The following is a 56715-nucleotide window of genomic DNA, read 5'->3' on the forward strand; positions in this document are numbered from 1 at the left end:
CATGAAATCGCTGATTCAAGCCGTTGTCATCGCCGTCGCTGTCGCCGCTCCGGTCGCCGCGTTCGCGCAAGCCAACCAGCCCGTGACCCGCGCTCAAGTGCGCGCCGAGCTGATCCAACTGGAAAAGGCCGGCTATCAACCTGGTCACGCCGACCCGCACTACCCGGCTGACATCCAGGCTGCGCAAGCCCGCGTCGACGCGCAAAACGGCGTCGGTCAAGCCGCTACCGGCTTCGGTGGTGTGGTGAGCGGTACGTCGCAAACGAGCCATGCGGCTCCGACGAGTGGCCCGAAGTCGGTCTACTTCGGTCAGTAAGCGGTAGGTGGCAGGCGGTTCGTCAAGCGCAGCTGTGTGGCCACGAAGCCCTACGGCGAAACGAACCGCGAGCACTTCCAAATAGCGCGTCCTTGCGACGCGCACCCCGATTCAAATGAACTGGCCCGCGACTCGGGTATCTCCGAGCGCGGGCCAGTTCGTATGTGGTTACCTCCGTCATCGGGCTCCCGATGACTTCGCCCAGGCCTTCACGGTCTGGGCGCTTTTTCGCGCCGCTCTGCGTGGGCCGCGATGAATTCTCAGCTGCCCGCGCTCAGTCGCGTGCGATCAGATTGCCGACCTGGCCACGCCCGGTCACGAGGCAACTCGACAGGAAGCTCTCGCTCTGCGCGCTCGCGCCAGCGTCACCAAAGCCCTTTTTCAATGCGTCCGATTTGACGAGCGCCGCGCCCTGGTGACACGTAATCGTGCCGACCTCGCCCGCCTGCGCACGCATCAACGCCCGATCCGCCATCAGATAGCCAAGCAAAAGCACCAACGCAATATTGAACGCTTGTCGCATGGGTCGCCTCCTTTTCGAAGAGACTAACGTGAAGCGCGAATGCAGTGGCCTGGGGCTTTCCCGATTGTTGAAGATTCAATGATCCAGAATAAATCGCGACTACTGCGGGCGATTCGTAGTGCATTGAAGCGATTCAGTTTTATTCGATGCGCGGTGACTGTGCGCGCAACCGTAGGCGTTTACGCCTACAGCCGAGTCTCGATCCGCGCGATGCGGCTATTGATCGCATGGCGCACCAGCGCATTCGACGGCACCAGCAGCAGCGATGACGCGATGATCCGATACACGTCATGGCGCGTCACCTTCGACACTTTCGCCGGATCGAGCCACGCGTCGTTATCCGCGAGCAGCAGTAAGGTGTCGAGGCCGATGAGGATCGGCCACAGGCAGGCGAGCCGCAAGCGCACCGCGCTCACCGGAATCGCGAGCGTATAGTCGAGTGCCGCGCGGAAATGATCGAGCGTCTTGCGCAGCAGTTCGACGAGCAGCGGCCGCGCGCGCATCGAATTGGCCGGTTGCAGCAGATCGCGCGCGCTCAGACCGTGGCGCTCGAGCATGCTCTGCGGCAGATAGCAGCGGCCGATGCGCAAATCTTTTCCGCAATCGCGCAGCACGTTGGTCATCTGCAATGCCTTGCCGAAACGCACGCCACGCTGCTTCATCGTGTCGGGTTGTTCTTTCAGCGTGCCTGGCATGTGCGCGTAAGTCATCGTGGTCCAGAACTCGCCGACGCAGCCCGCGACCAGATACGTATAGCGATCGAGTTCGTCGTATTCGCGCAGCGCCGCGATCTGGCCGGAGCGTTCGTCGGGGAACGTGCGTAGATCGAATTCCATGCCCTCGGTCAGCGTCGTGACGATCGCGCGCACCGAGTGGCAGTCGGACTCGCTCAGTTGCGCGAGCACGTCGAGCGCGGGGCTCAACGATTCGAGCAGCAGCTTTTCATCCGACTGCGCCTGCTGACCCGCGACTTCCGCGGCGATGCGCTGGAACGGCGCGCTGTCGACGGCCACGCCATTGACCTGATCGCGCAACGCGAGCAGCAATTCGAGGCGTTGGCCTGGCGCGATCAGCGAAGTGTCCGCAATCGTATCGGCCGCGCGCGCGAGCAGATACGCAAGGCCGATCGGATCGCGCATGCCGATGGGCAGCACGCGCAGCGTCAGATAGAAGGAGCGTGAAACGCCTTTCAGGAGCGGGCCGAGAAGAAAGGCCCGGGTCGGATTCGGCATGGGTTGGATCGGTTGGCAAATAGGCGGGTGTAAGCCCGCTGGGATCAGGCGCTGCCGAATTGTATACGGCGAGGCGCGTCACCCGGTACACCATGAACCAGCATCAGAAGCCGTCCGCCGAAGCCGGCGCCACTCGCAGCCCTCGTTCGAACCTGCACCTGACCTATGTGGTCGGCAGCCTCGACCGAAGCCTGCGGCGCCGTATGAGCGAAGCGCTCGCCTTTCCGTTTCATTGCATCGGTTTGCAAGTTCGACCGGCCACCGCACTTCACTCCCCCTCATACCGCATGCACCGGCTCCTCGCCGCCGGCCTTTTTCGCCCTCTCACGCCGCCATGTCGAGCACACGCCGTTCGCCGGGCACGCGTTGCCGGATAGACTCCCTGCATTTCACGCTGCGGGACACTGTCGCTCGCGATCGGGAATGGGGATTGCTGCCCCAACGGATTTGAGCACAGGACGGTTACGACCAGGCCGTCGCTTGCACTTTGAACGACACATCGACAATGACTACCGACGCATCCAACACGTCCCGCCCGTCCGACGCAGCGCGACCTAACGCGGCCCGGCCTGACGCGGCGCGACCTGACGCGGCCCGGCCTGACGCGGCGCGACCTGACGCGGCCCGGCCTGACGCGGCGCGACCTGACGCGGCCCGGCCTGACGCGGCGCGACCTGACGCGGCCCGGCCTGACGCGGCGCGACGCAATGTCGAAACCGGCGTGCCCGGTTTCGACGAGATCCTCGGCGGCGGTCTGGTGAGCGGTGGCGTCTATCTACTGGAGGGCATGGCCGGCGCCGGCAAGACGATCCTGTCGAGCCAGATCGGTTTTCATCGGGTGCGGCAAGGCGAGAAAGTGCTGTACATGACGCTGATCGCCGAATCGCACGACAAGCTGCTCGGTCACCTGAAAGGCCTGAGCTTTTTCGACGAAGCCGCGGTCGCGCAGCAGATGCTGTTCGTGTCCGGCTATCAGGAGCTGATGCAGGACGGCCTCGACGGTTTCCTGAAGCTGATCGCGTCGAGCATCTACGACTACCGGCCGAGCCTGATGATCATCGACGGCTTTCGCAGCGCGCGCGAATTCAGCGAAACCGAGCTGTCGCTGTCGAAGTTCATCCACGAGCTGAACGCGCTGGTCGCCGCGATGGACTGCACGACGCTGCTGCTCGCGCCGCTGTCGGGCAACGAGTCGCATCCCGAGCACACGCTGGTGGACGGTCTGATCGAGCTGAACAGCTATCACGACGGTATGCGGCGCGCGCGCGAAATCGAAGTGCACAAGATGCGCGCGCGCGATCATCTGATGGGCAAGCACTTCTTCCGCATTGCCGGCAGCGGGCTGCTGATGTTCCCGCGCCTCGAAGCGCAGTGCGCGGAGCAAGCGGGCCCCGTCGATCTGAAAGCACGGCTCGGCTTCGGCTTGCTGCACCTGGACAACCTGCTCGGCGGCGGCTTCGCGCAAGGCGCGACGACCACGCTGATCGGCCCGTCGGGCGTCGGCAAGACGCTGCTGTGCCTGCAGTTCCTCGCGGCCGGTCTCGCACGCGGCGAGCGTTGCGTGTATCTCGGCTTCTACGAGAGTCCGCAGAGACTCATCGGCAAGGCTGAAGCGGTGTCGATCGCGCTTGCCGATGCGTGGCAGGACGGTCGTCTGATGGTGCTTTGGCACCCGGCGATCGAACTCGCGGTCGATGAAATCGCGTCGAAAGCGCTCGCCACCGTCAAGCAGACCAGCGCGACGCGCATCGTGATCGACGGCGTCGAGGGCTTTCGCGATTCGGCGTTGCGTACCGAGCGCTTCGACCTGTTCCTGAACGCACTGCTGCATCAGTTGCGCGAAGCGGCCATCACGACGCTCGTCACGGAGGAGCTGCCGCTGTACAGCGATCCGGGTCACGCGAAGGCCGTGCGCGTGTCGGCGCTGACCGAAAACCTCGTGCTGCTGCGCTACGCCGAGACCGAAGGCGGACTGCGGCGCGTGATTTCGGTGGTGAAGCAACGCGAAAGCGCGCACGACACGTCACTGCGCGAACTGTCGATTTCGTCGCAAGGACTCGACGTGATCGACGGCTCGCCCGGCGCCGCCGGCATCCAATCGACGCCGGGCCTGTCGGCCACGCTGCAATTGGGGCGAAAAACCTAGCCGCCCATGAAAACCATTCTCGTGGTGGACGACGAGTTCGACATCCTCACGGTGTGGCGGCTGCTGCTGGAACGACACGGCTATGCGGTACGGACGGCGTCGAACGGCTCCGTCGCGCTCGAACTGGTCCGTTCGAGCCGGCCCGATATCATCGTGTCCGATTGCATGATGCCGGTCATGTCGGGCCTCCAGTTGTGCACGACGCTGTATGAGGACCCAGAGCTGCGCGAGATTCCGATCATCCTGTGCAGCGCCGCATCGGACATTCCGGTGCAGCCGAATCCACATTTTGCCTACGCGCGCAAGCCGCTTTCGTTCGACCAGCTGCTGGCGATGCTGGTGCGCATGGGCGGTTGACGGCCGCCCTTCCTCCCCCCGCCTTCTCTGCCCCTTTCCCCCGCTAAAACACAGCTTGAGACGCTCGCGCCATTTGTCGAGCGTTTGCAGCGTTCTGCGATTCTCCGTGGCCTTTTACAGTAGGCCATCGATCGCGCATGGCCAGCAACCCGCAGCGCGACGCAACTTTCGGAGGTCGTCATGAACAGCAATCGTGGTGCGTTTCCCGCTGGCTTCTTGAGCATCGCGGTGGGCTCGTTGGCGCTGGCCAACCTGTGGCGCGTCGCAATCCGCCTGTGGCACTTGCCGGCCGTCGCCGGCAGCGTGGTGACGATCGCGGCGCTCGCCGTCTGGGCCATCATTCTGTTCGCCTACGCGCACAAGTGGTTCGCACGGACCGACGACGCACGCGCCGAACTGAATCATCCGGTGCAGTCTTCGTTCGTCGCGCTCGCGCCGATCTCGACGCTGCTTGCCGCGCAACTGCTGCAGCCGTACGCGCATACCCTCGCGCTGACGCTGTACGGCATCGCGGCGATCGCGCAACTTGGGCTCGGCGTCTATCTACAGGGCAAGCTGTGGCAAGGCGGCCGCAAGCCCGAACTGACCACGCCAGCGATCTATCTGCCGACGGTCGGAGCGGGCTTCGTCGCGGCGGCGAGCTCGGCCGCATTCGGCTTCCATCAACTGGGCGAGCTGTTTTTCGGCGGCGGCATGCTGGCGTGGCTCGCGCTCGAATCGATGATCCTGCATCGCGCCGCCGTGCATGAACCGCTGCCCGAAGCGCTGCGCCCGACCCTCGGCGTGCAACTCGCGCCGCCAGTCGTCGGTGGTGTCGCGTATTTGAGCCTCACCAGCGGCACGCCCGATCTGTTCGCCTACGCCCTGCTCGGCTACGGTCTCTATCAGGCGCTGATGCTGCTGCGTTTGCTGCCGTGGATCCGCCAACAGGCATTCGTGCCCGGCTACTGGGCGTTCAGCTTCGGCGTAGCGGCGTTGCCGACGATGGCGCTGCGTCTCGTCGAACGCGGCGCGACGGGTCCGATCGAATTCGCGGCACCGGTTCTGTTCGTGGTGGCGAACGCGATCATCGCGATTCTGGTCGTGAAGACGCTTCAGCTGCTCATGCAAGGCAAGCTGATGCCGCCCGTGGCGGCGAGTTCGACGGCGGCGGCGCCGGTCACGCAAGTCACGACGGCCGTGCGAATCGCCCGGGTTCAATAAGCTGCGGGCAGCGACCGAACGCGGCGGCGACGCGCAAAGCGTCCCGCCGCGTTTTTGCGTTCGTGTCAGAACCCGTGCAACGACACGACGATCAACGCAGCCGCGACGATCGCGACCACGTCCTCGATCAACGCCGCGGGCGCATCGCGCCCGAACATGCTGGCGAGCGAACTGCGCACCTTCGCGCCGCCGAGCGTGCCGATCACCGCGCCTACCGCGCCGACCACCGCGCCCACCACCCCGACGATCATGCCGCCCGCCAGGCCGCCATGCGCGCCGCTAATCGCCGCGCCGCTCAGCGCACCGAGCACGATTCGCGCGCCGAACTGCAGCGGCACCTTGCGGCTCGGCGTTTCGGGCAATTGATCCGTGATCAGTTCGATGACCGCCAGCACGGTGAAGATATACGGCGTGGCCGCGAAGCCGAGGAAGGCAAGCGACGTGCCTTGCAGCGGCAGCCATCCCAGACGCGCGGCCCAACTGACGGCGGTGGGGGCGATCATCGAGCGAAGGCCGGCGACGACGCCAATCAGCAAGGCCAGAACATACACGGACATAGCGGACTCCCGATCGAGGGCAATGATGCAAGGTTGCACGAGCCGACGGCTTACCTGGACGAACGTCGGCAGAACATGTCGAGCATTCCATCTGGACAGTCAACTTCTCACCACCTACATCGAGGCAATCCGCGGCGGCCGTTCACCGTTGCTCACAATTGCCGGCTCTTCATTGCCGACTCGCCACCGCGCGTCTGGCGCGGCGCCGGGCATACGATGGCCCCCGTCGATGTGGCCCTAGTGTCGCACAATTCGACTAGCGAATAAGAGACAGGGAGTCGGCGAAGTGGGCCGATGGTGATAAGTTAGCCCACTCACAAGAAAATCTTGTATCTGCACCATGAGACCGTATCTTCCGCTCAACGCGCTGCGCGCGTTCGAATCGTCCGCGCGGCATCTGAGCTTCACGCGCGCGGCGCAAGAGCTGAACGTGACCCAAGCCGCGGTCAGCCAGCAGGTGCGCTCGCTGGAGGAGCGGCTCGGCACCGCGCTATTCAAGCGTTTGCCGCGCGGCCTCGCGATGACCGACGAAGGGCTCGCGCTGCGCCCCGTGCTGTCCGACGCGTTCGATCGTATCGAGGCGGTGCTCAAGCAGTTCGACGGCGGGCATTTTCACGAGGTGCTGACGGTCGGTGTGGTCGGCACGTTCGCGGTCGGCTGGCTGATGCCGCGCCTGAAGTCGTTTCGCGACGCGCATCCGTTCGTCGAGCTGCGGCTGCTGACCAATAACAACCTCGTCGACCTCGCGACCGAGGGCCTCGATTTCGCGATCCGTTTCGGCGACGGCACGTGGCCCGGCTCGCTCGCCACCAAACTGCTCGACGCGCCGCTCGCGCTGCTCTGCACGCCCGAGATCGCCGCGCGCCTCGCACGGCCCGACGATCTCGCCAACGAAACGCTGCTGCGCTCGTACCGCATGGACGACTGGATGAACTGGTTCGCGGCCGCGGGCATCGCGCCGCGGCCGGTGCGCGGACCGGTGTTCGATTCGTCGCGGTTGATGGTGGAAGCGGCGATACAGGGCGCGGGCATCGCGCTCGTGCCTGCGTTGATGTTCGAAAGGGAGATCAATACCGGGCGTCTGGTGCGCCCGTTCGACGTCGAGGTCAAGGCGGGCAGTTACTGGCTGACCTGCCTGAAGGGCAAGCCGATGACGCCGGCGATGTTGCTGTTCAGTCAGTGGCTCGCCACGGAAGCGGCCACGGCGGGTCACGCATGAGTTCCTACGCGGCCGTGCGGCAATACCCGTTCATCGCGGGCCGCGCGGCTTGCGGCGGGAACACGTTCCACGAACCGTCGCCGTGACGGAAGAAGAAAATCGACAGCAATCCTTCCGGCTTCAACGCCTGCACACATACATAGCGTTGCTGCTGCGACGCGCGATGGCAGAACCGCACCACGCGCGCGGGCATCGACGGCGTGGGCGCGAGCCATTTGTCGACGGCCCAGTGCAAGCTTTTTTCTGCGGCTACCATGATGTTCTCCTCGAATCGTCCCGTTCCCGACGCGTTGCGTTCACGCGAGTTGCGCGAGTTGCGCCATGCGGTGTTCGTTCCTCGCCCCGCTCTCGACAAACGCCTTCACGAGGCACAGCAGTGCGCGCATGCCCGTGCTCGGATGGCGCAAGCAGCAATGCACCTGTTCGCTGCGGCTTTCGCCGAGCAGACACCACGCGCAGAAGTGTTCGCAGTTGTTGGTCAGCAGGCGATAGCGGTTCTCGCCGAGGCGGGAGCGCGCGCGGCGCACCGCATCGGCGCCGACGTAGATCGCGCTCGGCGTCGCGCGAACCGACAGCGAATGGCCGGCGGCGAAGCGCGCGAGTTCGACTTCCTCGACCGGTCCGGGATGCGCGGAGGCCGCAAAGCCCGAGTAGTGCACGACGCGGCCATTGCCGACATAGATGCCGTGATGTTCGTAGCCGTTGCGTTGCGTGACTAGGTGCGCGCCGATCGGCAGATCGATCGTCGATGATGCGGTGTCGCAAGCGGCTGCGGATTGCGGGTCGTCGTCGCGTGTATCGAGCGTTTGGGTGTTCATGGCTGGCCTCGTTCGCATTTCCAACACTGTTGCGACAGCTTTTGCATCATCCGGGCCAGGCGCCGGAAAACCCCTGCTTACAGGGTTGACGGCCGATCGAGCGGTTTTCTGAAGAGGAAGATGTCAGGACGGGACCAACAGAAATCGCACTGATCTGTTGGTGTGCGACGCTCATTTGCGAGCCGTGTCGCGGGTTGATTTCAACTGAATGGAGAACCCGTGGGACCCCGCCGAATGTGTTGGGTCTCACACCTGTTCGAATGTGGGCTTGTTGGCCGCGAGCCGACCGATCGCGTCGACCGCGTTCGTGGTAAAACCGCGCAAGCCACGCCAGTCAATGCGCCGCGGGCTTCGCGTCGAATCCGCCCCCGATTGGCATGGCCTTTGCAGCGTCTGGTGCAGAGTCCATTCAGCCGCGCGCATTGCGCACGCGGCCAACCGGAGAACGACATGTCCTGCATCAAATTGAACGACCTCTCGCTGAACCTCGCGCTCGATCGCAAGGCGATGGCGGCGATTCGCGGTGGCGGCGGCGCGCCATGGATCTATGGCTGGATTCAGCCGTACGTGCCGCAAACGCCGAGCATTGGGCCGATGGTCAATCTATACGAGGTCTCCAACAACTTCTATGCTAACCAGATGATCAACCAGTTCCAGTCGGTCGACGTACGCAACACCGGCGCGAACGCGAACCTCACCGTGTCTCCGGACGCACGCAACCGAAACGATATGGTGTAGCCGTTGTGACATGCGAGAGCCAATTTCGCTGGACGTCGTCCGCGCGTTCCGACACGGGACGGGTCCGCGAAATCAACGAAGATGCCTGCCTCGACGAGCCCGAAGCGGGACGCTGGGCTGTCGCCGATGGGATGGGCGGTCACGCGGTCGGCGACGTTGCCAGCCGCACCGTGATCAACGCGTTGACTCAACTGGCGGCGCCGCACGGCCTCAGAATGCTGATCGCCGATGTACGCACGCGTCTGCAAACCGCGAACCGTCAATTGCGCGACGAAGCCGCGCGCCGCCAGGTGCAGCGCATCGGCAGCACCGTGGTCGTGCTGCTTGCATGCGATCGCTTCTGCGGCTACGTGTGGGCCGGCGACAGCCGCATCTACCTGTACCGCGCGGGGCAATTGCGGCAACTGACGCGCGATCACAGCCAGGTCGAGGAGCTGCGCTCGCTCGGCGTCATCACCGACGAAGAGGCGCGCCATCATCCCGCGCAGCACATGATCACGCGCGCGGTCGGGGCAACGGATTCGCTCGAACTCGACGACGACGCGATCGAAGTCGCCGATGGCGACGTGTTCCTGTTGTGCAGCGACGGTCTCAGCAACGAACTGAGCGACGACGAGATCGCCGCCGTGCTGACCACGGCGGAGCGCGAAAACGCAAGTTGCGAACTCGTCGACCTCGCGCTCGCGCGCGGCGGGCGCGACAACATCACCGCAGTGGTCGTCGAAGCGCAGGACCCGAATGCCGCGGACAAGACCTTGCTGAACCCGGCGCCTTGATGATCTTCAGGCGCGCGTTTCACCGAGCGGTCAGTGGTCCTTCACTCAGCCTTCGTCGTCTTCCTCGTCGCGCTCGTTCGCGCCGTTCTTCGTGGGCGGCGCATTGCGATTGCGGAAATCCTTCGAGTGCAGGCCGTGCTTTTTCAGCAGCATCTGCAAGTGCGAGCGATTCATATCGATGCGCCGCGCCAGTTCGGCGACGGTCCCGCTGACTTCACGCAGTCCGCGTTCGAGGAACGCTTTTTCGGCGTCGTCGCTGGCCGCCCGCTTCGCGTCGCTCAACGACATCAGATTCGCGACGCTGATCGGCTGCTCGCCGCTCGCCTGCCCGCCCTCCGCCTGCGCCGCCGCTGAACCGGGTGCGGCGGGTCGCATATCGAGCGGCAAATGCTCGATGTCGGCCATGTCTGCAGCCAGACACGAGATGCGGTACATCACGTTGCGCAATTCGCGAATGTTGCCCGGATACGCGTAGCTCAATAGAAAGTCCCGCAAACGCGGCGTCAACCTGACTGGCCGGCGTTTCAGCGTGCCCGCCGCTTCGTCGCAGAACCACGCAATCAGCAACGGAATTTCGTCGCGCCGTTCGCGCAGCGGCGGCAACGTCACGTGAATCACGCTGAGCCGGTAGAACAGATCCTCGCGGAACCGGCCTTCCTCGCTGAGCTTGCGCAGATTGCGATTGGTCGCCGCGACGATGCGCGTATCGACCGCGATCGTTTCGTCGGAGCCGACGCGTTGAATCTCGTGCGCCTCGAGCACACGCAGCAGCTTGACCTGGCCCGCGAGCGGCAACTCGCCGATTTCGTCGAGAAAGATCGTGCCCGTATGCGCGCTTTCGAATTTTCCCTTGCGGTCGCTCGACGCGCCGGTGAATGCGCCCTTGCGATGCCCGAAAAGTTCGGATTCGAGCAGATTGTCCGGAATCGCGCCGCAGTTCACCGAAATGAACGGCTTGTCCGCACGCGCGCCATTCGCGTGAATCACTTTCGCCATCAGCTCCTTGCCGGTGCCGCTTTCTCCATCGATCAACACCGGCAAATCGGTTGGCGCCGCTTTTTCCGCGATTTCGAGCGATTCGAGCAAACGCGGGTTGTCGCCGAACGTGCCCTCGAAAATGAAGCTGCGTTCGAGTAGTGCCTTGCGGCGCGCACCGCGCGATTGCTCCGCGCTCGTCTGCGGCTCGCCCGCGGTGGCCGCCTGCACGAAGCGCTCCTTGTGCGAAAGCTGCATCACTTCGTCGCGCAACGACGTGGCTTGCCTCAGCAGCTTGTCGATATCGGCGCGTTCGAGCCGCGACGACCAGCGCAACGTGGAGCGCAGGATCTCGATCCGCTCGATCAGTCCCGCGTACGATATCGCGGGGCTCGCCTCTTCAATCTGGTCGAGTATCTTCATCATGATGCACTCAACTGTTTCTGCACGAGCTGATAGTACATGCCGCCGCGCTGGATCAGTTCCTCGTGACGGCCCTGTTCGACGATCGCGCCTTCATACAGCACGAGAATCTTGTCCGCGCGCATGATCGTGCTGAGCCGATGCGCGATGATCACCGCCGTGCGGCCCTTCAGGATGTCGTGCATATTGCCGAGAATATTGCTTTCCGATTGCGAGTCGAGCGCCGACGTCGCCTCGTCGAACACGAGCAGACGCGGATCGTGATACAACGCACGCGCAATGCAAAGCCGCTGGATTTGACCGCCCGACAAACCGATGCCGCGCTCGCCGACGATCTGCTCATAACCGAGCGGCATCTTGCTGATGAAGCCATGCGCGTCGGCCATTTTCGCGACTTCCTCGATGCGGCGGCGCTCCGGCGCGTCGTCGCCGCTTGCGATGTTCTCGGCGATCGTGCCCGAGAACAGCAGATTGCTTTGCATCACGTAGCCGATTTGCGCGCGGAAATAAGTCTTGTCGATCACGCCGGAGTCATAGCCGTCGATCGTTATTTTCCCTTCGCTCGGCTGATAGAAGCCAACCAGCAGCTTCGCGAGCGTGGTTTTTCCCGACCCGCTGCGCCCGACGATCGCGACCAGTTCACCCGGCTTGATATCGAAGCTGATGTTCTCCAGCACATAAGCGGAATCCTCTTCGCCATAGCGGAAGTACACGCCTTGCAGGCTGATCTCGCCTTGCAGCTCCGGCAGCATCACGCGCGAGGGCAAATCCTGCGGCTTCTGTTCGGGCTCGATATCGAGCACATCGCCGAGCCGTTCCATCGCGACACCCGCATCGTTGAGCATGCTCCACAAGCCGACGAGACCCATCAGCGGACTCAATACGCTGCCCATGAATGCATTGAACGCGATCAGCTGACCGATCGTCAATTCACGCGCGAGTACCAGATTCGCGCCGACCCAAAGAATCGCAATCGTCGTTGCCGCATTCAGCAATTGACTGCCGAAGCCGACCAGAATATTGAATGCGTGCGCGCGATACTGCAATTCGAGCGCCTTTGCGTATTTCTTCTCCCAGCGCAACCGTACCGGCCGCTCGATGCCCATGCCCTTGACGGTCTCGACGCCGGACAGAGCTTCCATCAGGAACGACTTCGCCTCGGTCGACGCCGTGAAGACCTCGCGGGCGTAGCCCTTGATCTTCGGCGTCGCGATCACCGTGAGTCCCATGATCGGAATCACGAACGCGATCAACACCAGCGTCATCTTCACGTTGTACACGAACATGATCGTGAAGTAGATGAAGATCATCAGCAGATTCAGCGCGGTCGTCACGGTGGATTCGGTCAGGAACGCGCGGATCGTCTGGTTTTCCTGAAAGCGCGCGAAGATATCGCCGGTCTTGCGCTTCGCGAAGAACGAGAACGGCAGCGACAACGTATGCTTGAAGAACTGCGACATCATCGCGAAGTCCATGTTGCGAACCATGAAGTTCGCCAGATACGCGCGAATCGTCGACATCAACTGCGTGAAGACATTGGAGATGATGAGCCCGCCGATCAGCATATGCAGCAGACTGACGTTCTGATGCACGATCACGCCGTCCAGAATGTTCTGAATGATCAGCGGTGGAATCACGCCGAGCACCTGAATCACGAAGGTCGCCAGAAACAGATAGCCGAGTATCTTGCGGTACGGCTTCAGATAGCCGACAAAGCGAATCCACGGCGAGCGCTCGGCCGACATCTGCAGCAGCTGCGATCCGCCGGTAAACAATAGGCAGGTGCCGCTCCACCCGCGTTCGAAATCTTCGACGCTCAGCTTTCTGAAACCGAGTGCCGGGTCCGCCATCCAGACATAGTCTTTCGACAGCCCGTACACGACCACGTAGTGATAGCCCTCCCAATGCACGATGAACGGCAGATCGAAGCCGCGCAGCGAATCGAACGTGCATTGCACGCCGCGCGTCGTGAAGCCGAGCGACTCGCCCGCGCGCGCGAGGCTGTCGAGCGTCGCACCCTGCGTCGTCACGTTCGCGAGTTCGCGCAATTTGCCGAGCGTCATCGGAATGCCGTAATGGCGGCAGATCATCGCGAGACACGCGGCGCCGCAATCCATCTCCTCGGCCTGCTCGACGAGCGCGAAACGCCGGATGATCTTCTCGCCGAGTTCCGGTTTGCTCTGCAGGTCGAGCATCAACGGCAGCTTGCGCCGCTGTTCGAGCCGCTTTTGCCGCTGTAATTCGCGGTCGCCATAGCGGATGCGCTCGTCGAGCACTTCTCGCAGTTTCGGATTGCGCTCGAGAATGAAATGAACGGTGCGCTCGGGGATGACCAGCAGCCGCGTGTCGGTGGTTGCAACGACCGATGCCATCTGTTCCTGGCGCATCAGGCACGCCTTCTCGCCGAATATCTCCCCTTTGCCGAGCGTCGCGAGCGTATAGTCGTGGCCCTCCTCCTGCCGCACGATGCGCACCTGGCCTTGCCGCACCACATAAAGCCGCCTGTCGTCGCGGCCGTCCTGTTTCAGAATCTCCTTGCCGGCAGCGACCCGTTTTGCGCCGACGCTGCGCACGTACTCTTCGAGTTCCGCCTTGTTCAGCTTGCCGCGCAGATCGAACAATTGCGCGACGAAGCCCCCGGCCGAATTGATCGCCACATAGCTGGCGACGAACGCCAACGCGGCGGCGTTGCCCGCCATCACCGGTTCGATCGCGCTGCGCGGAAGGAACAGCACTTCGGTCTTGCCCGACGAACGTACCGACGCTTCGTGAACGTACGAGCGCAACATCGCAATGTCGGCAAAGATCTCGCCCGACTTGCGCACGCCCATGCTGGTTTCCTTGCCGTGCTCCTCGGAGAAGATGCGTACCGTGCCCGAGCGGATCACATAGAGACCTTCGGCCACGTCACCGGCCGAGCACACCGTTTCGCCAAACGGATAGAACTTTGCCTGCGCGTACTCGGCAAGCCGCTCGATTTCGTCGCGCGAGAACGGCGACAGGATCTCCACCGAAGCGAGAAATTCGGCGGTGGAAGGCGCGGATGGCGCGGTCTGGAGGGCGTCCATGTATCGGTGAGCCTCGCTTTATCGGGCGCTAGTCGGGCACTAGCGCGCTTCGATCACGTGTTCCTGGGCGCGGGCAATGAGCCAGCTCTCGCGCAGCAAACGGCGGATTTCGGTGGCCACGTCGGCATCGAGCGTGGCCGGATATTTGGCCGTGACCGCGAAGATCTCGAAACACGAACGGTCGGCCGACGGAAACGGCCCAAGCAGATCGCCGACCGCCGCATTGAAGATCTTCGCCTCGATATCGGGCTTCAGCGAACCGCGCAGTACCTTGCCGATCACGCCGCCCGACTCGCGCGTATCGGCAATCGAATGCTCGCGCGCCATCTCGCCGAAGGCGTCGGGGTCGTCGTGCAGGTACGAGATCATTTCCTTCGCCTTGCCTTCGCTATCGAGCACGATATGGCTGACTTCGATCGCGTCGAACTTCGGTGAATTCAGCGCGAAGTAATCATGGATCGCCGCCTCGTTACCGATGTTGTCGAGCATCTTCTCCTGATAAAGCCCGTCGGTAATGAACGCCTCGAATTCGTCGAGGCTCACGTGCAGCGCGTCGAGATAATGATTCATGTCCGCCGCGCGATGCAGGCCGCGCACGCGGCGAAACTGGTCCGCGCGCTGCTGGATTTCGTCGGCGCTGACGGCGACGCCCTGCTTCTTCGCCGCATGGACGGTAAGCTTGTCGCGCACGATCTGCTCGACCAGGCTCTCGAACTGGCCGGTCAGTTTCAGAAGACGAATGAACTCGTCCACGTCCACGACTTCATCATCGATACGCACTATCGCGGTCATTTGCTCGGCTCCTTTCGTGGATGTTTGATTCGCGCGCTCAACCCGCCACCTCTCTGAACGGATCGAGACCGAGGTCGATCAGGCGCCGCTCGCGCACGACGATTTCCGCATTGGCGGTCATGCCGTAACGCAGCGGATAACGCGTGCCGGCCACCTGGTAGTAGTCCTTGTCCAGCGTGACACGGCCTTCGTAGACCGGTTGCTTGTCCTGCGCGGATGGCTTCGTGGCCGGCGAGATATAGGCGAGCGTGCCGCTGATCAACCCGTAGCGCTGGTAAGGAAACGCGTTGAACTTCAATTTGACAGGCAGCCCGACGTGCAGAAAGGCGCGGTCGTGTTCGGAGATTTCGATCTTCAGCACGGGCCGCGCGTCTTTTGGCGCAATGCCGCCGAGCGGTGCATTCGCCTGAATCTTGTCGCCGCGCTGCGTCGACGTGACGTCGGTGATCACGCCTGAAACCGGCGCGAGAATCAGCAGAAAATTGTCTTTATCGATGTTCTCGAAACGCACCCGCGCGGCGGCATCGGCTTCGAGGCGCGCGCTTTGCAGTTGCACGCGCAGTTTGTCTTCCGCATCGGTGATGTCGCGCACCGCCTGATCGTATTGCAGCTGCAGATCGGTGCTTTGCTGGCCGCTCGTCGCCAGTTGCGCATTGGCCTGCGCGTATTCATGGCTCAGACGAAAGTCGAGCTCGGCCAGCTTCGACTGGGCGACACGGTAAGCGTTATCCGCTTCGAGCGCGGCCGTGCGTTTCTGCTCGACCTGTAATTCGGCAATGCCACCGCCGCCCGGCTGCGCGAACAGCCGCGAATAGCGATCGAGTTCCTGATTCGCCGCTTCGCGCGTGCGGCGCGCGTTGTCGAGCGAGCTGCGCGCTTCGTCGAGTTCGGCCTTCTGCCCTTCGGCAAGCTTCGTCGTGCCTTCTGAAACGCGATTCTCGTGCAAGCGCTCCTCGACTTCGAGTTGCGCCTTCAACGACGCGGCCTTGCGTTCCATCAACGCCTTCTTCTCCGGGAACTGCTTCCATTCGCGTTCGGCGTCTTCGAGCTTCACTTGTGCCTGTAACGCGTTGCTCGCTGCCTCGATCGCGCCGCGCGCATTGAGCCGCGCGAGCACGTCGCCTTTCGACACCGGCTGCCCCTCGGCGATATACAGATCCGCGAGTTCGCCGTCGATCGGCGTATAGATGCGCCGCACCTCCGATTCCGGCGCCAACGTGCCGGGCGCGCTGACGATCACATCCGCGCGGCCGACGAACGACCACAGCAAACCCGACACGACGAGCGCGACCATTGCCCAGATCAGCGCGCGCGCAAGCCGCACCGGCTCGGACGTCAGAATCGCAATGCCTTCGACGCTATGATCTTCGAGCGCCTCCGACAACGGTCTAGGGTGAGGATCGCGTTTCACTCTGATCGCCTCCAATCAACGCGAGCTTCGCTTTCAGCAGCCCAGGGTCCAGCACCATGCGCAACTCGGTCAACGAGCGGCGCTGCAAACTCGCTTCGGCTTCGATATCCGCGAGCAGGCGATCGAAGTCGGCGGGATGATCGGCCTTCAACTGCGTATAGATGCGCATGCCCTGGCGTGCCGCCGTCTGCGCCTCACTCAGCAGACGCGCCTCGTTGCGAAAGCCCGGCGAGATGCCGGCTTCGAGCCGCTGCGTGCCGCCGATCGGGCCGTTCGCGCGGTACGCTTTCCACAGGCTTTGCGCGCGCACCAGCAGATCTTGCGCATGCGCGAGTGCCTTGTCATGCAATGCGGCCACGTCTTTCTGGATCGCCTGCACGAACCATGCGTCGGTCCGCGGATCGAGGCTCGCGTAGAACGACAGCAGACGCTGGTCGTAATCTTTCCCGTCACGCGTTTTCCGCAGATCGTCGTATTGATCGGACAACGCCTGCTTGTGCGTCGCTTCGGCCGCGAGCACATCGGACCACGGGCTCGCCGGCATCGACTGCAAATCGTTCAGCGCCTGCTGCGCGTCGCCGCGCTGCCACGCGGCATCGACCGCGTCCTGCCGTTGAACGATGTCCGCCGACGGCAAGCGCGTCGCCGCAAGCTGCTGGAATTGCGCCTGAAAAGGCGGCGTGCTGAAGCGCACCGTTTTCATCATCGCCAGCAATGACGTCAATTGACGGCTCAACGCGGCATTCAGCAACCCGGTGTATTGGCGCAAATCGTCGCGCACTCTATCGAGCCCCGCGAGCCGCGGATAACGCTGCGCGTAATCGTCGAGTACCGGCGGCAGCGCGTCGGGTTTGTCGCGCGAAAGTTCGGTATGAATTACGCCATTGAGCCGATCGATCGCGGCGACGTACACCGAATCGTCGCTTTCGAGCTTGCGCAGATGGCTGAGCGTGTGTGCGTAGGGCTCCGCGAAGACCGGCACGTAACTCGCAATCCGATCGAGCGCGCGCTGGTGACTCGCCGCGTCGTCGTCCCAGCGGTGCAGCAGACCGTTGATCGTCGCTTCGTCCGTATACATGCGGATCGGCGCGTCGACGCCGCCACGCGCCGCGACGAAGCGTTCGAGATCGCCGACCCATTGCAATTCGCCGACCAGCGACGCGGCCTCGGCGTCATTTCCGCTCAACGCCCTCATGTTCTTCAGCAGCGTGTCGGCCTGGTCGAACTGCGCTTTTTGCACGGCTTCGATCCAGCCCGGCAAGTTCGCTTTCAACAACGCCTCGCTCGCGAGCGCGCTGATTTTCGTGTCCGCCGGATGCGTGGCCAGATAGCCGCGCGCCATCGTGAGAGCGCTCGAGTAATCACCGCTCGCGAGCAGGCTCTTCAACTCCCGTTCCGATGAACCGTGCAGATAAAGGCCCACGCCAAGCGCAACCACGATCGCGATACCCGCTGCGCCCCATGCCGCCGCGCGCCGCACATTGGTGCGCTCGCCGTCCGCTAACGCCTTGTGGAGTTCGTCGGCGACCATCTTCCAGCGACGCGGCTTACCTCTTGCCGCGCTGTTAGCTTTGCCGCTTCTTTCGTTCGCGCCGTCTCTCGTATCGGCGGGATGCCCCGCCTGCGCACCTTTGGCGCCCTGCGCGCCATTTGCCGTCCCTACTCCGTCACGCTTCGCGCGCGCGGAGCCCGGCTGCGCCGCTTCATTCACTTCGTCTTCGCGTTGCAGCGCCGGATCGACGCAAAAGATGTCGAGAAACGAATGCGCAGCGCCGACGAAGGTCGTCTTGTCGGCATCGGCGGCACTGTCGACAGCGGGCTGAAGAGAGAGCTGGGTCACGGTGGGTTCGACGTCGGCGGAGTCCTGTAGCGACACCCTGTAGACGAAGTGGTCGCCGCCAAATGCAACGACGTCGCCCTCCGCCAGTGCAAGCGCCGATTCGCCGATCCGCTGTCCATTCACGAACGTGCCGTTGGTGCTGCCGAGATCCTCGACATAGAGCTCGCCGCCCTTCAGAAACAGGTGCGCATGGCGCCGGGAAATGTAATTGACCTGATGCGGATACCGGTCTTTGTAGCGCGAGAAAACCTCGTCCGTTTTACTGACCAGAAATGGAAAAGCCAGCACGTCGACCGGTTGCAGACCCAGGTCATCGCGCTGCGGCACCAGCAATAGATGAATGAGGGGAGAAGCGCTTCCACCCGTGACGACGCGCGCGCGCGGCTCGATGCCGACGCGATAGCGCAGTTCACCGCCAAAGCAGAGTTCATCGCCGGCGCGTACACGCGCGGGGGTTTGTCGCACCGCGATGCCGTTGACCGTCGTGCCGTTCTTTGCTGCCGAGATCGGCAACATAAATCGCGCCATGCTCGATGAAAACGCGCGCATGTCGGCGCGAGAGAGCGGCGGTCCATGGTGCGGGATAGTCGCTGAACGGCGCTTCGATGCGGCCGATGGCGAACAGGTTGTCGACGATGCGAATGGCGTCGAGCGCGGGGCGCTGCGCGCAGGCAACCGGTGACAACACCACGTCGAAGGCAGCGTCCACTGTCACGCGCATTTCAGCAATCGGAGCTTCGCCGGTGGCCATTTTATCTGGATCGCTAAGCGTTTACCTGCCGCGGCGGGAACGCGGGGCGAACTGGACGAAGGACAACGGCGCAACGATATTGTCGTGAAGAGCCACGCAAACGCTGACCCCTAAAGGATTGTAAGTCACGCATCGAGAGTGTCAATTTGGATATCGCCGGATGAGAAGACCGCGGATAAGCCGTCAGCCGACGAAATACCCGCGCGGTACGCCAACTCGTGGATTAGCTCAATGTTTCGTTACTTCTCTTTGACCTGCGCTTGCACGTCGACACCGGGCCATCCGCCGCCGAGCGCCTTATAAAGCGTTACCGTGTCGGACAGAATCAATTGGTGGTTTTCCAGCAACGCCTGTTGCGCCTCCAGCAAGGTCCGCTCGTCTTCGAATACTTCGAGCTGCGACACGACGCCAAGGCGCAGTTGCGACTGGATCTGATCAGCGACGATCTGCAGGCGCGACACCTGCTGCTGCAATTCCGCGTGCTGCGCCTTATGGGCACTCAGATTGACGAGCGCGTTCTCCACTTCCTCGAACGCGCCCATCACGGCCACGCGATATTGCTGCTCGGCGACTTTCGATTGCGCCTCGGTCACCTTCACATGTGCGCGCACGCCCGGATCGAACAGCGGAAAATTGATGCTCGGCATCAGGCCGAACGTGAACGACTTCAGCAACTGGTTAAGCGCGTAACTTGCCGTGCCGCCTTGCGCGGTGAGGCCGATGCTCGGCAATTGCGCGAGCTTCGACTGACCGACGAGGTCATAGGCCTCGAGCACCCTGAATTCGGCCGCCACCACGTCGGGGCGGCGCGACAGCAATTGCGCGGGCAAACCATCGGGCACGCCCGGCAATTTCACGCGCTCCTGTAAATGGCCCTGCGGCACATGGAATTCGCCGGCCGGCACGCCGAGCAAGGTGCATAGCGCGTTGTCGGAGACCGCCCGCGATCGGCGCAGATCATAGAGATCGTTGGTGAGCCGGTTGATCTCCGCCTGCTGGCGCAACACCTGCGTTTGCGGCACGAGCCCATTGCGCGCCTGGCCTTCGTAGATCGCCAGGATTTGCTTGTTCGTGGCGATGGTCTTTTGCTGCTGTGCGATCTGGTCGTCGAATTGCAGGATCTGGAAATAGGTACTGGCCACATTCGCGACGAGTTCGAGATACCCCGCGCGCCAATCCGCCTCGCTCGCGTGGAATTCGGCCTTTTGCGCCTGCACGCCTTTTTCGACCTTGCCCCAGATGTCGATGTCCCAGTTCACCTGCAGCGCGAGGTTGTACGTCTTCGTCAAAGGCTGGCCAGTCGTCTTCGTGTAGTCGGCGCCGGCACCGAGGTCCGCGGTCGGCAACGCGGCCGCGCCTGTCTCGCTGATCTGCGTGTGCGCGACTTCGATACGCGCGGCCAGCACCCGGATATCGAAGTTGCCGTCGATCGCCTTGTCGATCAGCGTATCGAGGTACGGGTCCTGGAAGCCCTTCCACCAGTCGCGCTCGATCGTCTCCGCGGCCGATACCGGCGCGCCATTGCGATCCGACCACGATGTCTTGGCCGGCGTGTCCGGGCGTCGATAAGCCGGCATGCTGACGTCGACGCACGCGCTCACTGCCAAAGCGCACATCGTTGCCGCGCAGATCCCGCGCAGTACACGGGCTATGCGACGAGGAGTCCTGGCTTCAGCAGGAACCCGCTGAAGGTCCAGCGAATCACACGACGAATCGAACGATGATTCCGGCAATGCTGACACGGTGGTCTCCAGTTGCACCCGCCTGTTTCGCGCGAGATGCCCGGTTTTTCAGCCCGAGCCGCTTCCGCGCGGCTTCGGCAATGAAGCTGCGGAAAAGTCGATGCGGGGAGCGGCGGATACGCGAAGGATGCGTGGAAAGGACGATTGGATTAGCGGTCTTTTTGAGCGATGCGCCTGTTGGGGCACGCACACGCGGCCGCCCCGGGCCGCGCGTGCGCCGCTCACTACCCGTTGTTGACGTTGCTCGAGTAAATGGTCGGTTGGATGTAGGTGGTCGTACCGCTGACCAGCGCCGAGTCGTTGCCGTTCGCGCTCTGGATGTTCATTTCCGTGTTGATCATCTGCGTCGTGGAGACGTTCTTGATGCTGGTCGGCGCATAGACGGGCGCATAGCTGAGGTACGACGGCATCGAATAGTAGCCGTTGCCACCGCGCACGGCGCTCATCGCCTTGCTGTCGAGTTGTTCGGTGTTGGACAGGTCCTTGATCATCAGCGTGTTCATGGCAAATCTCCTGGGAATGGGAAAGCGCATCGTGGTGCGTCGGGTTCGAGCAACTTGTCTGCTCGGGCGCTACTGATGCATGGCCTATGCCAGGAGTGCCTTGCTTTCGTCATTCGCGTCCTGAACGCCTTGTAGCAAAGACCAGGAAGATCGGACCCGCTGTCCCGACGCTGACGAGCGGCACAGCGAGACCAGTGAATGGTGGATCGCAGCCAACAGCGCGCGCGACATTGTTGGCTGCTCGATGACAGTCAGCGCGCGATCACCGTGATCTTCTTCGAATACACCGGCGGGTTGTGCGGCATATGCATGTCGTCGCCCATCAACAGCTGCAGCGTATGCTTGCCCGGCGGCAATGAAATCATCGTTTCCGTTTCGCCCGCGCCGAAATGCAGATGATGGCGATCCGAGGGTATCTCCTGATCCATCGGCGGCAGATCGGTATCGATCAGAAGATGATGGTGGCCTGTGTTCGGGTACTTCACGCCTTTCGGCGCGACCCCCATGAAACGCAGACCGAACCACACGCGAAACGGTTTATTGGCGGGCACCACCTGGCCATCGTTCGGATAGCCGATATACGCGTAGGCGCCGGGCGGCGACGGCGTCGCTGCCCACGCGCCCTGCGGCGCGGTCGATACCGTCAGCGCCGCTGCGACGAATGCCGCGGCCGCAATGATCTTCTTCATCAGGACTCTCCGTTCCGGCTTGACCGGTTCGAACGAACGGACCGCGTTAGTTCTTTAGCACGGTGATGGTGATCTTCTTCGAATACACGGGCGGTACGTGCGGCACGTGATTATGGTCGCCGAGAATCAGCTGCAGCGTGTGCTTGCCGGGCGGCAACTCGATGCGCGCGTCGGTTTCGCCCGCGCCGAAATGCAGGTGCTGGCGATCCGATGGAATCTCCTGATCGAGCGCGGGCAAATCCGTGTCGATCAGAAGATGATGGTGGCCGGTATTCGGAAACGCGACGCCCTTCGGACACACGCCCATATTGCGCAGCCCCATGCGCACCCACAACTTGCCGCCGTGAATCACCGCGCCATCCGACGGCCAGATGATGTACTCCTCGGCCCCCGGCGGAGACGGCGTCTGCTCGGCGCGCGCAATGCCGCCAGTGCCGATACCGAGGCAGACCGCGACGAGCGTCGCGCACACCGCCGCGCGTAATCCGCCGCGACGCGCTTGCGCCGGATCACGACTGCCGAAAAGAAAGGAAACACGGGTTCTTCGCATAGCGCACTCTCCCGAACAGGAGTCATGGCTGGGGCCCGGCTATCGATGACAATCCGGGTGTTCGAGCGGCATGTCGCGGGTCGAAACCGGCAGGCAGCCCACCTAGTTAAAACGACCGAGTGACGTGACTTTCTGAATCAGCTTAGGACGTAACTTGCCAAAAAGATACGCAATGCTCGTTAACCGTATGACGCGTTAAGGACTCCCGGACAGTTGTGACGCAAAGCGCGTGCTATCGTTAATAAAGAGCGCGGGCAGCGCGAGCCTGGTGCACGAATGCCTGAACTCTGTCCGGTACAAACGGGATATAAAGATGTGGCGACGATTCCTGCTGGTGTGCATGGTTGGGGCAATCCAGGCGCAGTGGGACGGTGCCGGTGCCGCGACGCAACGTGAAAGCATCGAGCCGAGCCCGGCTTGGGTAGCGAGTCATCCGGCGCGGCCGGCGGACACCGCTTTGCTCCTTTCACCCTTTGCTTCGTCACGCGACGACACGCATTCGCGGCGTGTCGCGCTCGTGATCGGAAATGGCGAGTACGGTGACGCCACTAACCCGATCCGCGCCAACGCGCCGCGCGACGCCGAATCGATCGGCGCTGCGCTCCGTGCGCGTGGCTTCGAAGTCATCACGCGCACGAATGCTACGCCGCCGCAAATGCGCGCGGCCATCGACGAATTTCAACGACGATTGCAAACAGGCGATATCGGAGTGTTCTATTTCGCCGGACACGGCATGCAGGTAGGCGCACAAACGCTGCTTTTGCCGGTGGGACTCGATGCGCGAGGCGATATCCGCGCGCCGGTGTCGCTACTGAATAACGGCGTCGATCTGAATACCGTTTTGCATGCGATGCAATCCGCCCGTGCCGGCCGGCTCAATCTCGTGATTCTCGATACGTGCCTCGACAATCCATTTGCCCCCGCCGCGGTTGCGATCGATAAACCGAGGATCGCTGCCAACACCGTGATTGCCTATGCAACCGCACCGGGCGGTTTCGCGGCGGACGGTCCGCGGCATGGCGTCTATACCGATGCCTTGCTGCAAGCGCTCAACGACGCCGACGCATCGTCTCGATCGCTCGCCGCGCTGTTCCGACAGGTCGGCGCCGAAGTACGCGCCGCTACACGCGGAACGCAGCAACCCTGGCTCTCTGTCGCGCGGTCATCCATTCCCACAAGTGGCGAAGGCGCTATCGAGTCGTCGAATACGTCAGAGCGTCGCGCCATCACGCCGCGCAGTCGCGGCATCATGCCCAAGGAAAGCGGCGAACAATACGAAATCACGTTCTGGGATTCGATCAAGGACAGCAACTACCCAGCCGATTACGAGGCTTATCTGAAGGCCTATCCGAATGGCCGCTTCGCCACACTCGCGCATGCGCGTATCGATCGATTGCGCGCGGCGGCATCGACTCCCGCGGTGAGTGCCGCGCCGGCTGCACCGCCAGCCGCGCCCGCGACGCAGAGCGGTCACGTCGCGCCACCCACGCCGCCTGCCCAGGTCATGCATCCCGCGACGCAAGCCAGCGCAGCCGCGCCGCCGCCGCGCCCCGCTGCCGCGCCATTCGCCGAAAAGACCGTCGCCCATCCACCGACGGCCGGTGAAATCCGCGACTGCGCGGCCTGTCCGGTCATGGTCGCGGTACCCGCCGGCTCGTTCGCAATGGGCAGCAATACCGACGATCCGTCGGAAAAGCCCGTGCATCACGTGAGCATCGGCGCGCCCTTCGCGATCGGTAAATTCCCCGTGACGGTCGAGCAATGGAACGCGTGCGTCGCCGCGCGCGCCTGCCAGAAGCTGACGCCGGAGAGCAATAGCATCAAGACCGCACCCGCGCGCGATCTCAGTTGGGACGACGCGCAGCAGTACGTCAAGTGGCTCGCCAAAACGACCGGCAAACCGTACCGTCTGCCGACCGAAGCCGAATGGGAATACGCGGACCGCGCCGGCACCACGACCGCGTACTGGTGGGGCGAGCAGATGCGCAAGGGCAACGCCAATTGCAAGGACTGCGGCGACCCGTGGCACAAGGAAGGCCCGGAAAACGTCGGCACGTTCGCCGCGAATCCGCTGGGTCTGTACGACATGAACGGCGGCGTCTGGGAGTGGACCGCCGACTGCTGGCACAACACCTATCAGGGCGCGCCCGTCGATGGCCACGCGTGGGACTCGCCCGGCTGCGAGATGCGCGCGATTCGCGGCGGCTCATGGCGCGAAGGCGGCGACTACATGCTCAGCGCGACGCGCTTCAAATACAGCGCGGGCGTGCGCCAATCGCAGAACGGTTTTCGCGTCGTCAAGGATCTGCACTAAAAGCCGTGTCGATTGGCTCCCTGACGGATCATCGCGTCGCGGGTTTGGTCGTAATCGGGGCGAAGTCCGCCAACAGGCGATCCTGCCCGTATTGACCGCCAATCTGCTTGAGCCGGGTCTCGAGCGCGCGCAGATAAACAGCGCGCGCTTCGCTTTCCGGGCGCAGCTTGTCGAACAGCGGCACCGGCGTCACCACCAGCACCACCATTTCCGAGCCGAACGGCTTCGATACGGTCCAATCGCCCGCATTGCTGCCGATCGTGTACGGACCGCCGTTCGCCTGCATCTGATTGTCCGGCCACAGACGACTGGGCACCATGTGCACGACGTGGCCGTCTAGCTGGTAGTAGTCGACGGTCGCAAAGGAATCGAACGGCGGCGCTTTCAGGTCGACCACCAGCGAGTCGTTCTCGGTCAGAAAACCGCTTGGCGGACGCATCTGCAGCGACGCCACGCGCCCCGCCTGCCAGTTGCGCACCAGAAACGGCGCGAGCGTTTTGACGAAGTCGCATTTATCGTCGGCGAGCGGCCGCACGTCTAGCGAAACCGTATCGACGCCAGGCAGCGCCGCCAACGTCTCCTTCAGATGCGCGGCACCGTATCGCTGCGACAGGAAACCGCGTACCGTCAGTGCGTGGTCCTGCACCGCGCCCGATAGAGCCGAACAGGGCACCTGGGCAAGCGTGGGCGTGATCGCGGCGAGCGTCAACGCGGGCTTCGGCGCGGGCGCCGGCGTTGTCTGCGCGACATTCGTTGCAGGCGCGACAGCGGACGCCCCAGCCGCCCGATCGACCTGATCGCCCTGCGATCGCGCCGCCTCGGTTGGCGCGGCTTGGTGCCGGCTGGACCCCGAGCGAAAAGCGAACACGCCCACGGTGACCGCGCACACGACGGCGAGGCCTGCGAGCCCTACCCACGCGAGCGTCCCGGACTTCTCCGCGCGCGCTTCATTGTCGAACTCGGCGATAAAGCGCACGACGCTCGGTATCCGCGTATTGCGATCGAACGACAATGCGGCACGCAACGCGCGCCACTGTCGCGCATCGAGATTCGCCGGACGCTGCGGCTTGAAATCGGCATTGCGCGCCTGCGTGGCCGACAGGCGATCGAACGGATGATGTCCCGTCAGCAGCTCGTACGTGATGCAGCCAAGCGCGTAGATATCGTCGCGCGGGTCCGGCTCGCGATGCTCGATCATCTCCGGGCTCGCATAGGCCGGCGTCAACGCGCCGAGACTGCCGGGATCGAACACCGTCGCGTCGCTCTCCTCTTCAGGCCGCTGGAATACGCGCGCGATGCCGAAGTCGATCACTTTCACTTCGGCATTCGTGGTCAAAAACACGTTCGCGGGTTTGAAATCGCAATGGACGAAGCCGCGCTCGTGCGCGTACGCGAGCGCCGCGCACATGCCGCGCACGATCGGCAGCGCGGCCCGCACCGGCATGCCCTGATAGCCCGGCGTGCGCAGCAGCTGGCTCAGGGGCTTGCCGCTCAGGTACTCCATCGTCAGATAGACGATCGGCCCGTCGCGGTCGAAGTCGTAGACGGTGATGATGTTGCGATGCGCGAGTACCTGCGCCTTGCGCGCCTCGCGCTGCAGCGCGACCAGCGAATTCGGATTGCCGCGAAACTGGACGTTCAGCACCTTGATCGCGAGATAGGGCTTGCGATCCGACGCTTCGAGCTTGCGCAGATCGAGCGCCTTGTACACGGTGCCCATGCCGCCCACGCCAAGGCACTCCTCGAGCACGAAGCGGTTGTTCAGCGTATCGCCGATGCCTTTGATGGTCTCGTGCGCGGCGCTGCCGGCAGTACTCGCGGCGCCCGCACTCCCAGCGCTCGACGAACGCAGCGACGGTAGATCGACCGTGGTCTGGATGCCGGTTTCCTCGCCACCCGCCGCGACGTTCGACACGCGCAGCAACTCGATGCGCCGCCGCACTTCCAGGTAGAGATCGTCGGGCAACGGCGACCGATGATGCGCGGCGTACAGCATCTCCAGCAGCCGCGTCGGACCGAGTTGCTCGGTCGCCAACGCGCTGTCGAGCTGCGCGACGAACTCGTCACGCGATAGCTCGCCGCTCTGGAAGTCGAGAATCACACGCGCAAGGCTAGCCATTTGTGCGAAGCACCGCCGTTGCCGCTGGACCGTGTCGCATGCGACCGACGCCACGCGGGTCGATAGAAAACCTGTCGTATCCAGTTACATGTGCCGTTTCGATACTAGCTCCCGGTCCGCGCTTTCGCAAACCAGGCAAACCAGGCATGAGCCGCGCGCCGCGCCGCGTGCTGGCTCGCGCAATGTCGTGCGCCATCCAACAGGGTCCGCCGCGATGTCGGACCGCGGCCACCGCTCCGAGCGCGTCAGCGTGCTTCGAGCTGACCGGCACGGTGGTCCCTCCACGCGCAAAACCCTTATACGACTGGGCTTCGCCGATTTCCTCAGGATCCTTGATTAATACTGGCACAACCTGTGCGTTAGTGATGTCCGAGCAAACGAATTGCTCGAAACCACTCGCAACACTGCGAACACTTCTTTCAGGAGACTCACCATGAAAACGCTGATGATCAAAGACCTGTCCGTCACCGAACAACTCGACAGCAAAGCCATGCAAGCCGTACGCGGCGGCTTCGGCCCGAGCAAGTACTACAGCTTCGCCCCGGTCTATGCGCCGACCAGCGTCAAGAACACCAGCACCACGCAACTGATCAGTAACGAACTGAACTTCCAGAACGCCAACGGCAACGATGTTGCGCTCGCCACCGGCATCACGTCGGACTTCTCGCCGTATATCAATTCGAGCAACAGCAACCACTAATAGTGCATGGTGCGGCGAGGCGCCCGCAGCCGCGGGCCGCTTCGCCGCGAGCCATTCATGTCCGCTTTCCGTACGTCTTTGGAGAAACGCCATGTCATCCCTCATGATTCGCGATCTGTCCGGCACGCGCGAACTCGACCGCCGGGCCATGTCCGGGATCGCCGGCGGCACCGGCAGCAACGTGCCCATGCCTTCGGGCCTTGGTGGTCTCGGCAGCCTTGCCGGCATCGCCAACGTCAACGTCAACGTCAACGTCACTCAGAATCTGGCTCAGCAGCAAATCGTCAACGTCGCAGCGCTCAATGACATCGGTTCGATCGGGCCAGGCGTCGTGCTGCCGCTGAAGCTGAAAGTCGACCCTATCCTGTCGGGCGCCAATTACTCCGCCGTGTAAGCCGGGGCAGCAGCGGGGGACTGGGGGTTCCTTCACTGCCGCGGCAACACCACGGCCATGCGCGCCGCGAACGGATTTCCTATACTGATAGTGCGTTGAGACCTCAGCACAACGAATGACACGCCGAACACATTCCGAGCACGGCGGCCGGCACCCGAACGGGTCTGGCCGCCGGAGCGTTTTTCTGGAGCCATCATGGCCAAGCTGAGCATCAAGGATCTGACCGAAAGCGTCGAACTGGACCGCGAGGCGATGGCCGCGATCGTCGGCGGCGCCCGTGTCGGCGCGCGCTCGAGTCTCGCCGCGCCGCTGGTGCCGGCCGCGATGCGCGTCGTCGAGTACCCGCCGGGCTTTCCGGCCGCGCATCTGCGTATCGCGGAAGCAGCTTCGCCGCGTAGACGCCAGCGCCGCTAGCATTCCTCGCCGGGGCGTTTCACCATCACGGCACGCGCATATGGCGCGTGCCGTTTCTGTTTGCGCTTGCGATTGAGTGTTGGACGCCTGAGTTCGCCGCGCGCGACGCTGCGCTGCGCCCCAACCATTCGCTCGTGACTCGTGGGACGCGCGCAAACACATCGACGCGCAATCGCGATCGTGTTCAGTGCGATTCAACGCGGCTATCGCGCGGATCCTTGCCAGGCTTCGCATCGCGGCCCCCGCTCCATGTTGGGGCGCACGTTCCCTCACATTGGCATAGGCCTTGCAGAAATCGATGCGGGCGCCGCACTGTGCTCGCCTTTCCACGTCAAGGAGAAATGCCATGAAAGCCACTGTGATCATCAAAGACCTGCCGCCCGGCGCGGGCGAGCCATCCGACGAGAAAACGCTGACCGCCGAACAGATGAAGACGCTGCGCGGCGGCCGCTCGGTAGTCGTCAAGGTGGACGGTGGCGGCACGGGTACCGTCGACGATTGGGACATCAACACCGCGATCTTCGAAGGCCGCATCAGCGGAACCTATCTATAGGACGCGCGACGTGTCCGCAATTGGAAAAACGGCACCCGGCTCAGGTTTTGAGCGCGACAGGTGCCGTTTCAATTGGCTCGAGAATCTCCGCACGTGCCGCGCGCCGTCCCGGTGATCTGATTAAAGGATCGACCTTGGGCACAAGGTTTGCTGCCTGGGGATTACCCTGCGGCCTTGTGGCCAACGTAGATAAAGCAGGTCTCTCTCAACCAGGCGGAGGTCATAACATGCTAGGAACCATTCTTCTAATCGTGCTGATTCTGCTGCTGATCGGCGCATTTCCAGCGTGGCCACACAGCCGATCGTGGGGCTATGGTCCGACCGGTGGACTCGGCATCGTACTGATCGTGGTGATCGTTCTGCTGGTTGCCGGTGTGATATAGACCACGCGTAGTGGACTGGAACATGAGGCGGGCCGCCGTCTATCCGCGCGATGTCGCGTGCCGGTAGTTGGCGGCTTCGCTTTTTCGTCGTTGCCGAAGCACTTGATGGAAAAGTCACTGGCCAATCAGATCGCGCTTATTACCGGCGCGAGTTCGGAATCGGCTATGGCATCGATATGGCTAAAGCCGATACGCGGACCATCGGCGTTGCCGTCGATCGATTGCTCGAATAGATCGACATCTTCGAGCCAGGCACGCTGCCTGCTGAAACTTCTGCGTATTCGAACTCCAATACGAAAGGAGATGACATCATGCCTTACCTACTTGGCTGGCTGCTCGGCGTTCCAGTGATCGTACTGATCATCCTGTACCTCATTTTCCATTGATATCGCGCGGTACAGACGATAAGGATGACGTTGTTCCCGCGGCGGCGGTATGCGGATCGTTTCATGGTCAGCGTACCGCCGCCATCAGCGTGCCCATCCCTACCAGCAAGCTCCCCATCAGACGGTTCACGATGCGCAGCCGCGTCGGCCGCTGTAGAACCGTACGCAGACGGTGCGGGAAGATTGCCGCCGATGCCACGCCCAACGCGAATATCAGCGCAAAAGTACTGCCCAGCAAAAGGTACTGATGATTGGCCGACCAAGGCGCTTCATTCGACGAGGTACTGATGGGACAGAACCGGTGAAGCCGCAAACGTGCCGTATCTCCATTGTCTGAAGCCTCGAAAACGAAGGGTATATCCGCGGCTATGTCGCATTGCTCGATCAGCAAAAACAAGATCGCAGGCATTCGCCATAGCCGCTCGATGTTCGCGCTGCGCTGCATGAAGAGCATTCCGTCAATCGCAATCTGATTGACGAGACTGCGCGCGCTTCAATGCGCGGCCCGCGAGGCGGCAATGATCGCGTCGGCCACGGCCTGCGGCTGGCTCAGCATCGCGACATGGCTCGTGGCGACGCGCGTGATCTTCGCGTCGATGTGTTTCGCCATCTCCAGTTGCAAGGACGGATCGATCATGCGGTCGCGGCCCGACACCACGAAGTACGACGGCTTGCCATGCCACGCGGCGTTCGTCACCTTGTCGTCGATACAGCCAGCGGCCCAAGGCTGCTGGGTCGCCGCGATCAGGCGCTTTTGCGGCAGCGGCAGATCCTGCGCGAAGTCGTCCAGCACCGCCTGGGTCGATAGCGTCAGATAACCCGCCGAGTCCTTGCGCAATTCGCTCGCCCAGACTGGCGCGGGTTGGTCCTTCGTGATGTCCGCAATGGACTGACTGTTGTCCGGCGCAAATGCCGCGACGTACACGAGGCTTTTCACCTTGTCGTCGTTGCCGGCCTCGCTGACCACCACGCCGCCCCATGAATGGCCGACCAGAACCACAGGCCCGTTCTGCTGCGCGATCACGCGCCGGGTTGCCGCCACGTCGTCGGCGAGCGAGCTCAGCGGATTCTGCACGGCCACCACGTGCAGGCCGCGCGCTTCGAGCAATGGGATCACTTTGTCCCAGCTGGACCCGTCAGCGAAAGCGCCGTGTACGAGAACGACGTTCTTGCCCTTCAGGTCATCGGACGGCGCGGCCTGCGCGGACTCCGTGGCCTGCAACGCGAACAGTCCGCCCAGCAACAGAACGGAACCCAGAATTTTTTTCAGCACCGTGGTCATCGTTTTTGTCTCGACAGGTGAGTTAAACAAGGAGTCCGCGCGTCGACGTGAGCCGATGCACGCGGACGGCCTGCTCATTTGCATCGATCACGAATGCGCGTAGATGGAACCGAGGCTGACGATGTCGGAGCCGTCGTACACGCGATCCGCCGCCGCATGCTTCATCGGCACGTGCGAGCCCGAAGCGGAACTGCCGTTCGCGACGCCACCGTAGGCGGGCGCGTCATGGCCCGCGCTGATGCGCGCCTCGGCCGCTTCGATGTTCTGCGGGTATTGCGTGTTGTCGCTGGCCGGGTTGTAGCCGGCCTTTTCCAGCTGGAGCAGTTCCGCGCGGACTTCGGCACGTGTGAGTGCCTGTTGCGGTTGCGGTTGCGGTTGCGGTTGCGCTTGCGCGAACGAAACGACGGGAACGGCGACGAGTGCGGCGACGATCAGCGATTGAACGAGTTTCATGAGTCTTCTCCGGGTATCGAACCATCAGGGATAAGGATTGAGCGGGACGCGAAGCCATCGACGCGGATACACTGTGACGTCCCGCCTGTTTCACACGCAACGTTGTGAATCAACCTTGCGTGAAGACATTAGAACGCTCCAACGTATCTGCAATGTTTTCGTCACCCCCCATTTCTGCAAGCGTGTTTGTCTGCGTATGCCGTTGATACATTGCGATACCAAAACCCACTTCCGAACCTGCCGAGCAGGGCCGGCGTCGCATGCGTCGTGCGGGTTGCAGGTGGGTTGCAAATGGCCCGCTCATGAAAAAACCCCAGCAGCCGTACGTTCGACTGCTGGGGCCCGTTCAGAAGAAGCCGGCGCGCGCCGGCTCCATCAAAGGCGGGTAACGTCGAGAATCGCATCCGCAAAGGCTTTCGGCGCTTCCTGCGGCAGGTTATGGCCGATGCCGCCGCTGATATTGCGGTGCTGATACTTGCCGGTAAACTTCTTCGCGTATGCTGCGGGCTCGGGATGCGCGGCGCCGTTCGCATCGCCTTCGAGTGTGATGGTCGGCACCGCGATCGTCGGTCCAGAGGCGAGGCGCTTTTCGAGTTCGTCGTATTGCGGCTCGCCCTGCGCGAGTCCCAAACGCCAGCGATAGTTGTGAATCACCACGGCAACATGGTCCGGGTTATTGAACGATTCGGCGGAGCGCTCGAACGTGGCGTCGTCGAAATTCCATTTCGGCGAGGCGGTATGCCAGATCAGCTTGTTGAAGTCATGACGGTTCGCTTCATAGCCCGCGCGGCCGCGCTCCGTGGCGAAATAGAACTGATACCACCACGCCAGCTCGGCCTTCGGCGGCAACGGCGCGCGGTTCGCGTCCTGGCTGCCGATCAGATAGCCGCTCACCGACACCATCGCCTTCACGCGTTGCGGCCACAGCGCGGCGACGATGTTCACCGTGCGCGCACCCCAGTCGAAGCCGCCGAGCACGGCCTTGTCGATTTTCAGCGCGTCCATCAGGTTGATGATGTCGACCGCGACCACCGCCTGTTGACCGTTGCGCGGCGTATCCGCCGACAGAAAACGCGTGCCGCCGTAGCCGCGCAGGTAAGGCACGATCACGCGATAACCGGCCGCCGTCAGCAACGGCGTCACTTCGGCGAAGCTGTAGATGTCGTAAGGCCAGCCATGCAGCAGAATGACCACCGGTCCGTTCTGCGGGCCCGCTTCCGCGTAGCTGACGTTCAGCGTGCCCGCATTGATCGAGCGAATCTTCTCGAACGACGCCACGCGCGCGCCCGCTTTCGCATTGCCGGCCGCGTCGGCCGATTGCGCATGCGCGAGCCCGCCCAGTCCCAATTCGAGCAGGCTGATACCGGCAACCGCCGTTCCGATAAAGCGGCGGCGGCGACTATTGATCTGATCCGACATGGTTGTTCTCCTTCAAGCAAAGGCTTTGATACGGAATTGATCGGGTCCGCTCGCGCGCGATATCGCACAGCCGCATGCGGGCACCGTGCAGGCAGAGCAGACTTCAATGGCAATCTGAAACGAATCGAACGAGACGGGTAGAACGAATCTGAAACCGGAGATGCCTTGACGACTGAACCACTGGCTTACCGCTGTCGCACCGCTTGAGATGGATAGTGACAGCGCAAGCCTTCATCAGCAAGAGCAACTAAGTTCACAAATCGTTGCCTTGTGGGCAACACATTAACCGCAATCGACAAATCACATGCGCGAGATCAACCAGCAACGCCTTCGCTACTTCAACGAGGTGCTCACGCACGGCACCATCCGCGGCGCCGCCGAAAGCATCAATACGTCACCCTCCGTGATCACGCGGCAGATCAAGCTGCTCGAGGACGAACTCGGCGCGGTGCTGTTCGAGCGGCAGTCGCGCGGAGTCAGGCCGACCGAAGCGGCCACGCATCTGCTCGAATTCTGGCGCGGCTACCGTTCGCAGCAGGAGAAGCTCGAAGATCAATTGCATGCGTTGAAAGGCCTGCAGCGAGGGCAGATCCGGCTCGCGGTCAGCGAAGGCTTCGTCGATACGCTGGTCGACGATGTGCTCGCGCCGTTCTGCGTCCAATATCCAGAACTCGAAATCGGCCTCGATATGCTCGCGGTCGACGCAATCCAGGAAGAAGTCGCCGAAAGTCGTGCGCATATCGGGCTTGCGTACAATCCGCCGCCTCATGCGCGCCTCGAGCATCGCGCGAGTTCGCCGCAGCCGGTCGTATTGTTGCTAAGAAGCGACCATCCGCTCGCGAAGCGCAAGCGACCCGCGACGCTCGACGACCTGCGCGCGTGGCCGCTCGCGTTGATGCCACCGACCTTTGGGATCGGTCATATCGTCAAGATGACGGAACTCGCCGAAAACGTGTCGATTCCCGCGACGCTGACCACCAACTCACTGAGCGCATTGAAGCGCTTCGTCACGGTCGACAACTTCATGACGCTGATCGGCGAATTCGCTGCCTACCGCGAAATCGCGAGCGGCGAATTGACGACGATACCGATCGCGCATCCGCTGTTTTCCGGCGCGCAGGCGCGTGTGCTCGTCAAGACCGGCCGGCCGCTCGCACCGGGACCTCTCGAATTGCTGCGCTGGATCGAGGAGCGTATGCCGATGTTCTCCACGTCCAGCGCAAATAGCGTCGCGGCCGCGACGGGAATCGCGGTGCGTAAGCGCAGGGCGCGCTGAGCCAGCGTTCGGCTACCGCCGCCTCGCCCCCCGCGCGCATCGGTTCCTCAACCGATTTGTGTCGCAATGTATCCGCGCCATACGCAGACACACTACATTGCAAGCGCGCCTGACCCCGACATAAACCAGATACGTGCGGGCGTTCCAATACGGCCATCCCAGCCAACGGAACGCCCATCATGCACAGTACGCTCGAAACTCCGCTCGCCCTGCTCGCCGGGCTGCTGACGATTGCCTCCCCCTGCGTGCTGCCGGTGATGCCGATCCTGCTCGGCACTTCCGTCGAACGACCGAGCCGCACGCGGCCACTGTTCATCGTCGCCGGCTTCATTCTGACTTTCGCGTCTTTCGCGCTGCTATTGGGCGCGGTGTCGAGCACCGTGCACGTCGCGCAACAGGTACTGCGCAATACCGGCATTGCGTTGCTCGCACTGTCCGGGCTTCTGCGTATCTGGCCGCGACCTTACGACTGGCTCGTCGCGCAACTGCAAGGGCTGCTCGAGCGCATCGGCGCGGCCATTGCGCCAGCTACGCAACCCGGCAGCGGCAACGCGGGCGGCTTCGTGCTCGGCATGTCGCTCGGCGCGGTATGGACGCCCTGCGCCGGCCCCGTGCTCGCGTCGATTCTGGTGCTCGTCGTGAAGGCTCAGGATCTCGGTTGGTCGGCTCTGCTGCTCACGCTGTATGCGATCGGCGCGGCGATTCCGATGCTCGCGATCATCTACGGCGGCCATTACGTGACGCGTCATGTCCGTGTGGTCTCACGTCACGCGGAGCGCCTGCAACAGGTATTCGGCGTACTGGTGATGCTGACCGCCCTCGCCATCTATTTGCAGTACGACGTGCTGCTGTACGCGCGGCTCGCCGGTCTTTTCCCCTCACTCAAAGGACTTTGACATGACTACCCGCCTGAAAACCTTCGCATTGTCCACCGCGTTTGCCGCCTGCGCGTTGATCGCGACGAGTACGGTCGCCATCGCCGCGCCGCAGGAAAGCGGCTCGCCCGCACCCGAGCTCACAGGCATCACGCAATGGCTCAATAGCGAGCCGCTCAAATTGCAGCAATTGCGCGGCAAAGTGGTACTCGTCGACTTCTGGACCTATAGCTGCATCAATTGCGCCAACACGCTGCCTTACGTAAAAAGCTGGAACCAGAAGTACAAGGATCAGGGGCTCACGGTGATCGGCGTGCATACGCCGGAATATCCGTTCGAACGCGACACCGGCAACGTGAAGACCGCGCTGAAACGGCTCGGTATCAGCTATCCGGTTGCGCAGGACAACCAGTACGCCACCTGGAATGCCTATAACAATCAGTACTGGCCCGCGTTCTATCTGATCGACAAGCAAGGTCATATCGTCTACACGCACTTTGGAGAAGGCGCCTATGCGCAGACCGAAGCCAGGATTCAGGCGCTGCTCGCGCAGAAGAATTGACGAAGCGCTTGCTGACTCGTAGAACGGGAAAGCCCGCTGCACCCACGCGATCGGGTGCAGCGGGCCTTCGTTTTCGGCGGACGACTAAAAGAGGTAATTGGCGAAAAGGCCGTACGTAATCTGACTCGTCTTTTCGGTGATGGGGCTGTCGGTCGCGTCGCCGCGCAGCCACGCGAACGACACGCTCGCGCCAACGTTCCAACGCGTTGCGATCCGGTAAACCCCGTTGACTGAGAAGCGCAACTGGTTCAAACCGGAGCTGGCCGAGTAGGTCGGCAATCCCGAGCGCGCGCTCTGCTCGGAATTCACGCCAAAATAGGTTTCGTTGTACTTGTCGCTTCCCCACGTCAGGCCCGGGCCTGCGCTGAGCGTCAGTTGCGCAATGGGTTGATAGCGTCCCAACAGATCGAAAGTCGCGACGGTGCCGCGATCGTTGCCGGCAATATCGGTCAAAACGCTCGCGCGCGCCGTGACGAACTCCCACGTATAAACACCGAACAGCTCCGCGTGCGCGGTGCGTTTGACGTCGCCGAGTCCGTGCAGCCGCGAGTCGTCGGACTCGCTGCGCGGTTCGATGAAATCGTAGGTCAACGCCGCGCCGACGCGCCAGTTACTATCACGATACAGATATGCGCCCAGCGATAGCACCGAGCCCGCGTCTGGGTTCGCACCGATAAAGAAGCGGTCGTAATTCACGCTCACCGACGGCACCGCTTCCCATTTCGTGCCACTCGCGCCCGGAAATTTCGGCATGTTCACGACCCCTGCGCCAACCGCAAAGCGCCACGAGCTCGCGCTCGCGCCAGGCGCCTGCGTCACTTCCGGCGCGCCGATGGAGAACAGGCTTTCCGACAAACCGAGCGTATCGTCGGCCATCGCGGTGACGGCAAACAGCGACAAGCCGGCCCCCGCCAGCACCTTGAGCATACGCGGCTTTGACACATCGATCATTTCTGTTTCTCCGTGAAAAATTAAAAAAGACTGAATGCGACTTTTCCGATCCCGGCATTCATGGAGTGGCGGCGAAATTGTGAAATAGTTGAGTTTCTAATTGCAGCGGCGTTAAAAGAATGACCGATCACCTCGCTCGATAATCGCGATGATAGAAAATACGTTTGTAATAGCCGATGCATCCGCTTTATTGGGACGTTTGTTTGGCGCATCTCCCCCCCAAGCAGGGTAGGGAATCGTGCCTTATTTCGGGGGATTCACTTACAGAATACGTGGCGTGAGCATAGCCCGATCTTTTCGCCGGTCGCAAGCATATTTTTCTAATTACATGCGGCAACCGCGTAATCGAGTAATAGATGCAATTTCAATGCTTGTATCAAGCGACGCGGAATTTGCCATCCTCGTTCGGAGGCGATAATCTGTGCGGGCTTGACTTTCGCGTCGCCAGGTGTGAAATGTAGTCAGATGGCGGCTATCGATGCACGGTGATCTACGTTACAGGTGAGCTATGCCTTCAGGAAAGTACATCGGCGATAAAGCAGTCAGTGCGTCGTTTTCATGTCTTTGTGACAAGTCTCAAGCGCAGTATGCCAACCGCCGTATCAGTGCCGATCTGTCGCGGCGCGGCTTCGTCACCGGTCTCGCCGCTTCGATGCTGAGCCTGGTTCTGCCCGGTCTTGGCAATGCTCAAACCACCCAACCGCCAGCACCGCCGGACAAGCCGGTGCTGTTCACGAACTTCCGCTTGTTCGATGGCAAATCGTCGACGTTGCGTGACGGTCTCTATATGGTTGTCGAGGGTGACAGCATCAGCCAGTTGGGTCGGGGTCAACCGGCTTCGATCGACGGCAAAACGCTCGTCGATTGCGGTGGCAAGGTGATGATGCCCGGCATGATCGACATGCACTGGCACGCGCTGCTCGCGGCAGTGCCGATTCAGGTCATCCTTCAATCCGACATTGCTTTCGTTCATCTTGCGGCAAGCGCTGAAGCCGAACGTACGCTACTGCGCGGCTTCACAACGATACGCGACGCGGGCGGCCCGTCATTCGCGCTGAAGCAGGCAATCGATAGCGGCATGATTTCCGGGCCGCGAATCTATCCGTCCGGCGCGATGATCACGACCACCGGGGGTCACGGCGATTTTCGTGCGCTGAGCGATCTGCCGCGCGCCGGCAACCAGGTCACCCAACTGGAACGGGACGGCGGCTTCGCGATCGCCGACAGCGAAGACGAAGTCCGCTTGCGGGTGCGCGAGCAGTTCATTCAGGGCGCGACGCAGATCAAGCTGGTCGGAGCCGGTGGGGTATCGACGCCGCGCAGCCCGCTCGACATGCTCACGTTTACCGAAAAGCAGTTGCGCGCGGCCGTCGAAACAGCGGCCGACTGGGGCACCTATATCCTCTCGCATGCGTACACGTCCGAAGCGGTTCAGCGCTCCGTTGCGGCAGGCGTGCAGTGCATCGAGCACGGTCATCTGATGGACGACAGGACTGCGGCGTTGATGGCGAAGAACGGCACGTGGTTGAGCACGCAGCCGTTCGTCAACGAAGACGACGCGGGTCCGCTCGCCCCACCGATCCGCGAAAAATTTCTTCAGGTGATCGCGGGCACCGACAGGGTTTTCAAACTCGCGCGCAAGCATGGCATCAAGGTCGCGTTCGGCACGGACCTGATCTTTTCGCAGGCCGTGGCCGCACGGCAAGGCACGATGCTCACGCATATGAAGGCGTGGTATAGCGCAACCGAAGCATTGGGCATCGCAACGGGCACCAATGGCCAGCTACTCGCGCTGTCCGGGCACCGCAATCCGTACCCGCGCAAGCTCGGTGTACTCGAGGAAGGTGCGTACGCCGATCTGCTGCTCGTCGACGGCAATCCGCTCGAGAATCTCGACCTGATCGCGAACCCGGAGCAGAACCTGCGCATCGTGATGAAGGATGGAAAGTTCTACAAGAACACGCTGAAAGCGTAATCAACAATTCAGGCGGGCGCGCAACCTGGCGCGCCCGCATTCGCTACACCGTCACACTATTTAGCCGTGCCCCTGCAGACGGATGTCGCGCGACGATGCGCCGACGTACACCGAGCTGCCCGGCACATAGAGCCAACGGTTGCTCGTCGTATCCCACACGCTCTGCATGCGCTGCGTCACGACAACGTGCACACGACGCGATTCGCCCGGGTTCAGACCCACCTTGTCCCAGCCGACGAGACGCCGCGGCGGTTCACCCTGATACGGCACGCCGAGGTACACCTGCGGCACTTCCGCACCGGCGACGCGGCCATCGTTACGCACGTCGAACGACACGTCGATCAGGCCGCCCGGCAGATGCTGAACCGACAGACCCGAGTAGGCGAAGTGCGTGTACGACAGGCCATAGCCAAACTCGAACATCGGCGTAATGTTCTGCGAGTCGTACCAGCGATAGCCCATATCGAGCTTCTCGGCGTACACCGGGTTCGCCGCAAACGCGCCATTCGTGCCCCACGTCGGCGTATCCTGGTCGCGCACCGGGAACGTGACGGGCAGCTTGCCGGAAGGATTGACCTTGCCGAACAGCACATTCGCAATCGCATTGCCGCCGCCTTCGCCCGGATACCATGCTTCGATGATCGCCGACACGCTATCCTTCCACGGCATCAGCACCGGGTTGCCGCTTTCGACGACGACGATCGTGTGCGGATTGGCCGCCGCAACCGCTTCGACGAGTGCATCCTGGTTGGTCGGATTCGCGAGGCCCAGGCTCGGCAGATCGCCGATATCCTCACCGGCCGGCTGCGCGACCACGACGATCGCGACGTCGGAGTTGGCCGCCAGCGTGGCCGCCTGGGTGATCTGCTGCTGCGTGTAGGCGGCAAACGGCGACTGCTGATCGCTGTTGCCGGCGAAGGTCACGGTGGCCTGCGGCGCGAGCGCCTTGATCGCCGACACGATCGGCGTATTCAGCTTCAGCCACGGGTTGGTCCACCAGCTGCAGCCCGTCTCCGTGCCGAACGTCAAGCCGCCGCAACCGGCGAACGCGCCCGTCACCGGATCGCGCGTGTTGCCTGAACCGCCGCCCGTCAGCACCGCCGCGTCGGCATGGCCGCCGATCACCGCGATACGCGACAGCGAACCAGCGGCGAGCGGCAACTGATTGCTGGCGTTCTTCAGCAGTACCATCGACTGCTCTTCGACCGACTGCGTGAAGGCTCTCGCGGCCGAGAAGTCGATGGTCGCGCCACCCTTCGGCGGATCGTCCATCACGCCCGTGCGGATCATCACATACAGCTTGCGCTCGACCATGTCGTCGAGGCGCGCGGTCGACACCGAGCCGTTCGCGATCGCCTGTTTGACCAGCGTGGGCGTCAGATAGACGGTCGAACCGACGTCTTCCTCCTCGTCGAGACCCGCATTGATCGCCGGTGCCGTGCTATGCGTCGCGCCCCAGTCCGACTGCACCTGACCTTCGAAGTGCCAGTCGTTCTTCAGCACGTCGTTGAGAATGTGCGGGTTCTCGCAGGCCTGGATGCCGTTGACCTCGTTGTAGCTGCACATCACGCTGCCGGGCTGCGCGCGGCGCGCGGCGATTTCGAACGGCAGCAGATAGAGCTCGCGCATCGTGCGCTCGTCGATCTGGCTATTGCCGCCGCCGCGGTTATGTTCCTGCTCGTTGCCCATGTAGTGCTTGATCGTCGCGATGACCTTCTGGCTTTGCGTGCCGTCGGTGCGCTCGGCGAGCATCTCGCCGGCAAGCACCGGATCTTCGCCGAGATACTCGAAGAGCCGGCCACCGCGTGGCTCACGCGCGAGGTTGGTGCCACCGCCGAGCCCCATGCCGAAGCCCTGCTGACGCAACTGGATCGCGATCTGCTTGCCGAAGTTCCACGACAGCGCGCGGTCCCAGCTCGCCGCTACCGCGAGCGTCGCCGGGAAGGTCGTCGATGGCTGGTTGGTGCTGCCCGAACCCGTGGCCGAGTCGACCATGTTCAGGTCGGGAATGCCGAGACGCGGCACGCCCTGAATGTAGCCCGCGCCGCCGCCCGGCACGGCGGACATCGCGTACTCCGAGTGAATGAACTGCAGCTTTTCGTCGATCGTCATCTTGTTGACGAGCGTTTCCGCGCGCCGATGCGCCGCTGCCGACGCGAACGCGTTCAGCACCGTCGACATGGGCGCGAAGTCGAGACCAGGAGTGGGAATTTCCGCGTGCGCAGCGGCGCTCACGGCCGCCGCTATCGCGACGGCCGGCCATAGTTTCTTCTGCATAGGTGTCTCTCCGAAATTGTGCTTTTCTGGGGCAACGGAGCGCGTCGGGGGGTGGGAAGCGGACGCGAAAACAGGCATGCAGCGATGACTGCAAACGTTTGCCTGTGGGAAGAAGAATCGGCGCAACTGGATGGGCTGTAGCGACTCTTCGTGGTGAGTAATGTAGGAATGTAGTCTCACTACAGCATCGGTATTTATACCAATACGTGTAATTTTATGCGTAATGGGGCGTAAGGCTTTTCCGACACAGGCTAATTGAAAGTTAGCGAATCAAAACGAATAAAGAGTCGGCAATTTTGTGGGGGTTTTTATTCAAATTGGTGAGTGGGCATTTGCGCATTGACAACAAAAAAGCCGTCGTCTAGTTTACTGGAAACTGCATCCCTTAAACTGGATTACATGGACATCAACGCCCAGATCGCGCGCCGGATCAAAGAACTGCGCGACGCTCAAAATTGGTCGCTCGATGCACTGGCCGAGCGCAGCAAAGTCAGCCGCTCGAATATCTCGCTGATCGAGCGCGCTCAGAGCAGCCCTACCGCGACCGTGCTCGACAAACTCGCGACCGCGTTGAACGTGCCGCTCGCGTCGCTATTCGAGCAGGATGGCGCGCCGGCTGCCGAGCCATCGCCGGTCAGTCGCGCGACCGAGCAGGCGGTGTGGACCGATCCGAGCTCGGGGTATGTGCGACGTCATCTGTCGCCGACCGCGCGCTCGGCGATCCAGTTGGTCGAGGTCAACTTTCCCGCCGGTCAGCGCGTCAGTTACGAAACCGGCGCGCGCGACGCGGACATTCATCAACAGGTGTGGATGCTCGACGGGTCGATGGAAATCACGGTCGGCGACACCAGCTGGCGGCTCAAGACCGGCGACTGCCTGGCAATGCGGCTCGACAGCCCGATCGTGTTCCGTAACCCCACTCGCAAACGCGCGCGCTATCTCGTCGCGCTGACCACATCGCCAGTCAACGAACGGAGAAACGGATGAGCGATAACGTGACCATACGGCGCGTCGGCGCGAACGAAGCTTCGGCCTGCGTCGAAGCGCTCGCCGACGTGCTGATCGACTGCGTGGAAGGCGGAGCATCGGTCAGCTTCATGCTGCCGATCTCGCGTAACACGGCGCTCGCGTTCTGGCGCAACGTCGTGGAAAGCGTCGCGCGTGGCGAGCGCGTATTGCTGATCGCCGAAGATCACAGCGGCGATATCGTGGGCACCGTGCAGCTGATTACCGCGCAACCCGAAAATCAGCCACATCGCGCCGACGTCGCGAAGATGCTCGTGCACAGAAAAGCACGCCGGCGCGGCGTCGCGCACGCCCTGATGAGCGAACTCGATCGCATCGCGCGGGAAGAGAAGAAATCGGTTCTCGTGCTCGACACCGTGACCGGCGGCGATGCCGAACGGCTTTATCAGCGCGCCGGATGGCAACGCGTCGGCAGCGTGCCGAATTACGCGCTGATGCCCGACGGGGCGTTTTGCGACACGACCTTCTATTGCAAGCAACTTTGACCCGCACCAGCGCTCATTCGCTTACTGCGACTGACGCGACCTCGCGTCCCAATCGCTGCACGCGAATCAGCGGCACAAGAGACACGGCGAGGCATGCGAGCACCATTGCCGCGCTCACCGCGAGCAACGCGTGGTCGATGGCCTGCACGAGCGCGACGCGCGCCGCGGCGATCAGCGCGTCGCCGTCGAACCCCGCCGCGTGGGCATCGCGAATAAAGGTCGCGACGTCGCGAGACGTCAGCAGTACTTGCGGGCTGTGCGCGGCGGGCGCAACCCACGGCGCGTCCGTATCGATACCGTGCCCTTGCAAAACATCGGCCACCCGTTGGCGATACAGCACGTGCACGATTGTGCCGACCACGGCCGTTCCAATCATGCCGCCCACCATCCGCGCCGACTGGATCATAGCGGTCGCAATGCCAAGCTGACGCTTGCCCGCCACCTGCTGCGCAAACACGGTCAGATTCGGCATCACGAGACCGATCCCGACGCCGCCCGCAGTCAATGCGGCCATCAACGCATGACCGGTCTCCATGCGTTCGGCCGCGACGCCCCAACACGCCACGCCCAGCAACGCGAAGCCGACGTACAGCAGCACGTTGGGCTTACGCAGACGCGTGACGACGCGCGTATTCGCGATCGTGCCGACGGTGATGCATAGCACGAGCGGCGTCACCATCACGCCGGCGCGATCCGCGTTGAGACCCATGCCGCCTTGCAGCAGCAACGGCACATAGAACAGCAGCGCGAACATCGCCAAGCCCATCAGCATCGACAACGCGAGCAACGCGATGATGGCCCGCTCGCGCAGCAACGCCGGCGGCAGAATCGGATCGGCCGCGCGCAGTTCCTCGCGCACGAGCAGCGCGCCCGCGCTCAATGCCACCACGCCGAACGCGATCGTCGAAACCTTCAGCGTCTGCTGCGCGAGCGATTCGACGAGCAGTTGCAACGCACCGAGTCCGGCTGCGATCAACAATGCGCCGCGCCAGTCCGGGCTCAGCTTGCCGCGCAGTTGATGGCGAATGTTCGGTAGATGTCGGGCAGTCAGATAAAGACTGAGCACGCCGACCGGAAGGTTGACGAGAAACGCGGAGCGCCAGCCGTAGTGCTCGCTCAGAAAGCCGCCCAGCGAAGGCCCTACCGCATTCGCGACGCCGAACGCGCTCGAAAACAGCACCTGCCAGCGCAGACGCACGACGGGATCGGGAAACAGATCGGGAATCGACGCGAAGCAGGTGCCCACCAGCATGCCGCCACCGATCCCTTGCAACGCGCGAAACAGCACCAGCGCCTGCATGCTGTGCGCGGCACCGCACAGCACCGACGCGGCCGTGAACACGACGATCGCGATCACGATCAACGGCTTGCGTCCGAACCAGTCACCGAGCCGCCCGAAGATCGGCACCGTGATGACCGAGGCGAGCAGATACGCAGTCGCGACCCACGCATAGAGATTAAAGCCCTTCAGCTCGGCGACGATGGTAGGCAACGCGGTGCCGACCACGGTCTGATCGATCGCGACCATCATCACGACGCTCGACAAGCCAAGCATCGCAAAGAGCGACTGACGGAACGAGCGGGCCGTGTTGGGCGGCGATGTCCCGTGCGGTATGGCGCCGGGTGGCGTGCCGTTGCTCATCGGCGTTCAGGCGCGCTGTGCGGCCGCTTCGCGAGCGACATGCTTGCGCCACGCGAGCCCGGCGAGCGCAACGTCCTGCAAGCCGATGCCGACCGCCTTGTAGACGACGATGTCCTCGGACCGCACGCGTGCGCTGGCGCGCCCTTCCAGCACGTCGCCGAGTTCGACTACGTTGCGCCAGTCGAACGTGCCGGGCGCGGCCTGCACCAGGTCGCCGGCCTCTTCCCTTGCCTGTTCATGCAGTTCAACCACGATGCGCGACGCGCGCGCGAGCGTCGTGTCGTCGAGCTCGCGCGTGTAGGGCAGGCTCGACCCGATGGCCGCGACCATCGCACCGGGCGCAAGCGTCGTGCCATCGAACAGCGCACCGGTCGCGCGCGTCGCGGTGACGATCACGTCGGCATCACGCACCGCCTCGGCGGCTTCGCCTGCGGTGGCCTTCACGCCGCGCGCACGGTGACGCGCGTTGAGTTCGTCGACGACCTGCTCCACGTTATCGAGGCCGACGATTCTGAACGACTGCAAACCGGTATGCGCGGCGAGCGCCTGCGCATGCGCGCGCCCCTGCACGCCCGTGCCGAAGATCGCGACGGCGCGCGCATCTTCGCGCGCGAGCGCTCGCACCGCGAGCACCGTGGTCGCGGCCGTGCGGATTCGCGTGAGCGCGTTCGCGTCGAGCGTGGCGAGCGGGCGGCCGTCGTCGGTTGAAAACAGCACGATCGAGAACGAGAAGCGGCCGTTGATCGTCGTGTACACCTTCGCGCCGGTCACGCCAGCTTCGGGCAACACGGCGCCGAGCGTCGATAGCTTCACGCCGCCCGCTTCGGTGCGCACGCGCCGCTGCACCGCCGCGCGTCCCCGCGACAGTGCGCGAAACGCCTGCTCGAGCGTCGGGATCGCTTCGTCGAAACCCACGAGCGCATCGATCTGCGCGTCGTTCAGATGAATCATGGAGAATGCTTCCTTGTGCGAATCTGATGACTGGATGGCGCGCGTGCCGCGCGCTACACGAGCGCCGCTGCGGCGTGCTGGAACGTAAAGCTGTCCGAGTACAGATGATCCACGCTCGCGCCCTTCGCGATGAAAGCGGCCTTCGCCTCGGCGATCATCGCGGGCGAGCCGCACAGATAGACCGCGTGCTCCGACAGGTCCGCATGGTCCTCGCACACCGCATGCTGCACATAGCCGCGCCGCCCGCTCCATGCTGTGTCCGCGCGCGACAACACCGGCACATAGCGGAACTCGTAGAGACGCTCCGCCCAGCGGCCGATTTCGTCATGCAGATACAGGCCGTCGGCCGTTCTCGCGCCCCAGTACAGCGTGACGGGCGGGCAATCGGGATCGTCCATCAGCGATTCGAGCATCGCTTTCACCGGCGCCAGGCCGGTGCCGGTCGCGACCATCAGCAACGGACGATAGTCCTCTTCGTGCAGTCGGAATCCGCCGAGCGGCAGCTCCACGTCGAGGCGGTCGCCCGGTTTGAGCTGCGCCACCACACGATCGGTGAACCGGCCGCCCGCGATCTTCCGCACATGAAAGTCGACGAGGCCGCCCGCGCGCGCGGCGGATGCCATCGAGAAGCTGCGATGACTACCGTCTTCGAGCATCACGTTCATGTACTGACCGGGCCGGTAGATCATTTCGGCATCCTCTGGAAGCGCGAGCGTGAGGTGCGTGACGTCGTGCGCCAGCAAGCGTACCGCCTCGACGCGCACCGTATGACGCGCCGGCTCCGATGTCGGCGCACCGGTGTGGCCCGCGCCGATCACAATGTCGCTGCGCGGCCGCGCCTGACACGCGAGCGCAAATCCCGCCTGCGCCTCCTCCTCGGTGAGTCCGAGCGGAAACTCCTCGTAGTCGAGCGTGCCCTCGTGCACTTTCACGCGGCACGTGCCGCAACCGCCGAACTGACAATCGTGCGCAAGCGGCACGTCCGCGCGTAGCGCGGCGGCGAGCAGCGATTCGTCGCGCTCAGCGCTGAAGCACGCTCCTGTTTCGAGCACCTGAATCCGGTATGACATGACGCCACCTCATGACGATGCGATGCGAACGACAGGACCGCCGGCATGCACAGGCGGCCCGTGGCGTCATTTCTTGATGTCGGCTTCCACGAGCACGCTATGCCCCTGCGCCGCGAGCAGATCGTGCAGCCCCTGCAAAGCGGCGAGGCCGCACTGCGTGTCCTGCTCGCCGTTGCCGCCGCTCAGGCCCACACCACCCACCACCTGGCCATCGACGACAACAGGAAAACCGCCGACGAATGCCGCAAACTTACCCTCGAAGCTCCATTGAATGCCGAACGCTTCGTTGCCCGGCAACGCGGGACCGTTGGGCCGCTGGGTGAACAGATGCGTCGAGCGCTTGTGGCCGGCTGCCGTGAACGCCTTGTTCCACGCAATCTGCGGCCCAGTGATGCGCGCGCCGTCCATCCGTTCGAGCGCGAGCGGATAGCCGCCCTCGTCGACGATGCAGACCGATTCGAGCACGTCGATCTGCTGCGCCCGGCCGATGGCCGCGCGGATCATTTCGCGCGCTTCGGCCAGTTCCAGGCGAAATATCTGTTTCATTGCAACCCCCTCATTGCTGATTGATTCATTGATTCGGAAAGCTGATCTCGCCGCTCTCAGATGCCGCGATAGACCGTCTTGATCTGCGTATAGAACTCGAGACCGCCACGCCCCGATTCGCGAAACGTCGACGTGCTCGAACGCTTGAGCCCCCCGAACGGCGCGTTGATCGCGTTGCCCGTCGTCGTTCGGTTGATCTTCACGGTGCCCGCCTCGATGTCGTCCGCGAAGCGATGCATGTGGCGTGGATTCGACGTGACGATCGCGGCGCAGAGCCCATACTCGGTGTCGTTCGCCTTCGCGATCGCGTCCTCGTAGCTGGTCACGGTGACGATCGCGATCACCGGCCCAAAGATTTCTTCGCGGCAGATACGCATGTCCTGCGTCACGTCGGTGAAGATCGCAGGCGTGACGTAATAGCCGTGCTCGTAATCGGGACCGCTCAGGCGCTCGCCGCCGTACAGATGCGTGGCCTGTGCCTTGCCGGAGGCCACGTAGTCGAGCACGGTGTCGAGCTGCGTCCGGGTCGCGAGCGGGCCGATGTCCATGCCGGGCGTGAGGCCGCTGCCGATCTTGAGCGTCTTCACTTTAGCGAGCAGTTTCTCGCTGAACGCATCGCGCACGCTCTGCATGACCAGCACGCGGCTCGTGCCGGTGCAGGCCTGGCCCGTCAGCGAGAAGCCCCCCTTGATCGTCAGGTCGACGGCGCGGTCGAGATCCGCGTCGTCCATCACGATCAGCGGGTTCTTGCCGCCGAGTTCCATCTGCGTGCGCGTGGTCAGCGGTAGGGAGCGATGAATCTGTTCGCCAGCGGCGGTCGAACCGGTGAACGACACGGCCCTGACGACCGGCGACGCGGTAATGACGGAGCCGATTTCCGACGCGCGTCCCGTGATGAAATTCAGTACACCCGATGGAATGCCCGCCTGCGCGAATGCTTCGGCGAGCCGGTAGCCGATCAGCGGCGCATCCGACGACGGTTTGAAGATCACCGTATTACCGGCGATCAGCGCCGGCGCGATCTTGCGCGCCGGGATCGAGATCGGAAAATTCCACGGTGTAATCACGGCGACGACGCCGAGGGGTTCGCGCTGCGTGTGGACGGTCATGTCGGGATCGTCGCTCGGGAACGTCTCGCCGGCATACGACTGACCTTCCACCGCATAGAAACGCAGCACCTGCGCCGAGCGCAGAATTTCGTCCCTGCTCTGCGCGAGCGGCTTGCCTTCTTCGCGCGTGAGTTCGTTCGCGAATCCGTCCGCGTGCTGTTCGAGCCACGCCGCCGCGCGATTGAGAACGGCCGCGCGCTGCGCGACCGGCGTGCGCCGCCACGCGGCGAACGCGCCAGCCGCCGCGGCCAGCGCGGCGCGCGCGTCCTCGACCGAAGACGCCTGGAAGCGGCCGACGATGTCGCGCGTATCGGCGGGATTCACGTTGTCGAACGTGCCGCCGCTCACGCTCGCGGTCCACTCGCCCGCGATGAGATTCTTGAACTCTGGTGTTGCCGGATTGCTCATGACGGATACCTGTGCTGTTGCCGCAATGGCCGGCGCCATGCCGGCCGGCTGGCTCGCGGCGATGCCAACGGAAGACGGCGCCGCGTTGCGCGCGCCGCCGCGGGTTCAACTCGCGAGTTCGAGTTCGGGCAGCGCCAGGTCCTGCTCGACGTAGTCGTAATAGAGCGCGGTCGTATAAAGCAGACGCATCTGCGCGCCGATCTCGCAGATCTTCAGGCAGCGTTGCTGCAACTCGGGCGTGTCGGCATGTTCGAGCACGATCTGATAGCCGCGCTCGCCATGAATCTCGTCCGACACGATGTGCAGATCGAAGAACTCCACTTCCTCGTCGGTGAACTGGTATTTGTCGCGCAGCGTCGGCGTCTGCTTGCGATAGATCGACGGCACCTGCGATTCCAGACCCACGACGAGCGCCGCGACCGCGACAATCGGGTCCTCGCGCATCGCCACCGAATAACACCATGCCTGCAGGCCTCGCGTGGTCGGCGACATGTTGTCGGGATCTATCACGCGCTCGCGCGTCGTGCCGCACGCTTCGGCGAAACGGATCAGCAGATCGGTATGACGGTCTCCGCCGATTTCCTCTTCGTACATGTTGGCGAGCAGAAAGTCCTTAGCCTCGGTGAAGCGGTCCGGCGTGCGCGCATAGATGTAGGCCAGATAGTCGGCGAACGGGCCCACGTAGTGATAGTGGTTCTCGGCCCAGCGCGCGAGATGCGCGCGGCTCAGCTTGCCGCTCGCCCACGCGATGCTGAACGGCGCCTTGTTCGCACTCTTGCCTTTGATGGCTTCCTCGAGCGCGGCGCGGAAGTCATCACGGTTCATCAATTCAGCCATTTCAAGCTCCTGACAGGTAGGTAAAAGGTTGGCGTTGTCGAAAGCCCGAATGCCGTCGGGCACGGAAGGAACAGTTCAGCTAGTGTAGCGCCTGAGATGAATACTGTATACCAGTATGGCCGAATTGCGCAAACCGTTCGAGGGAAGAGCGCTCCGTCTACGCGCCGTTGCATTGCGGCCTGACTGCGGAAAACCCAAGAAAAATGGACCTATATGCGCGCCAACTGCCGCTGTCTTCGGTCCTAGCCGGGGCACCATCAGGCAGTAGACGGTATACTATATCCTTTTCTTCAACTACACTAGATCCGAGTGAATCACGGAGAGCGTTATGCCAACAGTGGTATTTCACAAAAATGGCGCGACCCATCAGGGCGAGGTCAAGGAGAACACCAACCTCGTCGTGCGCGCCGGCATCAAGCAATTCCCGTTTCCGCATCTGCGCTACGAATGCGGCATGGGCAAGTGCTCGAAGTGCGCGTGCCGCGTGATGTCCGGCGCGCAGCATCTGCCCGAGCCCAACTGGAAGGAAAAAAAACAGCTCGGCGAGCGGCTTGCGCAGGGTTATCGCCTCGCGTGCCAACTATGGATCGAGCACGACATCGAACTCGCGCAGGACGATCTGGAGCAGGCAGCATGAATACGCGCTCCGCAGCGGCCGGCACGCACGTGATCCTGACGAGCAAGCCCGGCCAGTACCGCACCGAGGCGACCGAAGGCATCGTGCCGCTCGCCACCTTCGACTACCTCTACGGCGGCCGGCATATCGCCACGTTCGTCATCGCCGCGCTCATGAAAGAAACGAAGATCAGGGTGATCGACGAAGCCACACCGTCGGCGGTCAATCTCGTTCCCACCAGGTTCCTCGAAAAATTCGCGACGCCTGAAGCCGCGCTCGAGTCGCTACGGCAGCTCGCGGGCCACGGCAACGGCGCCGCGCAACTGACCCCGCGCTAGTTGCCGCGCCGTTTCATCCCCTCCTCTCCGAACCCAATACGTAAGCCTCCGAATGATCCAGATTACTTTCCTCAGCAACGACAACAAGTCGGTCAGCGCGCCGCCCAACAGCAATCTGCTGCGCGTCTCGCTGCGCGAAAAAGGCGGCATTCCGTTCAAATGCGGCGGCGGCTTGTGCGGCACCTGCAAATGCAAGGTCGAACACGGCATCGAACATACCGATAGCGTGAAGGACAAGGAAAAACGCCATCTGAGCGAAGACGAAATCAAAGCTGGCTATCGGATGGCCTGTCAGACTTTCGTCAATGGCAATGTCAGCGTGTCATGGTGAGTTAGCAACACAACGTAGTGAGTCAAACTGGGACGCCGGCTTCGATGCACTGAAGCCGGCGTTTTTGCTTGTCGTTGCGAGGCGTAAAACGTAGGCCGCAACTCGCGGGCAAAGCGCGCCGACAATCAAACCGCCAAGGCCTTGCGCATCGGCAAACCAACGCGCAAGGCCCGGCAAAAACCGCGCGGACGACACACGCGTCCCGCCCCTCCCATCACCAGATCAGAATCGCCACCAACGTCGACACCACCAGGCCGGACACCACCGGCAGCAACAGATAGCGCACCGCCTGCAACACCGGCACACGCGCGAAGCTCGCCACCGCCGCGAGCGCCGACCATGCGGTCAGCGTCTTGCCGGTCCACACCGAACCCATCTGGCCGATCGCCGCGAGCGTCGACACGTCGAAGCCCACCGTGCGGCCGAGCGCGCCCGCCAGCGCGCCGGTCAACGGCAAACCGGCGAAGCCCGAGCCGTCGATGCCCGTCACCACGCCGGCCAGCAGAATGCCGTACGAGACGAAGAACGCGTTGTGCGGAATGTAGACCTCGCCCGCTTTCACGAGATCGGCAAGCAGGCCGGGGGCATGGGTACCGGCGGGCAAGCCGAGGATCGGCGCCGCAGTGCCGGCCACGCCGATGAAGAAGAAGCCCGCAATCGGCAGCACCGAGCTCATCGCGCGAAACGAAAACACTAAACCCTCGGTGACGTGCTCGGCCGTGCTGCGGCACATCGCGCGATAGTCGCGCGCAGCGGCTACCGCCACCATCAGCAACGCGGAGACGCCGCCGACGAGCGCCGCGGCCGCTGCACCGCTCGCGCCCTTGAAGCCGGGGATCAGATGCGGCAACACCATGTAGACGACGATCGCGAGAAAGGCGACGGGGATCACGATCGCGAAGCAGCGGGACCAGCGCTCCTGCCACGGCGTCAACAGGTCGCGCGACGACAACAACAACGCCCGCGAGCCGCTCGCGCCGCTGACCTGGCCGCCGTCGCCGACCGACGCATGCTGCGGTTTGCCGCGCCGGATGCGCGCGCGACTCGTGCCGGCCGCCGGCGTGACAACGGCATTCGCCGTGACCTGGGTCGCTTCCCAGCGTTCGAGATGGCGCGCATCGGGCGCCTGGATCTGCTTGCGGATACGCAGATAGGCGATCAGGAACGCGATGCCGCCCGTGATCAGCGACAGCAGCAGCGCCTTGTCGGCAACGTCCGGCATCGCGACCGCGGCCGCTTTCGCGCTGATGCCCGGCGCGACCTTCATCACGTAATCCGACGACAAGGCCGTGCCGAGTCCCGCGATGCCGATGCACAACGCCGCGCCCAGCGGCGGCACGCCCGCGTAAATCGCGGCCGGCAGCAGAATGCCGGCGATCAACGGCACGGCCGGCGTCGGCCAGAAGAACAGCGACAACACGTAGCTCACGAAGCCGAGCACGAAGAAGCCGACGTGCCCGTTGACCATGACCGCGCGAAACGGCTGGACCATGCGCACATCCGCGTTGATCCGTTTCAGCGCGTTGAGCAACGCGGTCATCAGCGAAATCACGAGGAAGATATTGAAACAGCTCGCGCGCCGCCGTAAGCGGCGCGAAGAACACCGCTTCGATCGCGGTCGACACCTGGCCGGAAAACGCGAAGACGGTGGCGAAGGTCGCGAGAATCGCGGGCGCGACGACATTGGCGCGAAACACCAGCGTCGCGATGATAGAGACGACACCACACAGATAAACCCAGTGCGCCGACGTTAGAACGACGTGAGATTCCATTGCTTCTCCTGACTGCGCGGACCTGCGAGCGTGGGTGGAATGCGGCTGATTTGAGATAACAGCTTGGTATACTATGTACTAAATAAAACTGGATCAACGGCTGTTTGCTTGGGGTTTACCCGCATTCGTCGGGGCATTTCAAAGAAGAAGAATCGAGCGGCAGCAGAAATCCCGCCGTTCCCGGTAGTTACGAGGAAGCGGGGCGCGTGCTTCAATGCCCCGTCAGACAAGGCCGAGCCGGATATTTCCGTATAAGGTCTACAGTATTCGCGACGTGCACTGAGGTAAAATCGCCTGCATCACACGCCATCAGCAACACAGGTTGGAGATCCTTATGAACACTGAAGCGGACACGACCGCGGCAAGCGGCGCACAGGGGCAATCGAGCGCGCCGATCATGCATCAGCAGCTGTCGCATCTCGTCACCGCGCGGCTGCGCGAAGCAATCGTCTCGGGCACGTACGCGCCCGGCGAGCGGCTGGTCGAAGGACGCATCGCCCAGGAGCTCGACGTCTCGCGCGTGCCGGTACGCGAAGCGCTGCGCGCGCTCGCCTCGGAAGGCCTCGTCGAAGTGCGGCCGCGGCACGGCGCGGTGGTCGCGTCGCTGCAGCCGTCGGCGGCACGCGAAATGATCCAGATCCGCGCGACGCTCGAGGGACTCAACGCCCGGCTCGCCGCCGAACATCGAACGCCCGAGCTGGTCGGCCAGATCGAACAGGTGCTCGCCGAAGGCAAGGCAAAAGTCGACGCCGGCGAGACGGCCGACCTGCTCGAACTCAACGCGCGTTTTCACGACCTGCTCTACGCGGCCGGGGCCAATACGATTCTGAGCGACCTGATGCGCTCGTTGCGCGACCGCACGCGCATGCTGTTCACGAACGCGAGCGATGCGGAAGTCCGCCAGACCTGGGACGAACACGCCGCGATCCTGCGCGCGGTGCAGTCGGGCGATGCGACGCTGTCGGCGCTGCTCGCCGAGCGGCATGTGATGCGCGCCGCCCAGCACTATCTGGCGAACAATGCGCGTTGAAACGGCCTTTGAAACGCGCGGCATAGGAAGCGAGGCGCGGCACACGCCACCGCGCTCGCTTTACGCCACCCGATAATTTCGTCGACTACGCTGCAAGCCACTTGACAGGCGGAATTTGGCGATAGACGGTATACAACATACCGCCCATCGATCGCCCTCTCAGGCCTTTCATGACACCAAGCTCCTCCCCACCCGCCGCCAGTCAGGCGGAGCGCTACCGTTACGCCACTGTCCAGCAGGCCGCGCACGACATGCGCGCCGGCGAGATCGACGCCGTCTCGCTCGTCGCCGCGTGCGAAGCCGCATTCGAGGCCGACAACGGCCTGTTGAACGCGGTCGTCGTATCCGATTTCGACGCCGCCTACGCCACCGCCGAAGCACGCGACGAGGAACGGCGCGGGGGGCGGCTGCGCGGCCCCTTGCACGGCATTCCGTTTACGATCAAGGAATCTTTCGACGTCCGCGGCTGGCCGACTACCCTTGGCGACCCCGCGCATCGCGAGAACATCGCGAGTGCCCATGCGGACGTCGTGCAACGCCTGCTCGACGCGGGCGCGGTGCTGCTCGGCAAGACCAACGTGCCGATCTATCTGCGCGACTGGCAAAGCTATAACGACCTCTACGGCACGACCCGCAATCCGCGCGATCCGTCCCGCACGCCGGGCGGTTCGTCGGGTGGCAGCGCGGCGGCCGTCTGCGCGGGCATGTCATTCTTCGACGTCGGCTCGGATGTCGGCTCATCGATCCGCAACCCCGCGCATTTCTGCGGCGTCTTCTCGCACAAGACCACGCATGGCATCGTGTCGCTGAAAGGCCATGGCATCGGCGGCGGCATGGCGCAGCCCGACATCAACGTCGCGGGTCCGCTCGCGCGCTCGGCGCGCGACCTCGAACTCGTGCTCGGCGCGATCGCCGGTCCGGCCGGCGAAGCCGCGAGCGCGCTGAGGCTCGCACTGCCACCCTGCGAGCGCACGGACCTGCGTGAATTCCGCTTCGGCATACTGACCAATCATCCGCTCGCCGATGTCGACGGCCCGGTAGAGGCGTGCCTCACGCGTCTTGGCCGGCAGCTCGAAGACGCCGGTGCGACGGTGGTTTGGGACGCGCGCCCCGCGCTCGACGCCGCGCAACTGATGCGCGCCTACGTGCTGCTGCTGCGCGCGTCGACCTCGCACTATCTCGACGACGACGCCTTCGCCGCCGCGCTCACAGCAAGCGCCGCCGTGGCCGCCGACGCGTCGTCGTACGCCGCCTTGCAATACGCGGGCACCGCGTTGCGTCACCGCGACTGGCTGCTGCTGCAAAAGCAGCGCGACGCGTTTTGCGAAGCATGGCGCGAGCTGTTCGGCACGGTCGACGTGCTGCTGTGCCCCGCCGCCGCGACCGCCGCCTTCACGCTCGACGAAACCGGGGCGCCGTGGCAACGCACGCTCGACGTCAACGGCCGCCCGCAGCCGATGACGACCCAGCTGTTCTGGGCCGGCCACTCGGGTCTGTGCGGCCTGCCATCGACGGTGGCCCGCGCCGGCACGACCGCGGACGGCCTGCCGATCGGCGTGCAGATCGTCGGGCCGCTCTATCACGACCTGCGTTCGCTGCGGGTGGCCGCGCTGCTCGAGCAGGCGGGACTGTCGTTCGTCGCGCCACCGCTATAACACCCACTCGCATTCTCGAGGCGCCAGCCGCCACCTCATCCTCGCCCGGAGTCCTCCATCATGGTCTGGTTCGAATCGCTGTCAAAGAACGAGAAGAAAGCCTTTGCGGGCGCGTTCATGGGTCATGCCGTCGATGTGTACGACTTCATGATCTACTCGTTCCTGATTCCCGTGCTCGCCGCGACCTGGCACATGAACAAGGCCATCGCGGGCAGCATCGTCACCTACACGCTGATCGCGTCGCTCGTCGGTGCGATCGGCGCGGGCCTGCTCGCCGACCGCTTCGGGCGCGTGCGCATTCTGCGCTGGACCATCGTGCTATTCGCGCTCGCGTGCTTCGCGTGCGGCTTCGCCAACTCGCCACTACAGCTCGCGCTGTTTCGCATGCTGCAGGGGCTCGGCTTCGGTGGCGAATCGTCGCTATGCATGGTGCTCGCGACCGAGATCATCAGGAATCCCGCGCATCGCGGCAAATTCTCCGGCTTCGCGGCGAGCAGTTATTCGTTTGGCTGGGCCGCCGCGGCGATCGTCTATAGCGTGCTGTTTTCGTGGCTGCCGGCGGAGTGGGCGTGGCGCGGCTGCTTTTTTATCGGCATCGTGCCGGCGCTGCTGGTTGTGTATCTTCGGCGCGATCTGAAGGAGCCCGAAGCGTTCTCGCGCGCGCTCGGAAAACAGCACTCGCCCGCCGCCTTCGAAGGACTACGCCGTGTCTGCGCGCGGCCGCTCGCCGGCAAGACGATCCTGTGCAGTCTGCTGTCGGGCGGCATGCTCGGCAGCTACTATGCGATCGCGACGTGGATCCCGACCTATCTGAAGCTCGAACGCGGCCTGTCGATCTTCGGCACGAGCGCCTATCTCGCGATCATGATCCTCGGCTCGTTCGTGGGCTACGTGCTCGGTGCGTATTCGTCGGACCGCATCGGCCGACGCCTCACGTATATCGTGTTCGCGGCGGGCGCGTTTTCCATGGCGCTCGCCTATATGGCGATTCCCGCGTCGAACGGCGCGATGCTCGTGCTCGGCTTTCTGCTCGGCGTGCTGATGCAGGGAACGTTCTCGGGCATCGCCGCGACGATCTCGGAGAGCTACCCGAACGAAATTCGCGCGACCGGCTACGGCGTCGCCTACAACATGGGGCGCGTCATCGGCTCGCTGTTCCCGCTTGGCGTGGGCTGGCTCAGCACCGGTCATATGGCGCTCGACTCCGCGATTCCGCTGGTCGCGGGCGTCGGTTATCTGTGCGTGATCGTCACCGCGTGGATTCTGCCCGAGACCAACGGCATCAGCCTCGATTCGCTCAGCGGCGAGCAGACCGATTCAAGCGCTTCGATCGAACCGATGGGTGTCGCCGCCCGCGTGGCCCAATCCGGCTCCGGGCGCGACGCTCGCTAACACTTCACCTGTCTCGCACCAGGGCGGCGTCCACGCAAGTATTTGAAAATTTCAACTACTTGCCTATAATGCCTGCACTGCGTATGACGCGGACAGCGGAGCAAATTCTTGTATTCGGACTTCCTGACTTTCAGGCTCGACCTGACCAGCGCGTTGCTGATCAACCGCGCGAATATGGTCTACCGCGAGCGCTGGGATCTCGACGTGCGTGCGTTGCGCGTGCTGCGCCTCGTCTGCGCGGAGCCCGACATCACGCCCAAATCCGTTTCACAGCGCGCGCTGATCGAAAAAACGCTGCTTTCCAAAGTCCTCGCCGAGCTTGAAACGCGCGGCCTGATCACGCGCAACATGCATGCGTCGGACCGTCGTAGCATCGCGTTACGCGCCACCGCGCACGGCCTCGAGGTCGCGCAGGCGTCCGAAGCGGTGGGCACCGAGCTCGAGGTCGAGCTGGCGAAGGCGCTCAGCGCGAACGAACGCAAAACGCTCGAACGTCTGCTTGGCAAGCTTTCGCACAGCCTGCTCGAAAGCGAGTCCGCAAGCGC

Annotated in this window: 52 protein-coding genes and 3 pseudogenes (1 of these 55 running past the window's edge); 27 read left to right on the forward strand and 28 right to left on the reverse strand. The window is 63.2% G+C overall.

The window, feature by feature from the left end; genetic code table 11:
- The first annotated feature begins 1 nt into the window (after position 1).
- Positions 2-316 carry a DUF4148 domain-containing protein gene (locus OKW39_RS33800; protein WP_184024579.1) on the forward strand — a complete coding sequence of 105 codons (315 nt, stop codon included), beginning with the start codon at positions 2-4 and terminating at the stop codon, positions 314-316.
- Positions 317-590: 274 nt separating this feature from the next.
- Here the strand turns inward: OKW39_RS33800 and OKW39_RS33805 are convergent, their stop codons facing one another.
- A complete protein-coding gene (locus OKW39_RS33805; RefSeq protein ID WP_129961873.1) occupies positions 591-839 on the reverse strand; it encodes a hypothetical protein in 249 nt (82 codons plus the stop codon).
- Between the two features lie 185 nt (positions 840-1024).
- Positions 1025-2071 (reverse strand): phytoene/squalene synthase family protein, encoded by a 1047-nt coding sequence (locus OKW39_RS33810; RefSeq protein ID WP_090807549.1) that lies wholly within the window; start codon positions 2069-2071, stop codon positions 1025-1027.
- A 721-nt stretch (positions 2072-2792) separates the two neighbouring features.
- Here OKW39_RS33810 and OKW39_RS33815 point away from each other — a divergent pair.
- The 3 genes from OKW39_RS33815 to tehA all read left to right on the forward strand — a co-directional run bounded on the left by OKW39_RS33815 (position 2793) and on the right by tehA (position 5777).
- On the forward strand, positions 2793-4217 hold the full coding sequence (locus OKW39_RS33815) for an RAD55 family ATPase (protein WP_429564614.1): 1425 nt from the start codon (positions 2793-2795) through the stop codon (positions 4215-4217).
- A gap of 6 nt (positions 4218-4223) precedes the next feature.
- Positions 4224-4574 (forward strand): response regulator, encoded by a 351-nt coding sequence (locus OKW39_RS33820; protein ID WP_090807552.1) that lies wholly within the window; start codon positions 4224-4226, stop codon positions 4572-4574.
- A 180-nt stretch (positions 4575-4754) separates the two neighbouring features.
- On the forward strand, positions 4755-5777 hold the full coding sequence (gene tehA, locus OKW39_RS33825; protein ID WP_429564615.1) for a dicarboxylate transporter/tellurite-resistance protein TehA: 1023 nt from the start codon (positions 4755-4757) through the stop codon (positions 5775-5777).
- A gap of 65 nt (positions 5778-5842) precedes the next feature.
- Here tehA and OKW39_RS33830 read toward each other — a convergent pair whose 3' ends face one another.
- Positions 5843-6334: a DUF4126 domain-containing protein gene (locus OKW39_RS33830; protein ID WP_090807556.1), complete on the reverse strand. Its 492-nt coding sequence runs from the start codon at positions 6332-6334 to the stop codon at positions 5843-5845.
- Between the two features lie 340 nt (positions 6335-6674).
- Here OKW39_RS33830 and OKW39_RS33835 point away from each other — a divergent pair, with 340 nt between their 5' ends.
- Positions 6675-7553: a LysR family transcriptional regulator gene (locus OKW39_RS33835; RefSeq protein ID WP_184061611.1), complete on the forward strand. Its 879-nt coding sequence runs from the start codon at positions 6675-6677 to the stop codon at positions 7551-7553.
- A 4-nt stretch (positions 7554-7557) separates the two neighbouring features.
- Here the strand turns inward: OKW39_RS33835 and OKW39_RS33840 are convergent, their stop codons facing one another.
- Together OKW39_RS33840 and OKW39_RS33845 are read right to left on the reverse strand one after the other, a co-directional pair.
- The gene (locus OKW39_RS33840) at positions 7558-7809 is read right to left on the reverse strand and encodes a hypothetical protein (protein ID WP_429564616.1); all 252 of its coding nucleotides are present in this window, start codon (positions 7807-7809) and stop codon (positions 7558-7560) included.
- Between the two features lie 40 nt (positions 7810-7849).
- Complete coding sequence (locus OKW39_RS33845) at positions 7850-8371, reverse strand: lecithin retinol acyltransferase family protein (RefSeq protein WP_429564617.1); 522 nt, start codon at positions 8369-8371, stop codon at positions 7850-7852.
- Positions 8372-8821: 450 nt separating this feature from the next.
- On the opposite strand from OKW39_RS33845, the gene OKW39_RS33850 reads away from it, so the two are divergent.
- Both OKW39_RS33850 and OKW39_RS33855 read left to right on the forward strand, forming a co-directional pair.
- Complete coding sequence (locus OKW39_RS33850) at positions 8822-9109, forward strand: hypothetical protein (RefSeq protein ID WP_429564618.1); 288 nt, start codon at positions 8822-8824, stop codon at positions 9107-9109.
- Positions 9110-9114: 5 nt separating this feature from the next.
- A complete protein-coding gene (locus tag OKW39_RS33855; RefSeq protein ID WP_429564619.1) occupies positions 9115-9885 on the forward strand; it encodes a PP2C family protein-serine/threonine phosphatase in 771 nt (256 codons plus the stop codon).
- Positions 9886-9930: 45 nt separating this feature from the next.
- Here the strand turns inward: OKW39_RS33855 and OKW39_RS33860 are convergent, their stop codons facing one another.
- The 9 genes and pseudogenes from OKW39_RS33860 to OKW39_RS33900 all read right to left on the reverse strand — a co-directional run bounded on the left by OKW39_RS33860 (position 9931) and on the right by OKW39_RS33900 (position 22629).
- Complete coding sequence (locus tag OKW39_RS33860; protein ID WP_429564620.1) at positions 9931-11286, reverse strand: sigma-54 interaction domain-containing protein; 1356 nt, start codon at positions 11284-11286, stop codon at positions 9931-9933.
- Positions 11283-14351 (reverse strand): peptidase domain-containing ABC transporter, encoded by a 3069-nt coding sequence (locus tag OKW39_RS33865; protein ID WP_429564621.1) that lies wholly within the window; start codon positions 14349-14351, stop codon positions 11283-11285. Before OKW39_RS33865 ends, OKW39_RS33860 begins: the two co-directional genes overlap by 4 nt.
- A gap of 39 nt (positions 14352-14390) precedes the next feature.
- Positions 14391-15143 (reverse strand): peptidylprolyl isomerase, encoded by a 753-nt coding sequence (locus tag OKW39_RS33870; protein WP_090807575.1) that lies wholly within the window; start codon positions 15141-15143, stop codon positions 14391-14393.
- 37 nt (positions 15144-15180) lie between these two features.
- Complete coding sequence (locus OKW39_RS33875) at positions 15181-16554, reverse strand: HlyD family efflux transporter periplasmic adaptor subunit (protein WP_090807577.1); 1374 nt, start codon at positions 16552-16554, stop codon at positions 15181-15183.
- Positions 16532-19145: pseudogene (locus tag OKW39_RS33880) on the reverse strand (FHA domain-containing protein). Before OKW39_RS33880 ends, OKW39_RS33875 begins: the two are co-directional and overlap by 23 nt.
- A 239-nt stretch (positions 19146-19384) precedes the next feature.
- Positions 19385-20761: an efflux transporter outer membrane subunit gene (locus OKW39_RS33885; RefSeq protein ID WP_244144898.1), complete on the reverse strand. Its 1377-nt coding sequence runs from the start codon at positions 20759-20761 to the stop codon at positions 19385-19387.
- 350 nt (positions 20762-21111) lie between these two features.
- Positions 21112-21390: a hypothetical protein gene (locus OKW39_RS33890; protein ID WP_429564622.1), complete on the reverse strand. Its 279-nt coding sequence runs from the start codon at positions 21388-21390 to the stop codon at positions 21112-21114.
- 251 nt (positions 21391-21641) lie between these two features.
- On the reverse strand, positions 21642-22079 hold the full coding sequence (locus OKW39_RS33895) for a DUF4399 domain-containing protein (protein WP_090807583.1): 438 nt from the start codon (positions 22077-22079) through the stop codon (positions 21642-21644).
- A gap of 46 nt (positions 22080-22125) precedes the next feature.
- The gene (locus OKW39_RS33900; RefSeq protein ID WP_090807584.1) at positions 22126-22629 is read right to left on the reverse strand and encodes a DUF4399 domain-containing protein; all 504 of its coding nucleotides are present in this window, start codon (positions 22627-22629) and stop codon (positions 22126-22128) included.
- 313 nt (positions 22630-22942) lie between these two features.
- Between OKW39_RS33900 and OKW39_RS33905 the strand changes: the two genes are divergently transcribed.
- Positions 22943-24943, forward strand: coding sequence for an SUMF1/EgtB/PvdO family nonheme iron enzyme (locus OKW39_RS33905; RefSeq protein ID WP_429564623.1), 2001 nt, complete (start codon positions 22943-22945; stop codon positions 24941-24943).
- Positions 24944-24971: 28 nt separating this feature from the next.
- On the opposite strand, the gene OKW39_RS33910 is transcribed toward OKW39_RS33905, so the two are convergent.
- Positions 24972-27062 carry a protein kinase domain-containing protein gene (locus OKW39_RS33910; RefSeq protein ID WP_429564624.1) on the reverse strand — a complete coding sequence of 697 codons (2091 nt, stop codon included), beginning with the start codon at positions 27060-27062 and terminating at the stop codon, positions 24972-24974.
- 433 nt (positions 27063-27495) lie between these two features.
- Here OKW39_RS33910 and OKW39_RS33915 point away from each other — a divergent pair, with 433 nt between their 5' ends.
- From OKW39_RS33915 to OKW39_RS33935, 5 genes are all read left to right on the forward strand, one after another.
- Complete coding sequence (locus OKW39_RS33915) at positions 27496-27762, forward strand: hypothetical protein (protein ID WP_090807590.1); 267 nt, start codon at positions 27496-27498, stop codon at positions 27760-27762.
- A 91-nt stretch (positions 27763-27853) separates the two neighbouring features.
- Positions 27854-28156, forward strand: a complete 303-nt coding sequence (locus tag OKW39_RS33920) for a hypothetical protein (RefSeq protein ID WP_090807592.1) — start codon at positions 27854-27856, stop codon at positions 28154-28156.
- 195 nt (positions 28157-28351) lie between these two features.
- Complete coding sequence (locus OKW39_RS33925; RefSeq protein ID WP_184005151.1) at positions 28352-28570, forward strand: hypothetical protein; 219 nt, start codon at positions 28352-28354, stop codon at positions 28568-28570.
- Between the two features lie 346 nt (positions 28571-28916).
- Positions 28917-29123 (forward strand): hypothetical protein, encoded by a 207-nt coding sequence (locus OKW39_RS33930; protein WP_090807594.1) that lies wholly within the window; start codon positions 28917-28919, stop codon positions 29121-29123.
- Positions 29124-29350: 227 nt separating this feature from the next.
- Positions 29351-29506, forward strand: a complete 156-nt coding sequence (locus OKW39_RS33935) for a DUF3309 family protein (protein ID WP_018423731.1) — start codon at positions 29351-29353, stop codon at positions 29504-29506.
- A gap of 453 nt (positions 29507-29959) precedes the next feature.
- Here OKW39_RS33935 and OKW39_RS33940 read toward each other — a convergent pair whose 3' ends face one another.
- Positions 29960-30130, reverse strand: coding sequence for a hypothetical protein (locus OKW39_RS33940; RefSeq protein ID WP_410452386.1), 171 nt, complete (start codon positions 30128-30130; stop codon positions 29960-29962).
- Positions 30131-30287: 157 nt separating this feature from the next.
- On the opposite strand from OKW39_RS33940, the pseudogene OKW39_RS33945 reads away from it, so the two are divergent.
- Positions 30288-30365: pseudogene (locus OKW39_RS33945) on the forward strand (AsnC family transcriptional regulator); the annotation flags it as partial.
- A 20-nt stretch (positions 30366-30385) separates the two neighbouring features.
- Here the strand turns inward: OKW39_RS33945 and OKW39_RS33950 are convergent.
- From OKW39_RS33950 to OKW39_RS33960, 3 genes are all read right to left on the reverse strand, one after another.
- The gene (locus tag OKW39_RS33950; protein ID WP_429564625.1) at positions 30386-31174 is read right to left on the reverse strand and encodes an alpha/beta fold hydrolase; all 789 of its coding nucleotides are present in this window, start codon (positions 31172-31174) and stop codon (positions 30386-30388) included.
- 87 nt (positions 31175-31261) lie between these two features.
- Positions 31262-31627: a DUF4148 domain-containing protein gene (locus OKW39_RS33955; RefSeq protein WP_429564626.1), complete on the reverse strand. Its 366-nt coding sequence runs from the start codon at positions 31625-31627 to the stop codon at positions 31262-31264.
- Positions 31628-32002: 375 nt separating this feature from the next.
- Positions 32003-33046: an alpha/beta fold hydrolase gene (locus OKW39_RS33960; RefSeq protein WP_429564627.1), complete on the reverse strand. Its 1044-nt coding sequence runs from the start codon at positions 33044-33046 to the stop codon at positions 32003-32005.
- Positions 33047-33350: 304 nt separating this feature from the next.
- Between OKW39_RS33960 and OKW39_RS33965 the strand changes: the two genes are divergently transcribed.
- From OKW39_RS33965 to OKW39_RS33975, 3 genes are all read left to right on the forward strand, one after another.
- Positions 33351-34322 carry a LysR family transcriptional regulator gene (locus OKW39_RS33965; protein ID WP_429564628.1) on the forward strand — a complete coding sequence of 324 codons (972 nt, stop codon included), beginning with the start codon at positions 33351-33353 and terminating at the stop codon, positions 34320-34322.
- 179 nt (positions 34323-34501) lie between these two features.
- The gene (locus tag OKW39_RS33970; protein ID WP_429564629.1) at positions 34502-35218 is read left to right on the forward strand and encodes a cytochrome c biogenesis CcdA family protein; all 717 of its coding nucleotides are present in this window, start codon (positions 34502-34504) and stop codon (positions 35216-35218) included.
- A 1-nt stretch (position 35219) separates the two neighbouring features.
- Entirely contained in the window at positions 35220-35759 is a 540-nt protein-coding gene (locus OKW39_RS33975; RefSeq protein ID WP_429493013.1) for a thioredoxin family protein, read from the forward strand.
- A gap of 84 nt (positions 35760-35843) precedes the next feature.
- Here the strand turns inward: OKW39_RS33975 and OKW39_RS33980 are convergent, their stop codons facing one another.
- A complete protein-coding gene (locus tag OKW39_RS33980) occupies positions 35844-36710 on the reverse strand; it encodes a MipA/OmpV family protein (RefSeq protein WP_429564630.1) in 867 nt (288 codons plus the stop codon).
- A gap of 508 nt (positions 36711-37218) precedes the next feature.
- Here OKW39_RS33980 and OKW39_RS33985 point away from each other — a divergent pair.
- Positions 37219-38685, forward strand: coding sequence for an amidohydrolase family protein (locus tag OKW39_RS33985; protein WP_429333338.1), 1467 nt, complete (start codon positions 37219-37221; stop codon positions 38683-38685).
- 60 nt (positions 38686-38745) lie between these two features.
- On the opposite strand, the gene OKW39_RS33990 is transcribed toward OKW39_RS33985, so the two are convergent.
- Positions 38746-40962 carry a beta-glucosidase gene (locus OKW39_RS33990; protein ID WP_429333337.1) on the reverse strand — a complete coding sequence of 739 codons (2217 nt, stop codon included), beginning with the start codon at positions 40960-40962 and terminating at the stop codon, positions 38746-38748.
- 399 nt (positions 40963-41361) lie between these two features.
- Between OKW39_RS33990 and OKW39_RS33995 the strand changes: the two genes are divergently transcribed.
- Both OKW39_RS33995 and OKW39_RS34000 read left to right on the forward strand, forming a co-directional pair.
- Positions 41362-41949: a helix-turn-helix domain-containing protein gene (locus OKW39_RS33995; protein WP_090807603.1), complete on the forward strand. Its 588-nt coding sequence runs from the start codon at positions 41362-41364 to the stop codon at positions 41947-41949.
- Complete coding sequence (locus OKW39_RS34000) at positions 41946-42473, forward strand: N-acetyltransferase family protein (protein ID WP_429404171.1); 528 nt, start codon at positions 41946-41948, stop codon at positions 42471-42473. The genes OKW39_RS33995 and OKW39_RS34000 overlap by 4 nt, the downstream gene beginning before the upstream one ends.
- A gap of 13 nt (positions 42474-42486) precedes the next feature.
- On the opposite strand, the gene OKW39_RS34005 is transcribed toward OKW39_RS34000, so the two are convergent.
- From OKW39_RS34005 to OKW39_RS34030, 6 genes are all read right to left on the reverse strand, one after another.
- A complete protein-coding gene (locus OKW39_RS34005) occupies positions 42487-44115 on the reverse strand; it encodes an MFS transporter (RefSeq protein ID WP_429564631.1) in 1629 nt (542 codons plus the stop codon).
- Between the two features lie 6 nt (positions 44116-44121).
- Positions 44122-45066, reverse strand: coding sequence for an ornithine cyclodeaminase family protein (locus tag OKW39_RS34010; protein WP_429564632.1), 945 nt, complete (start codon positions 45064-45066; stop codon positions 44122-44124).
- A 53-nt stretch (positions 45067-45119) separates the two neighbouring features.
- Positions 45120-46136: a 2Fe-2S iron-sulfur cluster-binding protein gene (locus OKW39_RS34015; RefSeq protein ID WP_429564633.1), complete on the reverse strand. Its 1017-nt coding sequence runs from the start codon at positions 46134-46136 to the stop codon at positions 45120-45122.
- A 66-nt stretch (positions 46137-46202) separates the two neighbouring features.
- Positions 46203-46682 carry a GlcG/HbpS family heme-binding protein gene (locus OKW39_RS34020; RefSeq protein ID WP_184061585.1) on the reverse strand — a complete coding sequence of 160 codons (480 nt, stop codon included), beginning with the start codon at positions 46680-46682 and terminating at the stop codon, positions 46203-46205.
- Positions 46683-46738: 56 nt separating this feature from the next.
- On the reverse strand, positions 46739-48199 hold the full coding sequence (locus OKW39_RS34025; RefSeq protein ID WP_429564634.1) for an aldehyde dehydrogenase family protein: 1461 nt from the start codon (positions 48197-48199) through the stop codon (positions 46739-46741).
- A gap of 105 nt (positions 48200-48304) precedes the next feature.
- Positions 48305-49036 (reverse strand): TenA family transcriptional regulator, encoded by a 732-nt coding sequence (locus tag OKW39_RS34030; protein WP_429444330.1) that lies wholly within the window; start codon positions 49034-49036, stop codon positions 48305-48307.
- Positions 49037-49364: 328 nt separating this feature from the next.
- Between OKW39_RS34030 and OKW39_RS34035 the strand changes: the two genes are divergently transcribed.
- The 3 genes from OKW39_RS34035 to OKW39_RS34045 are packed head-to-tail and all read left to right on the forward strand — an operon-like array spanning position 49365 to position 50321.
- Positions 49365-49673 (forward strand): 2Fe-2S iron-sulfur cluster-binding protein, encoded by a 309-nt coding sequence (locus OKW39_RS34035; protein ID WP_429564635.1) that lies wholly within the window; start codon positions 49365-49367, stop codon positions 49671-49673.
- The gene (locus OKW39_RS34040; protein ID WP_090807613.1) at positions 49670-49990 is read left to right on the forward strand and encodes a hypothetical protein; all 321 of its coding nucleotides are present in this window, start codon (positions 49670-49672) and stop codon (positions 49988-49990) included. Before OKW39_RS34035 ends, OKW39_RS34040 begins: the two co-directional genes overlap by 4 nt.
- 52 nt (positions 49991-50042) lie before the next feature.
- Complete coding sequence (locus tag OKW39_RS34045) at positions 50043-50321, forward strand: 2Fe-2S iron-sulfur cluster-binding protein (RefSeq protein ID WP_090807615.1); 279 nt, start codon at positions 50043-50045, stop codon at positions 50319-50321.
- 214 nt (positions 50322-50535) lie between these two features.
- Here the strand turns inward: OKW39_RS34045 and OKW39_RS34050 are convergent.
- Positions 50536-52093: pseudogene (locus OKW39_RS34050) on the reverse strand (hypothetical protein).
- Between the two features lie 334 nt (positions 52094-52427).
- Here OKW39_RS34050 and OKW39_RS34055 point away from each other — a divergent pair.
- From OKW39_RS34055 to OKW39_RS34070, 4 genes are all read left to right on the forward strand, one after another.
- Positions 52428-53123: a GntR family transcriptional regulator gene (locus tag OKW39_RS34055; protein ID WP_090807619.1), complete on the forward strand. Its 696-nt coding sequence runs from the start codon at positions 52428-52430 to the stop codon at positions 53121-53123.
- A 170-nt stretch (positions 53124-53293) separates the two neighbouring features.
- Positions 53294-54778, forward strand: coding sequence for an amidase (locus tag OKW39_RS34060; protein ID WP_429564636.1), 1485 nt, complete (start codon positions 53294-53296; stop codon positions 54776-54778).
- A gap of 60 nt (positions 54779-54838) precedes the next feature.
- On the forward strand, positions 54839-56170 hold the full coding sequence (locus OKW39_RS34065; protein WP_429564637.1) for an MFS transporter: 1332 nt from the start codon (positions 54839-54841) through the stop codon (positions 56168-56170).
- 108 nt (positions 56171-56278) lie between these two features.
- A protein-coding gene (locus tag OKW39_RS34070) for a MarR family winged helix-turn-helix transcriptional regulator (protein WP_184024455.1) crosses the window boundary here: on the forward strand, positions 56279-56715 show its 5' portion. Its footprint extends 19 nt past the window's final position; the window shows 437 of its 456 coding nt (coding positions 1-437); it begins with the start codon at positions 56279-56281; its stop codon lies off the right edge, out of view.

The sequence above is a fragment of the Paraburkholderia sp. MM6662-R1 genome, assembly GCF_050436245.1.
GTDB classification, from domain to species: Bacteria; Pseudomonadota; Gammaproteobacteria; order Burkholderiales; family Burkholderiaceae; genus Paraburkholderia; species Paraburkholderia tuberum.

Bases quoted from the DNA above. Each gene is read 5' to 3' on its own strand.
- OKW39_RS33800 (WP_184024579.1), top strand. From the start codon at position 2: ATGAAATCGCTGATTCAAGCCGTTGTCATCGCCGTCGCTGTCGCCGCT.
- OKW39_RS33805 (WP_129961873.1), bottom strand. From the start codon at position 839: ATGCGACAAGCGTTCAATATTGCGTTGGTGCTTTTGCTTGGCTATCTG.
- OKW39_RS33810 (WP_090807549.1), bottom strand. From the start codon at position 2,071: ATGCCGAATCCGACCCGGGCCTTTCTTCTCGGCCCGCTCCTGAAAGGC.
- OKW39_RS33820 (WP_090807552.1), top strand. From the start codon at position 4,224: ATGAAAACCATTCTCGTGGTGGACGACGAGTTCGACATCCTCACGGTG.
- tehA (WP_429564615.1), top strand. From the start codon at position 4,755: ATGAACAGCAATCGTGGTGCGTTTCCCGCTGGCTTCTTGAGCATCGCG.
- OKW39_RS33830 (WP_090807556.1), bottom strand. From the start codon at position 6,334: ATGTCCGTGTATGTTCTGGCCTTGCTGATTGGCGTCGTCGCCGGCCTT.
- OKW39_RS33835 (WP_184061611.1), top strand. From the start codon at position 6,675: ATGAGACCGTATCTTCCGCTCAACGCGCTGCGCGCGTTCGAATCGTCC.
- OKW39_RS33840 (WP_429564616.1), bottom strand. From the start codon at position 7,809: ATGGTAGCCGCAGAAAAAAGCTTGCACTGGGCCGTCGACAAATGGCTC.
- OKW39_RS33845 (WP_429564617.1), bottom strand. From the start codon at position 8,371: ATGAACACCCAAACGCTCGATACACGCGACGACGACCCGCAATCCGCA.
- OKW39_RS33850 (WP_429564618.1), top strand. From the start codon at position 8,822: ATGTCCTGCATCAAATTGAACGACCTCTCGCTGAACCTCGCGCTCGAT.
- OKW39_RS33860 (WP_429564620.1), bottom strand. From the start codon at position 11,286: ATGATGAAGATACTCGACCAGATTGAAGAGGCGAGCCCCGCGATATCG.
- OKW39_RS33865 (WP_429564621.1), bottom strand. From the start codon at position 14,351: ATGGACGCCCTCCAGACCGCGCCATCCGCGCCTTCCACCGCCGAATTT.
- OKW39_RS33870 (WP_090807575.1), bottom strand. From the start codon at position 15,143: ATGACCGCGATAGTGCGTATCGATGATGAAGTCGTGGACGTGGACGAG.
- OKW39_RS33885 (WP_244144898.1), bottom strand. From the start codon at position 20,761: ATGTGCGCTTTGGCAGTGAGCGCGTGCGTCGACGTCAGCATGCCGGCT.
- OKW39_RS33890 (WP_429564622.1), bottom strand. From the start codon at position 21,390: ATGAACACGCTGATGATCAAGGACCTGTCCAACACCGAACAACTCGAC.
- OKW39_RS33895 (WP_090807583.1), bottom strand. From the start codon at position 22,079: ATGAAGAAGATCATTGCGGCCGCGGCATTCGTCGCAGCGGCGCTGACG.
- OKW39_RS33900 (WP_090807584.1), bottom strand. From the start codon at position 22,629: ATGCGAAGAACCCGTGTTTCCTTTCTTTTCGGCAGTCGTGATCCGGCG.
- OKW39_RS33905 (WP_429564623.1), top strand. From the start codon at position 22,943: ATGTGGCGACGATTCCTGCTGGTGTGCATGGTTGGGGCAATCCAGGCG.
- OKW39_RS33910 (WP_429564624.1), bottom strand. From the start codon at position 27,062: ATGGCTAGCCTTGCGCGTGTGATTCTCGACTTCCAGAGCGGCGAGCTA.
- OKW39_RS33915 (WP_090807590.1), top strand. From the start codon at position 27,496: ATGAAAACGCTGATGATCAAAGACCTGTCCGTCACCGAACAACTCGAC.
- OKW39_RS33920 (WP_090807592.1), top strand. From the start codon at position 27,854: ATGTCATCCCTCATGATTCGCGATCTGTCCGGCACGCGCGAACTCGAC.
- OKW39_RS33925 (WP_184005151.1), top strand. From the start codon at position 28,352: ATGGCCAAGCTGAGCATCAAGGATCTGACCGAAAGCGTCGAACTGGAC.
- OKW39_RS33930 (WP_090807594.1), top strand. From the start codon at position 28,917: ATGAAAGCCACTGTGATCATCAAAGACCTGCCGCCCGGCGCGGGCGAG.
- OKW39_RS33935 (WP_018423731.1), top strand. From the start codon at position 29,351: ATGCTAGGAACCATTCTTCTAATCGTGCTGATTCTGCTGCTGATCGGC.
- OKW39_RS33950 (WP_429564625.1), bottom strand. From the start codon at position 31,174: ATGACCACGGTGCTGAAAAAAATTCTGGGTTCCGTTCTGTTGCTGGGC.
- OKW39_RS33955 (WP_429564626.1), bottom strand. From the start codon at position 31,627: ATGAAACTCGTTCAATCGCTGATCGTCGCCGCACTCGTCGCCGTTCCC.
- OKW39_RS33960 (WP_429564627.1), bottom strand. From the start codon at position 33,046: ATGTCGGATCAGATCAATAGTCGCCGCCGCCGCTTTATCGGAACGGCG.
- OKW39_RS33965 (WP_429564628.1), top strand. From the start codon at position 33,351: ATGCGCGAGATCAACCAGCAACGCCTTCGCTACTTCAACGAGGTGCTC.
- OKW39_RS33970 (WP_429564629.1), top strand. From the start codon at position 34,502: ATGCACAGTACGCTCGAAACTCCGCTCGCCCTGCTCGCCGGGCTGCTG.
- OKW39_RS33975 (WP_429493013.1), top strand. From the start codon at position 35,220: ATGACTACCCGCCTGAAAACCTTCGCATTGTCCACCGCGTTTGCCGCC.
- OKW39_RS33980 (WP_429564630.1), bottom strand. From the start codon at position 36,710: ATGATCGATGTGTCAAAGCCGCGTATGCTCAAGGTGCTGGCGGGGGCC.
- OKW39_RS33985 (WP_429333338.1), top strand. From the start codon at position 37,219: ATGCCTTCAGGAAAGTACATCGGCGATAAAGCAGTCAGTGCGTCGTTT.
- OKW39_RS33990 (WP_429333337.1), bottom strand. From the start codon at position 40,962: ATGCAGAAGAAACTATGGCCGGCCGTCGCGATAGCGGCGGCCGTGAGC.
- OKW39_RS33995 (WP_090807603.1), top strand. From the start codon at position 41,362: ATGGACATCAACGCCCAGATCGCGCGCCGGATCAAAGAACTGCGCGAC.
- OKW39_RS34000 (WP_429404171.1), top strand. From the start codon at position 41,946: ATGAGCGATAACGTGACCATACGGCGCGTCGGCGCGAACGAAGCTTCG.
- OKW39_RS34005 (WP_429564631.1), bottom strand. From the start codon at position 44,115: ATGAGCAACGGCACGCCACCCGGCGCCATACCGCACGGGACATCGCCG.
- OKW39_RS34010 (WP_429564632.1), bottom strand. From the start codon at position 45,066: ATGATTCATCTGAACGACGCGCAGATCGATGCGCTCGTGGGTTTCGAC.
- OKW39_RS34015 (WP_429564633.1), bottom strand. From the start codon at position 46,136: ATGTCATACCGGATTCAGGTGCTCGAAACAGGAGCGTGCTTCAGCGCT.
- OKW39_RS34020 (WP_184061585.1), bottom strand. From the start codon at position 46,682: ATGAAACAGATATTTCGCCTGGAACTGGCCGAAGCGCGCGAAATGATC.
- OKW39_RS34025 (WP_429564634.1), bottom strand. From the start codon at position 48,199: ATGAGCAATCCGGCAACACCAGAGTTCAAGAATCTCATCGCGGGCGAG.
- OKW39_RS34030 (WP_429444330.1), bottom strand. From the start codon at position 49,036: ATGGCTGAATTGATGAACCGTGATGACTTCCGCGCCGCGCTCGAGGAA.
- OKW39_RS34035 (WP_429564635.1), top strand. From the start codon at position 49,365: ATGCCAACAGTGGTATTTCACAAAAATGGCGCGACCCATCAGGGCGAG.
- OKW39_RS34040 (WP_090807613.1), top strand. From the start codon at position 49,670: ATGAATACGCGCTCCGCAGCGGCCGGCACGCACGTGATCCTGACGAGC.
- OKW39_RS34045 (WP_090807615.1), top strand. From the start codon at position 50,043: ATGATCCAGATTACTTTCCTCAGCAACGACAACAAGTCGGTCAGCGCG.
- OKW39_RS34055 (WP_090807619.1), top strand. From the start codon at position 52,428: ATGAACACTGAAGCGGACACGACCGCGGCAAGCGGCGCACAGGGGCAA.
- OKW39_RS34060 (WP_429564636.1), top strand. From the start codon at position 53,294: ATGACACCAAGCTCCTCCCCACCCGCCGCCAGTCAGGCGGAGCGCTAC.
- OKW39_RS34065 (WP_429564637.1), top strand. From the start codon at position 54,839: ATGGTCTGGTTCGAATCGCTGTCAAAGAACGAGAAGAAAGCCTTTGCG.